The 53,919-nt window shown below is 38.9% G+C and carries 72 protein-coding genes (1 of these 72 only partly in view); 30 read left to right on the forward strand and 42 right to left on the reverse strand.

Annotated elements, in window-relative coordinates; translation table 11 throughout:
- Positions 1-176 precede the first annotated feature (176 nt).
- Positions 177-392, forward strand: a complete 216-nt coding sequence (locus tag ACFX40_RS19345; protein ID WP_180232254.1) for a hypothetical protein — start codon at positions 177-179, stop codon at positions 390-392.
- Here ACFX40_RS19345 and ACFX40_RS19350 read toward each other — a convergent pair.
- Positions 385-1,209 carry a 5'-nucleotidase, lipoprotein e(P4) family gene (locus ACFX40_RS19350; protein WP_028409238.1) on the reverse strand — a complete coding sequence of 275 codons (825 nt, stop codon included), beginning with the start codon at positions 1,207-1,209 and terminating at the stop codon, positions 385-387. The genes ACFX40_RS19345 and ACFX40_RS19350 overlap by 8 nt on opposite strands.
- Positions 1,210-1,626: 417 nt before the next feature.
- On the opposite strand from ACFX40_RS19350, the gene ACFX40_RS19355 reads away from it, so the two are divergent.
- Positions 1,627-2,259, forward strand: a complete 633-nt coding sequence (locus ACFX40_RS19355) for a YitT family protein (protein ID WP_028409239.1) — start codon at positions 1,627-1,629, stop codon at positions 2,257-2,259.
- Positions 2,260-2,297: 38 nt separating this feature from the next.
- On the opposite strand, the gene ACFX40_RS19360 is transcribed toward ACFX40_RS19355, so the two are convergent.
- On the reverse strand, positions 2,298-3,296 hold the full coding sequence (locus tag ACFX40_RS19360; RefSeq protein ID WP_028409240.1) for an NADP-dependent oxidoreductase: 999 nt from the start codon (positions 3,294-3,296) through the stop codon (positions 2,298-2,300).
- A gap of 128 nt (positions 3,297-3,424) precedes the next feature.
- On the opposite strand from ACFX40_RS19360, the gene ACFX40_RS19365 reads away from it, so the two are divergent.
- Positions 3,425-3,652, forward strand: a complete 228-nt coding sequence (locus tag ACFX40_RS19365) for a hypothetical protein (protein ID WP_377255906.1) — start codon at positions 3,425-3,427, stop codon at positions 3,650-3,652.
- A gap of 242 nt (positions 3,653-3,894) precedes the next feature.
- Positions 3,895-4,353: a GyrI-like domain-containing protein gene (locus ACFX40_RS19370; RefSeq protein ID WP_377255908.1), complete on the forward strand. Its 459-nt coding sequence runs from the start codon at positions 3,895-3,897 to the stop codon at positions 4,351-4,353.
- Between the two features lie 28 nt (positions 4,354-4,381).
- Here the strand turns inward: ACFX40_RS19370 and ACFX40_RS19375 are convergent, their stop codons facing one another.
- Entirely contained in the window at positions 4,382-4,855 is a 474-nt protein-coding gene (locus ACFX40_RS19375; RefSeq protein WP_098524755.1) for a hypothetical protein, read from the reverse strand.
- A gap of 98 nt (positions 4,856-4,953) precedes the next feature.
- On the reverse strand, positions 4,954-5,079 hold the full coding sequence (locus tag ACFX40_RS19380) for a hypothetical protein (protein ID WP_377255911.1): 126 nt from the start codon (positions 5,077-5,079) through the stop codon (positions 4,954-4,956).
- 301 nt (positions 5,080-5,380) lie between these two features.
- On the opposite strand from ACFX40_RS19380, the gene ACFX40_RS19385 reads away from it, so the two are divergent.
- Positions 5,381-6,265 carry a YitT family protein gene (locus tag ACFX40_RS19385; protein WP_060746364.1) on the forward strand — a complete coding sequence of 295 codons (885 nt, stop codon included), beginning with the start codon at positions 5,381-5,383 and terminating at the stop codon, positions 6,263-6,265.
- Between the two features lie 38 nt (positions 6,266-6,303).
- On the opposite strand, the gene ACFX40_RS19390 is transcribed toward ACFX40_RS19385, so the two are convergent.
- The 9 genes from ACFX40_RS19390 to ACFX40_RS19430 form a co-directional block, all read right to left on the reverse strand.
- A complete protein-coding gene (locus ACFX40_RS19390; protein ID WP_060746365.1) occupies positions 6,304-7,062 on the reverse strand; it encodes a cytochrome c oxidase assembly protein in 759 nt (252 codons plus the stop codon).
- Positions 7,055-7,537 (reverse strand): DUF2243 domain-containing protein, encoded by a 483-nt coding sequence (locus ACFX40_RS19395; RefSeq protein ID WP_060746366.1) that lies wholly within the window; start codon positions 7,535-7,537, stop codon positions 7,055-7,057. Before ACFX40_RS19395 ends, ACFX40_RS19390 begins: the two co-directional genes overlap by 8 nt.
- Before the next feature lie 1,047 nt (positions 7,538-8,584).
- The gene (locus tag ACFX40_RS19400) at positions 8,585-8,995 is read right to left on the reverse strand and encodes a disulfide oxidoreductase (RefSeq protein WP_057244416.1); all 411 of its coding nucleotides are present in this window, start codon (positions 8,993-8,995) and stop codon (positions 8,585-8,587) included.
- On the reverse strand, positions 8,995-9,702 hold the full coding sequence (locus ACFX40_RS19405) for a DsbA family protein (RefSeq protein WP_028409246.1): 708 nt from the start codon (positions 9,700-9,702) through the stop codon (positions 8,995-8,997). The genes ACFX40_RS19400 and ACFX40_RS19405 overlap by 1 nt, the downstream gene beginning before the upstream one ends.
- Positions 9,703-9,738: 36 nt before the next feature.
- Positions 9,739-10,590, reverse strand: a complete 852-nt coding sequence (locus tag ACFX40_RS19410; protein ID WP_098779002.1) for a M56 family metallopeptidase — start codon at positions 10,588-10,590, stop codon at positions 9,739-9,741.
- A 3-nt stretch (positions 10,591-10,593) separates the two neighbouring features.
- Positions 10,594-11,007 (reverse strand): BlaI/MecI/CopY family transcriptional regulator, encoded by a 414-nt coding sequence (locus tag ACFX40_RS19415; RefSeq protein WP_028409248.1) that lies wholly within the window; start codon positions 11,005-11,007, stop codon positions 10,594-10,596.
- A gap of 84 nt (positions 11,008-11,091) precedes the next feature.
- Complete coding sequence (locus ACFX40_RS19420) at positions 11,092-11,229, reverse strand: YvrJ family protein (RefSeq protein ID WP_013083928.1); 138 nt, start codon at positions 11,227-11,229, stop codon at positions 11,092-11,094.
- A gap of 55 nt (positions 11,230-11,284) precedes the next feature.
- Positions 11,285-11,497, reverse strand: a complete 213-nt coding sequence (locus ACFX40_RS19425; RefSeq protein WP_028409249.1) for a DUF2922 domain-containing protein — start codon at positions 11,495-11,497, stop codon at positions 11,285-11,287.
- Between the two features lie 15 nt (positions 11,498-11,512).
- Complete coding sequence (locus ACFX40_RS19430) at positions 11,513-11,731, reverse strand: DUF1659 domain-containing protein (protein WP_013057868.1); 219 nt, start codon at positions 11,729-11,731, stop codon at positions 11,513-11,515.
- A gap of 118 nt (positions 11,732-11,849) precedes the next feature.
- Here ACFX40_RS19430 and ACFX40_RS19435 point away from each other — a divergent pair, with 118 nt between their 5' ends.
- Positions 11,850-12,293 (forward strand): hypothetical protein, encoded by a 444-nt coding sequence (locus ACFX40_RS19435; protein ID WP_028409250.1) that lies wholly within the window; start codon positions 11,850-11,852, stop codon positions 12,291-12,293.
- A gap of 38 nt (positions 12,294-12,331) precedes the next feature.
- On the opposite strand, the gene ACFX40_RS19440 is transcribed toward ACFX40_RS19435, so the two are convergent.
- Together ACFX40_RS19440 and ACFX40_RS19445 are read right to left on the reverse strand one after the other, a co-directional pair.
- A complete protein-coding gene (locus ACFX40_RS19440) occupies positions 12,332-12,478 on the reverse strand; it encodes a hypothetical protein (RefSeq protein WP_165351766.1) in 147 nt (48 codons plus the stop codon).
- Between the two features lie 157 nt (positions 12,479-12,635).
- Positions 12,636-13,958, reverse strand: a complete 1,323-nt coding sequence (locus tag ACFX40_RS19445) for an AlbA family DNA-binding domain-containing protein (RefSeq protein WP_353749431.1) — start codon at positions 13,956-13,958, stop codon at positions 12,636-12,638.
- 148 nt (positions 13,959-14,106) lie between these two features.
- Here ACFX40_RS19445 and ACFX40_RS19450 point away from each other — a divergent pair, with 148 nt between their 5' ends.
- Positions 14,107-14,661, forward strand: coding sequence for an HAD-IIIA family hydrolase (locus ACFX40_RS19450; protein ID WP_028409252.1), 555 nt, complete (start codon positions 14,107-14,109; stop codon positions 14,659-14,661).
- Here the strand turns inward: ACFX40_RS19450 and ACFX40_RS19455 are convergent.
- The gene (locus ACFX40_RS19455) at positions 14,612-15,187 is read right to left on the reverse strand and encodes a poly-gamma-glutamate hydrolase family protein (RefSeq protein WP_353749432.1); all 576 of its coding nucleotides are present in this window, start codon (positions 15,185-15,187) and stop codon (positions 14,612-14,614) included. The two genes, ACFX40_RS19450 and ACFX40_RS19455, sit on opposite strands and share 50 nt — an antisense overlap.
- Positions 15,188-15,414: 227 nt before the next feature.
- Here ACFX40_RS19455 and ACFX40_RS19460 point away from each other — a divergent pair, with 227 nt between their 5' ends.
- Both ACFX40_RS19460 and ACFX40_RS19465 read left to right on the forward strand, forming a co-directional pair.
- Positions 15,415-15,948 carry a TetR/AcrR family transcriptional regulator gene (locus tag ACFX40_RS19460; protein WP_034276194.1) on the forward strand — a complete coding sequence of 178 codons (534 nt, stop codon included), beginning with the start codon at positions 15,415-15,417 and terminating at the stop codon, positions 15,946-15,948.
- On the forward strand, positions 15,945-16,271 hold the full coding sequence (locus ACFX40_RS19465) for a DMT family transporter (protein ID WP_013057875.1): 327 nt from the start codon (positions 15,945-15,947) through the stop codon (positions 16,269-16,271). The genes ACFX40_RS19460 and ACFX40_RS19465 overlap by 4 nt, the downstream gene beginning before the upstream one ends.
- A 98-nt stretch (positions 16,272-16,369) precedes the next feature.
- Here the strand turns inward: ACFX40_RS19465 and ACFX40_RS19470 are convergent, their stop codons facing one another.
- Together ACFX40_RS19470 and cspD are read right to left on the reverse strand one after the other, a co-directional pair.
- A complete protein-coding gene (locus ACFX40_RS19470) occupies positions 16,370-17,947 on the reverse strand; it encodes a peptide chain release factor 3 (RefSeq protein ID WP_016764821.1) in 1,578 nt (525 codons plus the stop codon).
- Positions 17,948-18,189: 242 nt separating this feature from the next.
- Positions 18,190-18,387: a cold-shock protein CspD gene (gene cspD, locus ACFX40_RS19475; RefSeq protein ID WP_013057877.1), complete on the reverse strand. Its 198-nt coding sequence runs from the start codon at positions 18,385-18,387 to the stop codon at positions 18,190-18,192.
- A gap of 327 nt (positions 18,388-18,714) precedes the next feature.
- On the opposite strand from cspD, the gene ACFX40_RS19480 reads away from it, so the two are divergent.
- Positions 18,715-19,437 (forward strand): DUF421 domain-containing protein, encoded by a 723-nt coding sequence (locus tag ACFX40_RS19480; RefSeq protein ID WP_255293562.1) that lies wholly within the window; start codon positions 18,715-18,717, stop codon positions 19,435-19,437.
- A gap of 237 nt (positions 19,438-19,674) precedes the next feature.
- Here the strand turns inward: ACFX40_RS19480 and ACFX40_RS19485 are convergent, their stop codons facing one another.
- Together ACFX40_RS19485 and ACFX40_RS19490 are read right to left on the reverse strand one after the other, a co-directional pair.
- On the reverse strand, positions 19,675-21,162 hold the full coding sequence (locus ACFX40_RS19485) for a hypothetical protein (RefSeq protein WP_050691542.1): 1,488 nt from the start codon (positions 21,160-21,162) through the stop codon (positions 19,675-19,677).
- A 92-nt stretch (positions 21,163-21,254) separates the two neighbouring features.
- Positions 21,255-21,431 (reverse strand): hypothetical protein, encoded by a 177-nt coding sequence (locus ACFX40_RS19490; RefSeq protein WP_162871486.1) that lies wholly within the window; start codon positions 21,429-21,431, stop codon positions 21,255-21,257.
- 266 nt (positions 21,432-21,697) lie between these two features.
- Between ACFX40_RS19490 and ACFX40_RS19495 the strand changes: the two genes are divergently transcribed.
- The 3 genes from ACFX40_RS19495 to ACFX40_RS19505 all read left to right on the forward strand — a co-directional run bounded on the left by ACFX40_RS19495 (position 21,698) and on the right by ACFX40_RS19505 (position 23,939).
- Positions 21,698-22,312 carry an NAD(P)-dependent oxidoreductase gene (locus ACFX40_RS19495; protein ID WP_028414459.1) on the forward strand — a complete coding sequence of 205 codons (615 nt, stop codon included), beginning with the start codon at positions 21,698-21,700 and terminating at the stop codon, positions 22,310-22,312.
- A gap of 22 nt (positions 22,313-22,334) precedes the next feature.
- A complete protein-coding gene (locus tag ACFX40_RS19500) occupies positions 22,335-22,583 on the forward strand; it encodes a hypothetical protein (RefSeq protein ID WP_013083940.1) in 249 nt (82 codons plus the stop codon).
- 276 nt (positions 22,584-22,859) lie between these two features.
- Entirely contained in the window at positions 22,860-23,939 is a 1,080-nt protein-coding gene (locus tag ACFX40_RS19505) for a PrsW family intramembrane metalloprotease (protein ID WP_098248066.1), read from the forward strand.
- 471 nt (positions 23,940-24,410) lie between these two features.
- On the opposite strand, the gene ACFX40_RS19510 is transcribed toward ACFX40_RS19505, so the two are convergent.
- From ACFX40_RS19510 to ACFX40_RS19545, 8 genes are all read right to left on the reverse strand, one after another.
- Positions 24,411-24,551 (reverse strand): hypothetical protein, encoded by a 141-nt coding sequence (locus tag ACFX40_RS19510; RefSeq protein ID WP_013057884.1) that lies wholly within the window; start codon positions 24,549-24,551, stop codon positions 24,411-24,413.
- Positions 24,552-24,809: 258 nt separating this feature from the next.
- Positions 24,810-25,664: a manganese catalase family protein gene (locus ACFX40_RS19515; protein ID WP_377255916.1), complete on the reverse strand. Its 855-nt coding sequence runs from the start codon at positions 25,662-25,664 to the stop codon at positions 24,810-24,812.
- A gap of 190 nt (positions 25,665-25,854) precedes the next feature.
- Positions 25,855-26,697 carry a manganese catalase gene (locus tag ACFX40_RS19520; RefSeq protein WP_098791307.1) on the reverse strand — a complete coding sequence of 281 codons (843 nt, stop codon included), beginning with the start codon at positions 26,695-26,697 and terminating at the stop codon, positions 25,855-25,857.
- A 430-nt stretch (positions 26,698-27,127) separates the two neighbouring features.
- Positions 27,128-28,084, reverse strand: a complete 957-nt coding sequence (locus ACFX40_RS19525; protein ID WP_098248065.1) for a siderophore ABC transporter substrate-binding protein — start codon at positions 28,082-28,084, stop codon at positions 27,128-27,130.
- A gap of 23 nt (positions 28,085-28,107) precedes the next feature.
- The gene (locus tag ACFX40_RS19530; protein ID WP_028409263.1) at positions 28,108-28,866 is read right to left on the reverse strand and encodes an iron ABC transporter ATP-binding protein; all 759 of its coding nucleotides are present in this window, start codon (positions 28,864-28,866) and stop codon (positions 28,108-28,110) included.
- Positions 28,860-29,807, reverse strand: a complete 948-nt coding sequence (locus ACFX40_RS19535; RefSeq protein WP_098332985.1) for an iron chelate uptake ABC transporter family permease subunit — start codon at positions 29,805-29,807, stop codon at positions 28,860-28,862. Before ACFX40_RS19535 ends, ACFX40_RS19530 begins: the two co-directional genes overlap by 7 nt.
- On the reverse strand, positions 29,800-30,750 hold the full coding sequence (locus ACFX40_RS19540) for an ABC transporter permease (RefSeq protein ID WP_013057891.1): 951 nt from the start codon (positions 30,748-30,750) through the stop codon (positions 29,800-29,802). The genes ACFX40_RS19535 and ACFX40_RS19540 overlap by 8 nt, the downstream gene beginning before the upstream one ends.
- Positions 30,751-31,154: 404 nt before the next feature.
- On the reverse strand, positions 31,155-31,961 hold the full coding sequence (locus tag ACFX40_RS19545) for a cell wall hydrolase (protein WP_097822769.1): 807 nt from the start codon (positions 31,959-31,961) through the stop codon (positions 31,155-31,157).
- Positions 31,962-32,323: 362 nt separating this feature from the next.
- Between ACFX40_RS19545 and ACFX40_RS19550 the strand changes: the two genes are divergently transcribed.
- Entirely contained in the window at positions 32,324-32,578 is a 255-nt protein-coding gene (locus ACFX40_RS19550; protein WP_013057893.1) for a hypothetical protein, read from the forward strand.
- Positions 32,579-32,659: 81 nt separating this feature from the next.
- Here ACFX40_RS19550 and ACFX40_RS19555 read toward each other — a convergent pair whose 3' ends face one another.
- The 5 genes from ACFX40_RS19555 to ACFX40_RS19575 all read right to left on the reverse strand — a co-directional run bounded on the left by ACFX40_RS19555 (position 32,660) and on the right by ACFX40_RS19575 (position 35,662).
- On the reverse strand, positions 32,660-32,824 hold the full coding sequence (locus ACFX40_RS19555; RefSeq protein WP_013057894.1) for a hypothetical protein: 165 nt from the start codon (positions 32,822-32,824) through the stop codon (positions 32,660-32,662).
- A 325-nt stretch (positions 32,825-33,149) separates the two neighbouring features.
- A complete protein-coding gene (locus ACFX40_RS19560) occupies positions 33,150-33,713 on the reverse strand; it encodes an NAD(P)H-dependent oxidoreductase (RefSeq protein WP_263034012.1) in 564 nt (187 codons plus the stop codon).
- A gap of 290 nt (positions 33,714-34,003) precedes the next feature.
- Positions 34,004-34,564, reverse strand: coding sequence for a signal peptidase I (lepB, locus tag ACFX40_RS19565; protein ID WP_025751067.1), 561 nt, complete (start codon positions 34,562-34,564; stop codon positions 34,004-34,006).
- An 83-nt stretch (positions 34,565-34,647) separates the two neighbouring features.
- Positions 34,648-35,010, reverse strand: a complete 363-nt coding sequence (locus ACFX40_RS19570; protein ID WP_060745331.1) for a nuclear transport factor 2 family protein — start codon at positions 35,008-35,010, stop codon at positions 34,648-34,650.
- A gap of 106 nt (positions 35,011-35,116) precedes the next feature.
- Positions 35,117-35,662, reverse strand: coding sequence for a hypothetical protein (locus ACFX40_RS19575; RefSeq protein ID WP_377255919.1), 546 nt, complete (start codon positions 35,660-35,662; stop codon positions 35,117-35,119).
- Between the two features lie 283 nt (positions 35,663-35,945).
- On the opposite strand from ACFX40_RS19575, the gene ACFX40_RS19580 reads away from it, so the two are divergent.
- Positions 35,946-36,602, forward strand: coding sequence for a DUF975 family protein (locus ACFX40_RS19580; RefSeq protein ID WP_043981401.1), 657 nt, complete (start codon positions 35,946-35,948; stop codon positions 36,600-36,602).
- Between the two features lie 114 nt (positions 36,603-36,716).
- Positions 36,717-37,130 (forward strand): DUF1259 domain-containing protein, encoded by a 414-nt coding sequence (locus tag ACFX40_RS19585; protein WP_098332074.1) that lies wholly within the window; start codon positions 36,717-36,719, stop codon positions 37,128-37,130.
- A gap of 185 nt (positions 37,131-37,315) precedes the next feature.
- On the opposite strand, the gene ACFX40_RS19590 is transcribed toward ACFX40_RS19585, so the two are convergent.
- From ACFX40_RS19590 to ACFX40_RS19600, 3 genes are all read right to left on the reverse strand, one after another.
- Positions 37,316-39,214 carry an endonuclease MutS2 gene (locus ACFX40_RS19590; protein ID WP_377255922.1) on the reverse strand — a complete coding sequence of 633 codons (1,899 nt, stop codon included), beginning with the start codon at positions 39,212-39,214 and terminating at the stop codon, positions 37,316-37,318.
- A 452-nt stretch (positions 39,215-39,666) separates the two neighbouring features.
- The gene (locus tag ACFX40_RS19595) at positions 39,667-39,996 is read right to left on the reverse strand and encodes an AzlD domain-containing protein (RefSeq protein WP_263034011.1); all 330 of its coding nucleotides are present in this window, start codon (positions 39,994-39,996) and stop codon (positions 39,667-39,669) included.
- Complete coding sequence (locus tag ACFX40_RS19600; RefSeq protein WP_028409270.1) at positions 39,993-40,718, reverse strand: AzlC family ABC transporter permease; 726 nt, start codon at positions 40,716-40,718, stop codon at positions 39,993-39,995. Before ACFX40_RS19600 ends, ACFX40_RS19595 begins: the two co-directional genes overlap by 4 nt.
- A gap of 95 nt (positions 40,719-40,813) precedes the next feature.
- On the opposite strand from ACFX40_RS19600, the gene ACFX40_RS19605 reads away from it, so the two are divergent.
- Positions 40,814-41,365: a helix-turn-helix domain-containing protein gene (locus ACFX40_RS19605; protein WP_013057914.1), complete on the forward strand. Its 552-nt coding sequence runs from the start codon at positions 40,814-40,816 to the stop codon at positions 41,363-41,365.
- A gap of 35 nt (positions 41,366-41,400) precedes the next feature.
- On the opposite strand, the gene ACFX40_RS19610 is transcribed toward ACFX40_RS19605, so the two are convergent.
- Both ACFX40_RS19610 and ACFX40_RS19615 read right to left on the reverse strand, forming a co-directional pair.
- Positions 41,401-42,084 carry a TerC family protein gene (locus tag ACFX40_RS19610; protein WP_028409271.1) on the reverse strand — a complete coding sequence of 228 codons (684 nt, stop codon included), beginning with the start codon at positions 42,082-42,084 and terminating at the stop codon, positions 41,401-41,403.
- Positions 42,085-42,357: 273 nt separating this feature from the next.
- Positions 42,358-43,341: a LacI family DNA-binding transcriptional regulator gene (locus ACFX40_RS19615; protein WP_028409272.1), complete on the reverse strand. Its 984-nt coding sequence runs from the start codon at positions 43,339-43,341 to the stop codon at positions 42,358-42,360.
- 160 nt (positions 43,342-43,501) lie between these two features.
- Between ACFX40_RS19615 and ACFX40_RS19620 the strand changes: the two genes are divergently transcribed.
- Both ACFX40_RS19620 and ACFX40_RS19625 read left to right on the forward strand, forming a co-directional pair.
- The gene (locus ACFX40_RS19620; RefSeq protein ID WP_028409273.1) at positions 43,502-43,981 is read left to right on the forward strand and encodes an RrF2 family transcriptional regulator; all 480 of its coding nucleotides are present in this window, start codon (positions 43,502-43,504) and stop codon (positions 43,979-43,981) included.
- 18 nt (positions 43,982-43,999) lie between these two features.
- Positions 44,000-44,383, forward strand: coding sequence for a nuclear transport factor 2 family protein (locus ACFX40_RS19625; protein ID WP_028409274.1), 384 nt, complete (start codon positions 44,000-44,002; stop codon positions 44,381-44,383).
- A 35-nt stretch (positions 44,384-44,418) separates the two neighbouring features.
- Here the strand turns inward: ACFX40_RS19625 and ACFX40_RS19630 are convergent, their stop codons facing one another.
- On the reverse strand, positions 44,419-45,243 hold the full coding sequence (locus ACFX40_RS19630; protein ID WP_098334364.1) for an SPL family radical SAM protein: 825 nt from the start codon (positions 45,241-45,243) through the stop codon (positions 44,419-44,421).
- Between the two features lie 432 nt (positions 45,244-45,675).
- Between ACFX40_RS19630 and gvpJ the strand changes: the two genes are divergently transcribed.
- The 10 genes from gvpJ to ACFX40_RS19680 all read left to right on the forward strand — a co-directional run bounded on the left by gvpJ (position 45,676) and on the right by ACFX40_RS19680 (position 49,808).
- Positions 45,676-45,954, forward strand: coding sequence for a gas vesicle protein GvpJ (gene gvpJ / locus ACFX40_RS19635; RefSeq protein ID WP_028409276.1), 279 nt, complete (start codon positions 45,676-45,678; stop codon positions 45,952-45,954).
- A 23-nt stretch (positions 45,955-45,977) separates the two neighbouring features.
- Entirely contained in the window at positions 45,978-46,241 is a 264-nt protein-coding gene (locus ACFX40_RS19640; RefSeq protein ID WP_013057922.1) for a gas vesicle protein GvpO, read from the forward strand.
- A gap of 23 nt (positions 46,242-46,264) precedes the next feature.
- Complete coding sequence (locus ACFX40_RS19645; RefSeq protein WP_377255925.1) at positions 46,265-47,035, forward strand: GvpL/GvpF family gas vesicle protein; 771 nt, start codon at positions 46,265-46,267, stop codon at positions 47,033-47,035.
- Positions 47,032-47,289 (forward strand): gas vesicle protein GvpG, encoded by a 258-nt coding sequence (locus ACFX40_RS19650; RefSeq protein WP_014459264.1) that lies wholly within the window; start codon positions 47,032-47,034, stop codon positions 47,287-47,289. Before ACFX40_RS19645 ends, ACFX40_RS19650 begins: the two co-directional genes overlap by 4 nt.
- A gap of 9 nt (positions 47,290-47,298) precedes the next feature.
- Complete coding sequence (locus ACFX40_RS19655) at positions 47,299-48,123, forward strand: GvpL/GvpF family gas vesicle protein (protein WP_377255928.1); 825 nt, start codon at positions 47,299-47,301, stop codon at positions 48,121-48,123.
- On the forward strand, positions 48,120-48,371 hold the full coding sequence (locus tag ACFX40_RS19660; RefSeq protein ID WP_028409280.1) for a gas vesicle protein: 252 nt from the start codon (positions 48,120-48,122) through the stop codon (positions 48,369-48,371). Before ACFX40_RS19655 ends, ACFX40_RS19660 begins: the two co-directional genes overlap by 4 nt.
- Complete coding sequence (locus ACFX40_RS19665) at positions 48,361-48,645, forward strand: gas vesicle protein K (protein ID WP_028409281.1); 285 nt, start codon at positions 48,361-48,363, stop codon at positions 48,643-48,645. The genes ACFX40_RS19660 and ACFX40_RS19665 overlap by 11 nt, the downstream gene beginning before the upstream one ends.
- A gap of 14 nt (positions 48,646-48,659) precedes the next feature.
- The gene (locus ACFX40_RS19670) at positions 48,660-48,977 is read left to right on the forward strand and encodes a gas vesicle protein (RefSeq protein WP_016764858.1); all 318 of its coding nucleotides are present in this window, start codon (positions 48,660-48,662) and stop codon (positions 48,975-48,977) included.
- Between the two features lie 32 nt (positions 48,978-49,009).
- Positions 49,010-49,138, forward strand: a complete 129-nt coding sequence (locus ACFX40_RS19675) for a hypothetical protein (RefSeq protein ID WP_255257713.1) — start codon at positions 49,010-49,012, stop codon at positions 49,136-49,138.
- 145 nt (positions 49,139-49,283) lie between these two features.
- Entirely contained in the window at positions 49,284-49,808 is a 525-nt protein-coding gene (locus ACFX40_RS19680) for a hypothetical protein (protein ID WP_098248058.1), read from the forward strand.
- Between the two features lie 141 nt (positions 49,809-49,949).
- Here the strand turns inward: ACFX40_RS19680 and ACFX40_RS19685 are convergent, their stop codons facing one another.
- Together ACFX40_RS19685 and ACFX40_RS19690 are read right to left on the reverse strand one after the other, a co-directional pair.
- Positions 49,950-50,390 carry a cell wall hydrolase gene (locus tag ACFX40_RS19685; RefSeq protein WP_013083968.1) on the reverse strand — a complete coding sequence of 147 codons (441 nt, stop codon included), beginning with the start codon at positions 50,388-50,390 and terminating at the stop codon, positions 49,950-49,952.
- 131 nt (positions 50,391-50,521) lie between these two features.
- Positions 50,522-51,040: a dihydrofolate reductase family protein gene (locus ACFX40_RS19690; RefSeq protein ID WP_377255931.1), complete on the reverse strand. Its 519-nt coding sequence runs from the start codon at positions 51,038-51,040 to the stop codon at positions 50,522-50,524.
- A 90-nt stretch (positions 51,041-51,130) separates the two neighbouring features.
- Between ACFX40_RS19690 and ACFX40_RS19695 the strand changes: the two genes are divergently transcribed.
- Positions 51,131-52,090, forward strand: a complete 960-nt coding sequence (locus ACFX40_RS19695; RefSeq protein WP_028409285.1) for a helix-turn-helix transcriptional regulator — start codon at positions 51,131-51,133, stop codon at positions 52,088-52,090.
- A 204-nt stretch (positions 52,091-52,294) separates the two neighbouring features.
- On the opposite strand, the gene ACFX40_RS19700 is transcribed toward ACFX40_RS19695, so the two are convergent.
- Positions 52,295-53,919, reverse strand: the 3' portion of a protein-coding gene (locus ACFX40_RS19700; protein ID WP_377255934.1) for a bifunctional cytochrome P450/NADPH--P450 reductase. The gene runs 1,525 nt beyond the window's last position; the window shows 1,625 of its 3,150 coding nt (coding positions 1,526-3,150); its start codon lies off the right edge, out of view — the gene reads right to left on this strand; its stop codon occupies positions 52,295-52,297.

A 53,919-nucleotide genomic window follows, 5' to 3' on the forward strand; every position in this document is an offset into this window, starting at 1 on the left:
CAGGATCATTTGGACAAGCTATCGTTTAAATAGGGTATAGTAAAAAGATTAAAAGAAGCTGGGACAACAATATGTGAGTTGAAGAGAAATCCAAACGAGGTTGATTCTTAATGAAGAATCAACCTCGTTCGGATTTTTTATTGTGATGGTGAACATAGGTTTCATTCTACCAGCTGTTGATTGGAGGGCGAGACGAAGACTCCTGCGGGAAAAGCGGAATAGATGAGACCCCGCAGGAGAAAAGCGACGAGGAGGCTCATCGGCCGCCCGCGGAAAGCGAAGTCTTGTACGGAAATCAACAGCGGTGTAACAAGCGGTTCAGCTCATGTATCCAATTTGTTCGCCTTTTGATTGGAGCGATTTCGTTATGTTTCAACCTATTTTTCAATTGAAATACTGAAGCTGTTCGCGGCGAAGCTTATCTTTTTGTTTGTCCGAAATTGAGTAGTCGTAGTTATAAATAGCTCCTTCCCAATCTCCATACATTGGATTTGGAAATACGATTAGCTTTTGGCCAAACGCTTCTTTTTGCTCCTCTACAAGCTTATTTCGATCAGTAATGGACTTTTTATCAAAGCCGCTAAAATCAGATAAGTTATCACCAAACAGCAGAACTACATTATGATTTGTCGCTACTTTTTGACGGCGCGTTTCTTTTCCTTCATCTTTTGGACCCGTTAATAGCACATGGTCTTTGGTTGCTTGAGGAATATGTAAATTCTTTAAGTTTTTAATTGTTGCCTCAAGCTGAGAAGTTGTACGGCCCGAAATATAGTAAATATCTACGCCTTTTTGATCCGCATACGTCAAGAAATCAACAGCACCTGGTACTGCTTTCGCTTTTGCTGCTTGCACCCACTCATCCCACTTATAAGGAAATCCTTTGCCGGTTTTGATTGCTGATGCTTGAAATGGACTATTATCAAGCACAGTCTCATCTAAATCCAAAATAATGGCAGGCTTTTTATCGGTACTTTTTGCAAGCGCCTCATCTAAACGCAGCTTTCCCGTATTGTAACCTTGGTAATACAAAGCTTTCATTTCGCCGGATGTTTGATACCAAGCGTCCGCCATGATTTGCTGATCAGCTAGGTGTTGAGTGGGTTCTTTTTTCTCAGCAGACGCTTCTTTTTCCTGTTGAGGGGCACATGCCGTCAGTGAAAAAGCAAGTACAGCCACCCCTGTCAACGCTGATAATTTCTTATTCATTTCGCATTCACATCCATCTCTACATATTTTCATTCTAATAATGTTATATATTACCTTAAATACACAAAAAATCAATATAAAGACGAATAATATTTTAAATGTAAAGTTAAATAGTTCGTTTTAACTAATGTTTTCTCCCTTTTTTTAACCATTATCCAAATATTTGTTTATACATTTTCCAAAATCCGTTTTTTTCATTCTTTCTTTTTAATCTTTTTTTAGAAACATATCGATTTATCATTAATTTGCCCCAAAACAACTTAATAAATCTGAATTATCTAACTTTTTATCTTGTGTTAGATTCTCTCACAAAAGTGCTTTTTTTTGAAAAGATATATAGTAAAATAGATTTTGTGAATTAAAAGACGGTGTTTTCTATCGAAAGTATTGTATAAATATACAAAAGGGGATGGAGATATGAATCACGTAAAACAATGGGGATGGATTACCTTTGGCTGCTTATGCGTTGCCATCGGAATTCAATTTTTAACCGCTTCTAACCTCGTTATTGGCGGAACGGCAGGACTTGGCATCGTGCTGCAGCATTTAACCGGTATTTCATTTGGGGTATTGTTCTTTATTATCAATCTACCGTTTTATTTTATGGCTCTTACACAAATTGGACTGCAATTTACGATAAAAAGCTTCATCAGCGTTAGCCTGATGTCAGTGATGTCAGATTTATTAGCTGCCAACTTTTCATTTGCGCTTCCGCATCCGCTTGTAGCCGCGGTTTTGGGCGGCATTATTGTCGGCATTGGACTAATCTTTTTGTTTCGCCACGGCTCTTCTCTTGGCGGCATCAACATGCTATGCGTGTTTCTTGATAAACGATTTGGCATTAATCCAGGTAAAACAATGCTTTTGACAGATGTGTTGATTGTAGGCTCTGCAACGGTGGTATTCGGCGTAGTTCAAGTTCTTTATTCGTTAATCGGTATCTTCATCATGACAGGACTGCTTGGACGCTATCACAAACGCTCGCCAATCGAACGAACTGGTGAACATATGGAAGAAGAAGCGAAACAACAAACGGCTTCAACCATGTAAAAAAACCGTGCGGGAATGATCCCGCACGGTTTTTACGCTTATTCTGCTACTTTTACAAGTTGTTTTCCTAAGTTTGCTCCTTCAAATAAACCAAGGAACGCTTCAGGTACATTTTCAAAACCTTCTACAACGTTTTCGCTGTACTTGATTTTCCCTTGCTGCACCCATTCGCCTAACTGCTTAATGCCTTCAGGGAATTTGTCTGCATAGTCGGCTACGATAAAGCCTTTCATTAACGCACTGTTAATTAATAAAGGTGTTTGAACACGTGGCCCAACGTCTTGTTTTTCTAAGTTATACAGTGAAATTTGGCCGCAAAGCGGAATGCGCGCAAATTTATTTAATAAGCTAACAACTGCATCTGAAATCTCTCCACCGACGTTTTCAAAGTAAACATCAACGCCATTAGGACACGCTTCTTTCAATGCTTCTTTTACATTTCCTTTTTTATAATTAATCACTTCATCAAATCCGAGCTCATCTTTTAAATAAGCAATTTTATCTTCAGAACCTGCGATGCCGACAACACGTGCGCCTTTAATTTTAGCGATTTGACCAACAACAGATCCAACAGCACCTGCTGCACCGGAAACGACTACTGTTTCGCCTTCTTTTGGCTGACCAATTTCAAGCAGTCCAAAGTAAGCTGTGAGACCAGGCATACCAAGAACCCCAATAGCCGTTGTAATTGGCGCTAGCTCTGGATCAACTTTCTGTAAGTTTTTTGCTTCTGCAGCTGAATAGCGTTTCCAAGGAAGCATACCCGTCACGATATCGCCTTCTTTAAAGCGATCTGATTTTGATTCCGTTACGCGTGCTACAATGCCGCCTGCAAGCGGTGCGTTTAGCTCAAATGGAGGAACATATGATTTTGTATCGTTCATGCGTCCTCTCATATACGGATCAACAGAAAGATACAGTGTTTGAACAAGTACCTCGCCTTCTTTTGCTGTAGGCATTTCAATTTTTTCGTATTTAAATGTATCTTTTGTTGGCATTCCTTTTGGGCGTTCTGCTAATAAAATTTGTTCATTCATCGATATCGCTCCTTTTTATTTCTCTATTTTTTGTAAAATGTGCTAAACTTACCTTTGTTATTTTAAATTATATATTGTGCACAACGCAAAAAATATGATTGTGCAATAACACCGAAGGAGAAAAAGACATGGAGCTAATTCGCTGTAAAGAAAATGTTGTTAAAAAACTAAACGAGTTTGTTGAAGTAACTCCCCCCGTTATTTTGTTTAAAAAAGGCAATATGTATCCGATTAAAATGGATATCAACTATAATTGGATTGCCACGGATGAACAAGGTCATGAGCATATTGTTGCTTCAAACACAAAGAATGTGCAGGACGACTACTGGTTTAGCTGCCATTTTGACTTATATTAAGGAGTTTCCCGGATTTACTCTTCCTAAACGTTATATAAATAAAGTGTTGCATCAGCAAAAACAGCGCGCGAATTCCCGCGCTGTTTTTATGTAATAAATAGAGCAACTTAAGCATGTGTTTGAAGCTTTGCTCATGTTCCATTTTCTGCATCGATATCTACTTAAGATTATGTTACAATCACGGTAAAGTAATTTATGATTGATAGAATAAAAGCTAGAGCTTGAAAAATTCGAGGTGGATTATGCAAGGTAAAGTTGTATATAAAGAAGGATTTTCAGTGATAGGCATAGCAAAAAACGGAGAGTATCAAAAAGAGAATCTTTTGAAGCAAATACTTAAAGAAAAAGAAATGATTAGCTCTTCAAAAGAACCTCATATGATTACAGGCATTTGCATGGCTCCGAAAAAAGAAAATTATTTTTATATTGCAGGGACAGAAGTGGCTGATACGGCTTGTATTCCAAATGGTATGAGCGTTCATACGTTTCCTTCGTTTACATACCTGCAGTTTAAACACAGAGGTCTCATTACATCGCTCGGGTCGACGTACAACAGCATCTGGAATGAATGGCTGCCGAACTCTCCTTACAGCATGATTGAAGGTCCTGCTCTTGAAATTGTAAATACAGCTATACACAGCAATTTATATAGTGATACATATGAAATGGATATTTATATTCCCATAAAGCTGGGACAATAAAAAAGGTGAACGTAAGTTCACCTTTTTCCTATTTTTGCAGCTGTTTATATAAATGATAAAGAGTAAAAACGCACTCTGGATGACGCTCTTTATGGTTAAAAAAGCCGTGGGGAAACATGAGTGAAAGATTCCCTTTTTCAATTCCGGTCACATACTTGTTTTCCATAAGCGGATATTCTTTCACAACCCAGCGCGCTTCGTCAATAGTAGACGTAACCACCTCACCAAAGTATACGCCCATACACTCTTCGAATTCTTCTTTTGTCATCGAAAAATACTCAAAGCAATTGCTGTCTTCTAGATCATAGTAAAGAAGCTCTAATATTTTCAAACTTTCATCTGTAAAATCAACGGTGAATTCATCTACCGCTTTGCTTATTTCATGAATGTGATTCATGCACTGTTCGCGCACTTGATGATAGTAATAGCTAGCTTCAAACTGATGTTCACACGTCACTAACGATTCTCCGTATGATGCTGTTAGATCATGATGCTTGCTCATGCTGACACCTCCACGCTAAGCTTATGGAGCAAGTATAACATTAACCAAGCAGCTATTGAGCATCTTCCATTAATAACCTATCCGTGGCAATATTAGGTTCACTTTTTGCTCATTATTCTGCCGTACACAAATCCTCCGCTGACAAGAAGAATACCGCTAATTAATACGCTGCTTAAAAAGGTTTGCGAATGCACCAAGTGATTATACATCATCCACACGCTCATTTCGTCATCTCCTTTTGGCTTTTTTAACTAGTATCCCCGATTTTCTTGGCGCACATGCCGGCATTTTCACTGTTTTTTCATCAAGTTTCTATATAGTTAAAGCCGTGAAGCCAACTATCTTTTTTCATCGTTTTACTCCTTAAAAAGCCTGCTTATGACTCTGAAGCAGGCTTTTTTTATATGGTGAAACAAGTAATTAAGCCGTCTATCCCCACTAATTGTGCATAGTAAGGTATAATTAAAGATAGTTTCACTTTTCTAAAGTGAGAAATACATAGGAGACATCAAAGGAGACATGCAAATGACAGAACTCGAAAAAGCGAAAATTCAGCACCGAAAGCTGTCCAAGGGACAGGTATTTGGAAGGGCCATCGCTATTGCGATCGGTGCCCTGCTCATGGCCACAGGACTTGAGATTTTCCTTGTTCCAAACCACGTTGTCGACGGAGGAATTACCGGTATTTCCATCATGCTTTCGCATATTACTGGCGTAAATCTAGGAATCTTTCTTTTTGTACTAAATCTTCCGTTTGTATTTATCGGGTACAAGCAAATGGGAAAAACATTTGCCATTTCCACTATTTTTGGCATACTGGTTGTATCCATCTTAACTTCTATGTTTCATGAAGTCCCCGCGTTTACCGCAGACGTTCTTCTTGCTACCGTTTTTGGAGGGATTATTCTCGGAATTGGAATTGGACTCGTAATTCGCTACGGCGGAGCGCTTGACGGCACGGAGATACTTGCCATTTTAATCAGTAAAAAAATTCCGTTTTCCGTGGGAGAAATTGTGATGTTTTTCAACTTCTTCATTTTAGGAGCAGCGGGATTTGTGTTCACTTGGGACCGCGCCATGTATTCCATCCTTGCGTACATCATTGCAGCTAAAGCCATTGATACGGTTGTAGAAGGATTGGAAGAATCAAAATCAGCTTGGATTATTAGTGATCATTCTGATGACATCGGCGATGCGATTAATGCGCGTCTAGGTCGAGGCGTTACCTATTTGCACGGTGAAGGTGCTTATACGGGCGATGATAAAAAAGTGATTTTCTGCATCATTACGCGCCTTGAAGAATCAAAGCTAAAAACCATTGTTGAAGATTTTGACCCTACTGCCTTTTTAGCCGTTGCAGATATTACCGAAGTCCGCGGAGGACGCTTTAAAAAACGAAACATTCACTAAAAAAACGCGCAGAAAGCACCATGCTTTCTGCGCGTTTTTTATATAAGAGATACTTTTTGAACCCGCTTAAACCATTCATAACAAAGAAGCACAATTAAACATAAGTCGATTAAATCGCCTCCGTAATACATCAGCATAGCCCCTTGCTGCGCCCCTTCCGCCGAGACGTGCATAGGCGGGTGAGCATACACATATTTTGATAAAATACCGTGAGCGGCAAGAGCAACAACCAATACGGACGCTCGGTGCGTAAAAGTTTTTTGATGCGGCGAAGGATCGATTGAAATCATCGATACGGTGAATAAATAGCCGGCTAAAAACACGTGAATATGTACAGCGACATGCACGAAAAAAGAGTGATGCATCATGCCATACAGACTTGTTGTATAAAGAATCCAAAGTCCTCCTACGTTAAGAACAGAAGCTGTCACTGGGCTGCTGATGAACCGAACAAACCGTCCTTTTAAAAGTTTTGACACTTTTCTGGCTGCATGAACCGGAAGCGTGCGAAGCAGCAGCGTAAGAGGTGCTCCTAACGCCATTAAAAGCGGAGCTAGCATACCTAAAAGCAAATGCCCCGTCATATGCGCAGTAAAGTCCATATGAGCACGGGCTGCGAGCGGTCCGGCTACAGAAAATATGGCGCATAAAATACCAAGTGTCCAGCTGGACGTCCTATATAATGACCATTTTCTATACGTTGCATTCGAAGAAGCTACAGCCCACATGTATAAAAAAAAGGCAGCGACAAAAGGCAGGGCTAATAAAAGCTGAGATAATACTTCATATTTAATCATGATGTGCACCTTGTTTACGTGTAAACCATGTTAACATGATGCCAATAAGCAGCATCAAACATGCAAGTACATTCCACGTAATGTCGTAAGGTGCGATCTTCACTCCGTACCGGATTTGATGAAGTCCCATAAGCTTGTGCTGCACGGTCCCGTCATAAAGCTGAAACGCTCCGGCTCCAAGCAATACTCCTCCTAGCCACCTTTTCACCCACCAGCCGCCTCGGCGCCTTAGATCTGCCACCATAAAAAGTGATGCAATTGTAGCAAACCAGCTGAACGCATGAAACAAACCGTCCGACACTAAACCAGCGGCCGTTGTGGATTTATCATAAAAATGATGCCAATGAAGCAGCTGATGAAACACTGCTTCATCAATAAAAGCAACTAACCCTACGCCAAACAAAAAGCCTGACCAGCTATTTCGAGTGCGATGAACCACGCGCTGATTTGCAGTTGCTTCGTGTTTCTTTTCCATATATATACCTCCCTGGCAGCTCTTTAAGTTTATATCGATTCTAATGAACGTATACCCTATTAAAGAGAAATGAATCTATAATATGGAAAAATAGGAGCTATATCCTAATATCGTTTTCACTATCTTTTCACCATAAAGGTATAGGATAGTACTTGCGAAGCCAATTAGCATATTTTTTTCATAGTTTTACTCCTTTTGAAGATCTGCTTCCCCAGAGCAGGTCTTTTTTTATATCCNAGGTATAGGATAGTACTTGCGAAGCCAATTAGCATATTTTTTTCATAGTTTTACTCCTTTTGAAGATCTGCTTCCCCAGAGCAGGTCTTTTTTTATATCCCGTTTCTCTTTTCATCATTTTTTCACCATAAAGGTATAGGATAGTATTTGCGAAGCCAATTAGCATATTTTTTTCATAGTTTTACTCCTTTTGAAGATCTGCTTCCCCAGAGCAGGTCTTTTTTTATATTCAGTTTCTCTTTTCATCATTTTTTCACCATAAAGGTATAGGATAGTACTTGCGAAGCCAATTAGCATATTTTTTTCATAGTTTTACTCCTTTGTGAAGACCTGCTTCCCCAGAGCAGGTCTTTTTTTGTTTGATGTTTCTTTTCACTGTTTTTTCACTATTGGGCGGTAAGATAGTATGTGTAAAGCCAATTAGCATATTTTTTATAGTTTTACTCCCTTTCTAGTGACCTGTTTCCCAAAAACAGGTCTTTTTTTATTTTTTCTAAAAGCTTCCATCTTTTCACCGTTTTTTCACTTTTCTTTTGTATACTAAGTTTGTCAAAGCAATTTCATCATTTTTCATAAATGACCCCTATTTATTCCCCGCTTTTTGTGAGCGGGGCTTTTTTTATAAGAAAAACATATTTTTCTCCTTGTTTTTCAAAAAAGCTTTTCTCTTTTCACCGTTTTTTCACTTTTCTTTTATATACTGTTCTTGTCAAAACAATTTCATCATTTTTCATAGATGTACCCTATTTGCACCCGCTTCTTGTAAGCGGGACTTTTTTTGTTTTCATACAAAAAAGCTTAACCCGGAGGTTAAGCTTTTTTCGTCTGCTTGCGAAGAACAAGCATCATAATTGTAATGATAGTAAACGCGATAAACGCTAAAAAAGGAATGGTGATAAATCCAAGCCAGTTAATATATTGACCTGAGCAAGGAACACCGCTTGTACACGTTTCAAATGCTTTAAGAGCCGGTATCTTCTGCAGGCAATAATGATAGCCTGAAAGCGCCATACCAATCACAGAAAACGGCAGAACGTATTTGTAGATGAACGTATCATTCCGGTACACGGCTACACCTAGCACAATCGCGAGCGGATACATTAAAATTCGCTGATACCAGCAAAGTTCACACGGGATAAAGTGAAGAACTTCACTAAACGTCAAGCTTCCAAGCATCGCGATAAGCGCTGTAATCCACCCGAAAACCAAAGACTTGTTCATTATTTGTTCTCCTTAGCCGCATCTTTGACCATTTGATCAAAGTCATCGATTGTTTTTCCTTCGAATTTTTTGCCGCCTACATAAATGGTGGGTGTACCTGTGATGCCTAAATCATTGGCTGTCTTCATATCTTGATCAAACGCATTTTTTCCTTTTCCGTCTTTAAAAGCACTCGCTACTTTTTTCGCATCGGCATCGCTAGATACTTCTTTCAGCGTATCTTCTAAGTAAGATTCCGTTAAGACATCTTTCTTTTCATCCGCTGCGTTTTGCTTTTTATAAAGAAGTTCATGGAATTTCCAAAATGTATCGTTCCCAAGCTCTTTGTATACCGTCTCGGCAAACTCTGCTGCACGAGAGGAGTCATTGTTGATAAACGCATAGTTCATAAAGTAGAATTTGACTTTGCCTGTATCTACATAATCTTTTTGAATCAGCGGGAAAAAGGATTCCGTGAAGTTTTTACAAGCCGGGCATTTGTAATCTCCAAACTCTACTACTTCTACCGGAGCTGACTCTTTTCCAAGATACGGCTGATTATCATATGTAAGAGCGGCCTTTTCATCTCCTCCGCCCTTTGACATATTAGAAAGGACGATTAACCCTAAAATACAGACCGCAATAATTCCAATCACCCAAAAAATCCACTTGCTCGAGGACGTTTGCTGATTGGGCGTTACTTTTTTCTTTTTCTTTGCTTTTGACACAATCTCATCTCCTTCTTTTCTTTCTCTCTTACAAATTTACAAAGCTGTTAGAGCTGTAAAAATTAGCGCGCACAAAATAAAAAACACGTATAGCGACGTCAGCGTTAAAATAACAGGAGGCTGCATCGGCATTTTCGTTTCCGGATTTAAAATATATTGAATGCGATAATTAACCGACGTATCAGCAAACGATACGTGCGCACACGAAAGACTTGTCTGTCCCGTTTTAACCATTTTTAAAAGGGCGCTGCCGATGTGAGCAGATGTGCCATTTTTCACAATGGCATCTTGATCAGCCAGCACTTCACGCATGACTTTGAAACGTTTATGGCTCCATTTAATAAACGGAATATACCATAATGCAGAAGCAAGCGTGCTGAGTAAAAATGTTTTGAGCGGATCTTTGTTTGCAACGTGTGACTGCTCATGGTAAACAACAGCTTCTAGTTCATTTTCATCAAGCACTGAGAGCAATCCGGTAGACAGAACGATGTGCGGTGTAAACAACCCCATTGTTAATGCAATAGGCTGATCTGTTGTTAAAACTGTTACATTCTTTCCGTACGCTTTTTGCAGGCGAGCCGTTGTTGTTTCATTTCGCAGCTTCGTAATCATTTTACGGACTTTCCGCATTTGAATCACTTGCTTTACAGCTTTAATGAACAGTACAAACATCGTATGAAAAATAACCGCATTCAGCATGTATTCAATAAAAAACAAGCCGAAAAAGTGGGCTACTTTGTTACAAAGTAAAATTAAGTTAAACGATAAATTCCATCCAAACAGCAAATGCAGCACATACATGCCCATTTGCATAAGCAACGTCACGGCAATAAAAAAGCACAGGTTAAAAATAAGCTTAGAACGCTTTAGTATTCCTTGATTCATTGATTATTCATCCTTTTTTAACTGTTTGACTTTTGATTCGAGCATGCTTAACAGTGAATCATCGACCTCTTCTAACGCATCAAGCATATGAGTAACAGCAAGCGAGCCAAATTCGTCGATCAATTCGTGCGTTAACTCTTTCGACTGAGCGTCGATAAATTCCTCTTTAGAAAGAATCGGCTGATACATCGACGTACGTCCTTTTAAACGCTTTTGCAACACGCCTTTTTCCACCAATCGATTCATAACGGTCATAACGGTGTTGAAGTTCACTGCTTTTTCTTTCTCCAGCACGTGCTGCACATCTTTAATGGACATTTCACTTCCGTCCCATAAAGCCGTCATAATTTTTGCTTCCAGCGGGCCAAAAAAGCGATTAAGGCCGGTTTCATTAAATTTGAATTTTTCAATTTTCATATTTGACACCTCACACTACTAATTGTAGTGTGAGGTGTCAAATCCGTCAACTTTTCCATGACAACTGCCTTACAATTGTCATAATCACTTTTTTACTTCGTCGGTTAAATGCTGAATGGATAGCACAACTGTATCGAGCTTGGCTTCAATTCGGTGAAGTAAATAAAGCGTCACCACAACGGGAAAACCAACGTCTGAGATAAGCGTAAACCACTCTGTCATCTTCCTCTCTCCTTTTAAAAAAGCCCTTCGCACCGAAGTGGAAGGACTTTCATTTTTAAATCGTAAATTCGGTTACATTTCGCTCGACAATTTGGGCGCCTTTTCTGCCAACGAGCGCTCCGCCGCTTGAAGTAAAGACATCGCTTGCGATCAGCGCGTTCATTGCTGCTGCAATGGCTGCTGCGTCTAACGTATCTTTTGGTGATTCAATCGATAGACTTACTGCTTTTTGTGACTCATTTAAAAACTGCATCGTTAAAGTTTTCATACTCTACCTCTTTTCTTATTTTAAAAGTGAAAACGTGACAACTTCGTTGATTTCAACAAGCGGCAGCGACTGCAGGCTGGCAATGGTTTCGCTTGCTGTAATGAGTGCATCTGCAGAACTTCCAGGCTGAATGTTCATATAGGATTTGGTCTTTAAATCGGGTTTTCCATCCTCTTTTATTCCTTGTTCTAATACTAAGCGAAGCTGGCTTGAATGCTGAATTTTTTCTGCCATCTTTTATTCCCCCTTTCACTTTATATATAGAAATGGAAATAGGAAAGAGGGATGATGGAAACATAAAAATTTTTGGTTTATAATGGGAGATAGTCTGAGTTAGAAAGAGGCTTTGGTAATGAGAAAGTGGAGCTTTTTATTTTTTGTTCTAGCATTCATGCATCCAGCTTCAGCACTTGCTGACGACGGTGCAGATGAAAAAAAGCTTGGTCCGTTTTACTACACGGTTTCTCATGATTATAGTCGAGAAAAATGGGATGTAGGGGTGTTAAATCAGCAAGACAAAACGAACATTCCTGAGACTGATTTGAACGATGAAACGCTAAAATTGTTTCAGCGTACGGTTGATGATTTAGCAGACCTCGCGATTCGATTTGCTGCTATGAGCGTACTGCTTGTATGTTCACTCGTTGTTTTTACGTACTTTCGCATTCAAAAAAAACGCCCTTTTCTCCGCTTGTTTTTTGTTTTTTCAAGCGTTGGCTTTCTATTTTGCGTCTATACATCATTGGAGTTATTTAAAAAAACTGAACAAGCAAAATCTTTATTTTACTTACTATGACTTGAAACCCAAAAAAACCAGCCGATCGGCTGGTTTTTTCATGCATTTCTTACGGTTATGTAGTTCTGTTCATACGTCATTTCTTCCGTTTGCTTTTGCTGCTCCAGATGGTAATAAGCAGCGCATACTCCTCCTAACCCAGCCAGTGCTAGGACAATTAGAAGTATGGATGTCGCTTTTTTCATTGCCTTTTCTCCCCTTATGTTTAACCCTACCTAGCAACGGCATCCGTAAAAAAGAGTCCCCTTTCTCTTCTTTACTTGCTCATTACTTACGAAAGATATTATCATACTTTTTTTCACTTTTGTCATTTTTTTAGTTATTGTCAAAAAATTGTATATTTTATCCTTGATTTAACGAGTGTTTAAGGAAGTCAATGGACTGGTTTTTTGAAAGGCCAAACGCTGTCACGATATAATCAACGTAGGCAAGAAGCTCCAAATTCCCTCCTAATTTTGTCGTTTTAAATGATCGATTAAATCGGTATTGCTTTTTATCTGAAAAGGCGAGCCCTTCTCCTTCCAGAAATGTTTGAAATTGCTCATGCGGAAAGTAAAGCACATCGTTTCGAACGTTCTCTAAGTCAATGACAATAATCATATCTTCCAGCTCTGCTTTTAATTCCATCATACAATCGATGTATCCGCCGATGCAGCTGATTAAAGATGTGAGAAAAAAGGGTCCGTTTATATATTGAAACTGCTCAAAAATCGTCTCATCGATGTAGCTTGAAATCCTTGACTTTAATACGTCATGAATTTGTTTTGATTCTTCCATGTACGGAATAGGAATATGAAACTTAGCTGATCCGTTATAAAACTGCTCCCACGCAATTGTTTTATCATACGCATCAATCACATCTGTGCTTCGAAAAATGATGGATTCCGCTGAATAAGAGGCTTTAACAAACGGTGTATGCAGCATCACCGTACTTTCCTCGTCCAAACAATAGTGTTTGGGTTCGCTAGACTTGCTTAAAATATATTGCTTTAACCGTTCTTCTTCCATTTGTTCAACTAAATGCAAATCATATAGTGGCAGCACGTACATATTACACATCCCGTAATGAATATAGCTTTTCCCGTGCATCTGCCATTTTCTGTTATAGATAGACAGTTCTTTTGTGCAAAAGTCCTCTATTCGCTGCGTTTGATCCTCGGATTTTTGATAGAGTCGATCTAAATGATAGCGGTCATCGATTTCCGTAACAGGAGATGTGCCGCTTCCAATTCTTCTGTAAATTTTCCCGTAAGACATGTACGGAGGGTTCGGACCTTCAGGAATCCAAATAACAAAAACACCTTGCCCGGGGTGATCTTCAGGTGATAAAAAACGCGTAACGATACGAGGAATGGGATTGGTGACATCTTTAAGCATATTATTAATAAACAGCTCATATTCCTTGCGCTCGAGCAGGTTAATGGAATGGTCGTCTTCATCTACGCCAAAAATAAGCCACCCTCCTTTTTCATTGGCAAACGAAGCGATGATATTTGGGATTTTCCGTTTGACCGTTGAGCTTACTTCGCGCTTGAACTCAAGCTGATAGCCTTCTTCTAAATGTTTTTCCATCATGCGCTGCACATCTGAAAACTCAATTTCTCCAATTGTTTTTTTCTTTCCTTCTTCGCTTATAAATGGTGAATAAAACGATTCTTCGTTCACTTGTCTTCCCCTCCTCACCATTTCTATTTAACTTATCCATATGATGAGAAGTAAAAAGACAGTCATATTTCTTTGATTTTTTTCAAAAAACAAAGTTTTTACCAAATTAATCCTGTTTTATATTATGATAGAAAAAGAGGTGAAGAATATGATTGAAGCAATATTTTTAGACCGAGACGGAACCATTGGCGGCAGTAATGAAATACAATATCCAGGTGATTTTCAGCTGTTCCCCCAAGCAAAGCAAGCGATTATCGACATAAAGAAACAAAACATTCCGCTGTTTTCCTTTACCAATCAGCCCGATATTGCAAAAGGAAAGGTAAAGAAATCACAGTTTTTCTCTGAACTTTTAGCTTTTGGATTTGATGATGTTTACCTTTGTCCTCATGAAGATTCGGACAATTGTTCGTGCCGCAAACCAAGGCCAGGCATGCTGTTAAAAGCAGCCGAGGAGCACAGCTTGAATTTGGCTAACTGCATCGTGATTGGCGACCGGTGGAAAGATCTCGTAGCGGCCCATGCAGCAGGGGCACAATGTATTTTAGTGTTAACAGGAGCTGGGCACGACACATTACATGCACGGGAAAAATGGGCTGACGTACAAGCAGCCTTTATTGCAGCTAATATACAGGAAGCTGTTGAATTTATCTTTACATCACTGAGTTCACAGCTGATACTACCGCATTCACATACTCGTTAAACAGCTGATTATTCTGTAATAATTGTTCATACTGCGGAGTGGTGATTTCAAGCTGCAGTCCTTTATGCCGCTGATTGCCGTTGGCGATATTTCGAGGTGAAACGCCTTTTAAATGCACGGGCGTTTCACTGATCGGAAAACCTGAGAGCGCATGACGCACCGCTTTTTCTAACTCTTCGTCTCTTCCTCCGATATAAGTCGTGCAGACATGGCTATAGGCACCGTGAAGAGAAATCGTGACTTCTGATTTTTTAACAAGATGACGCGCCATTTCTTCATCGTAGTTTGCAGACGTAACATGCAATTCAAACGGATTTTCTGTTTTCAGCGTTTTAAATACGTACACGGTTGCATTCAGCTTTTCTGCTATTTTTTCCGCTACTTCTTCTGTCCCAATTTCCATCGTTCCTCCATGAATCGCAAGCACGACAATTTCCCTCCGGCGAATGACACATTCTATTTCGTAATCGATTCCGGCTCGTTCACACTGAGATAATTCTTGAAAACTTTGATACACATCCCTCATCTGTTTCTTCACACCTTTCTTTTATCTTCATATACCCAGGCTTTATTTTTCCTTTTTCTTCATATAGTAAAGGGATTAACCCTTTGTTTACTCATTTATTTTTGTTTTTATACTTTATATTTTAGTGTGCACAAAAATTTTTTTTGAAATTCGAAATAAAAGTATTGCCAAACAAACCGTCCAGACGGTAAAGTATTCTAGGGAAAATCAAAAAGGAGGAAATTCATGTGTCTACATTTGATGATATATTGCTTGCAGCTACGCAGGTTGTACAGCGTGACGGCGTTGGAAATTTGACGCTTGAAAAAGTAGCAAAAGAAGCCGGCGTCAGTAAAGGCGGTTTGTTGTATCACTTCTCTTCAAAAGATGAATTGATTAAGCAAATGCTGTATTCAGTCACAAAGAAATATGATGACGGACTAAACGTACAAGTTGAACATGACGATTCTCCTGGCAAATGGAGCCGGGCTTATCTCGCTGAGACGCTTCATGACCTTCAGCGTGAACAAGTGATGAGCGCGGGGTTACTTGCAGGTATTGCAACCAATCCTGAACTCCTGCAGCATTTTCAAAAGCAATACGAAAAGTGGCAGCAGCACATTGAACAAGACGACATTGATCCAGTCCTTGCTACCATTGTGCGCTTAGCAGCTGACGGATTATGGTTCAGTCAAATGTTTGGGCTCGCACCCGTGGACCCAGACATGCAAAAACAGATTCAACAACAACTTCGGAAATTAACAGAGGAGGGTTTTCGATGAAAGCCTATTTATTTTTAGCGATTGCTATTAGTTCAGAGTTATTTGGTACATCTATGTTAAAAGCATCAAACGGATTTACAAAATTTTGGCCTAGTCTTGGTGTTTTATTAGGGTTTGGTCTTGCTTTCTATGCGCTTTCCACATCGCTTCAGCACATTCCACTCAGCGTTGCGTATGCCATTTGGTCTGGTGTAGGAACTGCTGTAACAGCTGTGATTGGCGTAGTCATTTGGAAAGAAAGCGGCAGTCTCACGATGGTATTTGGCATCGTATTAATCATTGCAGGAGTCATTCTTTTAAATTTAAAATCAGTGGCTCACTAAAAAAAGAGCCAGTAAATACTGACTCTTAAGCAAAGGAGGAAAATCGACTGTCTACTTATGAAAGTAGTATGTATCGTTTTCCTTTTTTTTATACTCTTTTATAGATTAAACGGGTCTAGGAATTTAACAGATGGATATTTGTCCTGGAACAAACGCCATACAAAATCGTTTTCAAACATAAGAACGGCATGTTTATCACGATCTTCTACTAGCATCACGCGAGAATCTAGCATGCGATCTTCAATTGTTGATTTGTCTACCCATTTTGCAATGTTATGAGACATGCGCGTGAATTCAAGATCGACGTTGTACTCACCTTTCATACGGTGTTCAAACACTTGGAACTGAAGTTCACCGACTGCTCCTAAAATATAATCTCCAAAGAACGGCGTACGGTAAAGCTGTACGGCTCCTTCTTGTACAAGCTGATTAATCCCTTTTTCAAAGTGCTTAGATTTCATGGCATTTTTCGCACGAACTTTTACAAACAGTTCAGGCGGGAACTTTGGAAGAGCATCAAATTCGAATACTTTTCCCTCTCCTACAATGGTATCGCCAATCTGATACGTACCCGAGTCATACAAGCCAATGATATCCCCTGGATACGCTGTGTCTACTGTTTCACGGCTTGATGCCAAGAACTGATGAGACTGAGCTAGCTTCATTTTACGGTTCGTTCTTGCTAACGTCACGTTCATTCCACGCTCGAATTTCCCTGAACATACGCGTACGAACGCAATGCGGTCGCGGTGAGCTGGGTTCATGTTCGCTTGAATTTTAAAGATGAAACCTGAGAAGTTTTCATCCGTAGGCTGAACGGTGCCATTCGTTGATTCACGAGGCTGCGGCGGTGATGTTAATTGTAAAAATGAATTAAAGAAAGACTGTACACCAAAGTTTGCAATCGCACTTCCGAAGAAAACAGGTGTTAACAGGCCTTGCTTTACTTTTTCAATTGAAAAATCATTACCTGCTTCGTCTAATAGAGATAAATCATCCACTAAGCCTGGTAAATACATTTCATCGACGTGTTTTTTAATTTCATCGTCGATATTTTCACCGTCAAAGTCTGCAAAATATGACTCTTTGTTTCCTTGGTATACTTCAATTTGTTTTGAAAAACGGTCATACGTTCCTTGGAATCGTTTCCCCATGCCAATTGGCCACGTTACAGGGTATGATTCAATACCGAGTACATCTTCAATTTCTTCAAGCAGCTCAAGCGGCTCTTTTCCTTCACGGTCTAATTTATTGATAAATGTTAGAATAGGAATACCACGCATACGACAAACTTTAAAAAGTTTAAGCGTTTGTGCTTCAATCCCTTTTGTTCCGTCAATAACCATGACCGCACTGTCTACAGCCGTTAAGGTACGATACGTATCCTCACTGAAGTCTTCGTGTCCTGGTGTATCCAAGATGTTAATAAAGTGATCTTTATACTCAAACTGCATAACACTTGATGTAACCGAAATTCCACGTTGTTTTTCGATTTCCATCCAGTCAGATGTAGCAAACTTACCTGATTTTTTTCCTTTAACCGTTCCGGCTGAACGAATCATTCCGCCCAGTAACAGCATTTTTTCTGTTAACGTTGTTTTCCCGGCATCCGGGTGAGAAATAATGGCGAATGTACGACGTGAATCGACCATCGTTTCTTGAAGTTGGTTGTTCATACGTTTTAAAATCCTTTCTGCTCTACAATTCCTATTTTCATCATTTCATTATACGCTTTTTTTATACTGCGTGACTAGTTTTTTTCATATTTGAATACTTCTACAAAATCAAAGAAATCGTCAACAAGGTGTAAAAAGCGAACAAGAAAAGACCCCTTTTATAAAAGGGGCCTTCTCCCAGTTTAGTTTAACGAACGACCAGAGAAACGTTCTGCTGATCGGCTTAAACTTTATAAAAAAAATTACTTTTGAACGTTAGCAGCTTGTGGTCCACGGTTGCCTTCAACGATTTCAAATGTAACTTCTTGACCTTCTTCTAAAGTTTTGAAACCTTCGCCTTGGATAGCAGAGAAATGAACGAATACATCGTCTTGTCCTTCTACTTCGATGAAACCGAAACCTTTTTCAGCGTTGAACCATTTTACTTTACCTTGTAACATATCTCTTTTCCTCCTTGTGTGACAATCCACACATTGTGTATTACTCTATTCCTGCTCTTACAATAAGTCAAGACGAACACTTCGAACTATCCTTACCGAACAAAAATAAGCACCTTTATTGTAACAAATCCTCCAAAAAATTTCAAAGGAATTTGCACATTCTTTTTGTTTGGTTTTATCCCTTACCTACAGCCTTTCTGCCCCTTTTTAAGCAGCTGAATGTGAACGCATTATTCGCAATTTTTCTTGATGTTTTTTCTTGTATAACGATCCTTTAAATGGATAACGCTATAGAGATAGATACTCTTTCTATTTATGAGAAAGCAGGTGACATCACAACTTATGGAAGACATTCTCATGTCCCTTCTTAGAACCTTTGTTTCTTTTATTATCTTAAGCATTACAACTTTCCTGATTGGAAAACAAATTAACACGCATAATAATCATTTTACATTTGCGATGTCCATCATCATTGGGTCGTTCATCGCAAATATGGGATTTGATTTAAAATTAAAATTTCTGCCGATGTTCGCTTCTTTTGCTTTTCTTGTGGCCATTCATTTTCTTTTAGCATCAACAGCTCTAAAAAGCAGGCGCTTGCGAAAATGGATTACAGGACGCCCGACGGTTATTATGGAAAAAGGAAAGCTTCTTGAAGCAAATATGAAAAAAGTCAAATATTCTATTGACGACTTGAATCAGCATTTACGAGAACTAGGAACGTTCAACATTGCTGAAGTAGAATTTGCTGTTTTAGAAGTAAGCGGAAAACTGTCGGTATTAAAGAAAACTGCTTATCAAAACATTGCCAAACAGGACGTTTTGTCTAAGCCGTTTAAAGAAATGAATTTACCGGTAGAACTCATCATGGACGGAGAAATTATTCATAAAAATTTAACATCTCAATATACCGAACAGTGGATCAAGCTTGAGCTTTCAAATCGTCAGCTTCAGTTGAACCAAGTGCTGTATGCAGTTGTGTCAACAAACGGCATGCTCTATGTAGATGAGTATAAAGATCAGCTGTCCTCTCCTACAGACAGAGAATAAGGTTGAGACATAACTAAATTACGCCAATGTAAAGGCAGACAAATGAGGTGAATGAGTTCGTATGGATCGCTTGAGACATCGCTGTTAACTTCCGTGCAGGGCTTCGGTCTCCTATCAACAGCTAGAAGCAATTATATATATAAAACCTATGTTCACGACCACCATAAAAAAACCCGAACAAGTTCGATTCTCCATCAAGAATCAAACTCGTTCGGATAAAATGTGTTTGTCCCAGTTTTACTGTGCCATTTCTTCAACGGTTCCTTCTTTTAAGCCATAATAGTTCCGTTCGAATCGCTTTATTTCTTGATCATAACGGCGTACTTTTGCATCGGCTAGCTGACGGCTTTGTTTTGTTTCTTCAAGCAGCTCGACCTGCTGATTAATTTGAAAAATAGTCGTCGTCAGCTCGTCTTGATAATCATAAATTTCATTTTGAATATCCACGCATACGGGCAAGCGATTTGCTAAAATAAAGTCGGTCATTTGCATAAGCACTTTTTTACGCTCTACTTCTTTCACTTTGCTTTTGACGGCTCGTTCTGCAGAACGGAACGTCAGCCTTACTTTAGAGAAGAAGTCACCTTTAATCGAAAGCTTGCGCTGCAGTTCTTCTACATCTTGTTTTAATGATTCATGCTCTTCAATCATTTTTTGAAGCACAAGCCCTCCGTTTAACGATGTAAGCTCCATTTCATCAAGCTGATGGCGAATGGCTGTTTTGAGCGTTTCAATTTGCTTCACCGTCTTTTTCTCCGTAGCGCGGAGCTGCTTAACATACTGCTCTGTTTTGTAAATAAAGCTGTCTAACCGTTCACGGTCAAACAGTGACTGCTCTTTCTTTTTCATATAATCTTGATACGCTGTGTGTACAGATGACCACTTGATCAGCAGAGACTGATAATTTAACAGCTCATCCTGATGCTCAAGCTTGTACGTCCACATCAGCTGAACAACTACTAATAACAGCGGTAAAAAAGTTCCAGCTTCTTTGCGTTTTGCAATAATTTCATGACTTTCAAAGCTCGCCATTAAAAACAGCGGCGCATTCATACTAAATAGCAGTGCTGGCGGGTAATTAACGGGAATAAAGATACTCATTACGGTTGCCATAAGGCCTGAAATAGCAGGGTATGCGTGCGGAGGAAGCTGTTTGTACAGTTCAATTGTCCCTTTTTTCTGCAGCAGTTTCACAAGTGCTTCCTGCTGATATTCTCCTAATGCATCAATCATTCTTTCCTGATACATGGGGGGCAGCTGTTCAATCCAATTCATCAGCTGCTGCTGAAACACAGCTTGCTGACGATTTGTAGCAATCATGTATTGCGAATCAATTAGATGAAAGAACAGTCGGATTTGATGGCGCATTACGTCTTCCAGCGTATGACAGCGTGCAATTGAAAACAGCTCATTGTATTTAGATACAAGCAAATTTCCAATGTTATCGCTTAGCTCGTACAGCTCGCCATTTGTTGTAGCATGGGAAACAGGAAGTTCAAAAAACTTCGCCATTTCAAGCAAAATATGCAGATGCATGTCTACTTCAGGCTGTTTTTCAAGCAATTTCATTTCTTCTACCAATGACGCTTGAAAATCCGTATGCTCCGTTTGCTGATACTGTGCTGACATTTCCGTATAAATGCGGTGGTCACATAACACATAAGCAGCTCTTAGGATATCGCCTTTAGACGTAAGCAACCCATACAATAACTGTTGTCCGTTCATCTTCACACCGTCCTTCATTAAATTTTCTTACTATAGCTTTCTATCATTTTATACTTTTTCTATAAATTCGATGCAATAGTTCAAATTTCCTGTTATCTTTCTTCTTGCTTCCTTAATACAAAGAGTGCCGTCCAACATGACATCAGTGCAGGCGGAATGGTCCAAGTCATATATCGCCACTCACCCGTCACAAGCGCCATAATGAAAAAGATGAGCGGAAAACCTATTAGTACTATGATGATACGTGCTCGGCTTACCGATTTTTTCATAGTGCATCGCCCCTTCTGTTCGTCCCTTATTCCTATAATACCCTTTCGCTTCTATAGCATTAAACACCTTTATAAACCGTTCGTACATTTCTTTGTTTTCTAGACAGTCTATGACATAAGTTTTAAAAAAGAACAGAGGATACCTCTTACTTTGGTGAATCTCGTAAGCAGCTTTTATGTTTTGACAAGCTAAATCGAGAAAAATGTGTTATGGTAAAAGAAAATTTCGTTTTTACTACCTACATTGAAACGAAAGGGTTGATCGTATGAACATTTTTTTGATTGGCGCAAGCGGCAGGACCGGACAGGAATTAATAAAGCAAGCGATTAAAAACGGACATTATGTAAAAGCATTTGTGCGAAATCCATCTAAGCTTAAGATAACGCATGCGAACGTACACATCATACAAGGCGACGTGCTTGATTATTATGAAGTGTGTCAGGCCATGCGAGGGTGTGATGCAGTAATTTCTTGTCTTGGAACCGAAAATCTAGGGCATTCTACCCTTTTAGTAGAAACGACAAATCTGCTGATTCAATGTATGAATGAAAACGGAATTCAGCGTATCGCCTACACGGCTTCTGCCGGAATCGACGGAGAAATTCCAGGCATGACGGGCTGGCTTGCTCAGCGTATTTTAAAAAATGTGCTTCGCGATCATCACGAAGCCGTGAAGCTCTTGAAGGTAAGCGGGCTCGACTGGACTGTTGCTCGGCCAATGGGTTTAACGAGCGGTCCATTAACTACGTATTATCGTATAGGAGAAGCTAGCATACCAGAAAACGGACGCAACATCAGCCGTTCTGACGTCGCTCACTTTCTTCTTCAAGCCGTAGAAAACAACAGGCATATAAAAAAATCACTAAGTCTTTCGTATTAAGTGTTCTAAAGGAGTGTTGATAGTGAACCTATCAAAAATTTTTCTAAAAATAAGTCTTGTACTTTTAATGGCATGCGTCTTTATTGAAGGTAATTTTCAGGTGGCGCTTGGCATCTTTGCTGCTGTTTGCATGCTTGTCATCATTTTTGCCAAGCCTCTTTCAAAATCGCTGCTTCCTGCTAATAAAAAACCAGGAAAAAAAGACCGCGAAACATTAATGATGGTCATTGGTGTCATCGTTTTTATTTCAGGAAGCTTTTTTATTGCGTAGTAGCATTGTAAAGAAAACAGGCTTAAATCCACATTTTTAATCATATAAAGGGCTGTGCTGTAAGTCGAATGTTCGGCTTATGACGCAGCCTTTTTTTGGTTTCATGAGGTCTCTTTTAGCAATAGCTTCTGTCTTTTATATACATACCATTCCATTATTTAAGCAAATTACCTATCAAACCCTCTTATGCTTTTTTCATCAGTTCACATAATATATGTAGAAGATGTCATAAGACAAGCGTCAAACGATTTGTATCTAGAAAAAGGAGGAAGATAAATGAAATGCCCCCATTGCGCTTATTCTAATCCGGAAGGGGTAAAATTCTGCTTAAATTGCGGCCATGAAATCGTGGACCACGACGAAAACTACAGCATATTCTACTTGTTTGCCCATCGTGTTGATAAAATCCCAAGAAATGAACGTTCGGTTGAACCTAAATTTCGAAATATATTCTCTCGAGTCTTCCGACAGCACAGTGAAATGGAAGCTGAACGGCTTTTTATTGTAGGAACAGGGCTTACGACTCCTAAAATAGAAGAAGTTGTAAATACATGGCCAAAGCCTTGGCTTTTTGCAAGAGTCTTTCTTATTGCGCTTGTCGCATACTTAGGGCTATATCTAGGGGTAAGCTTGTTCGAAAACATCAACTTCATACCCGGTCTTATTGTAGTCGGTGCTTTTGCAGTACCATTTACTACGCTTATTTTCTTTTGGGAAATGAACGCTCCGCAGAATATTGCTATTTACAAAATTGTTTATGTCGTTTTCATTGGCGGAATCCTTTCACTTTTATTAGCACTTGTGTTTTATGATATTCTTGGAAATAACACAAATGTGATCGTGATTGGAATATGCGAGGAACTGGCTAAAGTTATCGCGGTTATTTATTTTGTGCGCAATCTTAAATATAGATATATCCTTAACGGACTCCTCTTGGGAGCTGCAATAGGAGCTGGTTTTGCTGCTTTTGAAACCGCTGGCTATGCTTTACGGGCACTTCTTTCCGGCAGCTTTCATATGCTTTATTCTACAATACTTTGGCGCAGTATTTTTGCTCCTGGGGGACATGTAGCGTGGGCTGCCTTGACTGGCGCTGCCGTCTGCATCGTCCAAGGAAATAAGAAATTTCAGTGGAGCATGTTGATAAAACCAAAATTTCTCGGTGTATTTTTGCTTGTCGTTTTTATGCACGCTCTTTGGGACTCACCTATACTAGGTATGTTGCCCGCTGGACATACAATTTTAACGGTTATATTATGGATTTTAGTATTCAGTATGATTCGTATTGGGCTAAAAGAAATCGCAGATAAAAAGTTGGAGTTGACCTACTGCAAAGAAAAACCTACCTCCTCATAGGGAATGTTCAGCTTGCGTTAAACTGCTCGTTTTAACTTTTTATTACCTTTATGTTTCATTTTGAAAATTGTTGTTACAAATTGTAAAAAAAAGCATTCAAACTACCTGTACATGGTATGATAACTTCAATAACATGAAAGGGTGACTTGGTGGATGAACCTAACTGAAATTAAGCACATGATAGCAAATTTAGTAAATTATAGAGATAGCGACATTACCCATACTCTTGCCAATAGGTTTACACTAAGTTATTCAAAACAATTAAACAGTTTTCAAATCTGCGATATTGAAAACGATATCATTTATCGTTATGAGGAACTAGAAACAACTGCGTTAGCTCTGTTTAACATGGTCCATAATCTTCCTGAAACTATTTACAGACATACTAATTCGTTTGAACAAGTTTAAAGCAGCAAAAAAAAAGCTCATTTATTAACTAACATGAGCTTTTTTTGCCGGTGCTTATCTATTTTAGTTATTTATAACCTTCTTCAAAAGAAGAATATCCTTTTTAATTGCCCGTCTAATTTCTTCAACTTTACAGCGTTTGTATTCTTGTACTAAGCGATAGAGCTCTCGTTTAAATAAAAATTCATCTTTTTGGTTACTCATAGCAGCATACCCCTTATTAGCTTTCTATCACAAGCGATTAAAGAAAGTATTCCCTGTTCTTCTTGTAAAAAACAAATAAACTAACAAACAGATGTAAAAAAGCTCTTTATCATGCGCTTACAGGAATGGCGAGATGTGCTTTGCTTTAGAGAAATGAAAGAATTTCGCTAAAGCAAATAAAAAACATTGACTATTATCTCCCAGTCAATGTTTTTTATTTATTTTAGCTTTGTTTAATTAAAGTCGATTCACATACTTTTATGCATTCATATCTCCTAAACCTGGAGCATGCTCATTTGGCATTTCAGATAAATGAGGGACTGGAAAAGCTTCCGGTGGAGGTGTTACGCTCAAGTCTCCGCCATTTCTGCTTGGCGTCTGTCCTTGAAATATTTCTCCCATTCGATGCGGATCTAACCTAAAATCAAATTGCGTGTTATGATACCCCATCTCGACAAATTTTCTGCATTCAGGGTATTTGTTAATATCATAATTTGGTACAGGGAATAGTTTTCCCCAGTCCACGCCTAATGTTTCAAGAGCTTTTGCAAACGCATTTTGATGAGCATTATCTCGAACGATTAAGAAACCTAGCGTTTCTCTTAACGTTTGGTTAGAACTCATTTCGTATATTCTTGTTTTTTGTAAAACGCCGGTTGATTCTAATACAACGTTATTCAGCAAATCAGCCACTAGATTTCCGTGATTATAAACCCACGAGCCGTTCCATGGATTTCCGCCCGCATCTACTGGCAGTGAGCTTTGAGCGCCCATGATATAGTGATGAGGATTAGCATGTTTTACGGCTTCATCAAGAGGAGCCTGATCTGAACCTTGACTTCCTACCCCGGCTCCGCCAGATTCATCTAACAATGCATTAATGGTATTTTGAACGAGTTCTACATGAGCTATTTCTTCTAAAAAAACACCTTTCATTAAATCGCGATACTGCGTCTCTTTTCCTCTGAAGTTAGAGCTTTGAAAGAAATATTGCATCATCGTCCGCATTTCACCAAACTGCCCGCCTAAGGCTTCTTGCAGTACCTTCGCGGCCGCAGGATCGGAATTATCCGGTTTAATGCCATTGATTAATCCTTCTTTGTAATAATACATATCAAACACTCCTTTTACTGACATTACCTGATTGTTTTCTTAAACTAACATATGCACATACCTACTGTTTCCCTATGCGCCTTTTTTATTCTAGATATTAAAAGGTAACTTGATTGAAACACGTGGATAACACCCTTTGTTATAGGCAAAAAAAAAGACCTCTCGCACATATCGAGGGCCTTTCTTTCTTTTATTTAGAGGAAACTTTTTTACGAGTTAAATCATGATGCAACGAAGTATCAGGAATTTCCGGATTGGGAACCTGTCCCTTTGCTACAGGATCTTTGATATATACATATTCACCGCTTCCGTCTGGGGCACTTCCAGTAGCCCACGGTCCCTCTTCTGATTCAGCGCCTTCTGAGAGGTTCCAAAACTCATAAGCTTCTGGCTGTGATTCTTTTTCAGCCTCAGGAGGGAAAGATGCAGGAACAACTACTCCATTTTTTTCTTCTAGTTCGTTTATAGCTTCCATCCACTGATACTGGTGATAGCGATCACGCGCTAGCATTTTGCGGAATGTCTCGCGTACACCTTCATCTTTTGTCATATGGTATAACCTAGCTACTTGAAGTCTACCTTGGCTTTCTGCATGCAAGTTCGAACGCATGTCTGCTAATAAATTGCCGCTTGCTACGATATATGAACCGTTCCATGGAACTCCATTTGAATTAGTAGGCAAACCACCAAGGCCGCTCACTAATAAATGCTGAGGATTAATTCCTCCCATGATAGCTGCTGTTGCAGGATCTTTCGCAGCTTCTGCTTGATCTTCTGGAGATGCTCCATCAAGTAATTGACTAATAAGTGAACAGAGCATCTCTACGTGTCCAATTTCTTCTGTACCTATATCCATCAGCATATCTTTATATTTCTCTTCTCCTCGACAGTTAAATCCTTGAAAGAGGTATTGCATCATTACCGTCATTTCACCGAATTGTCCACCTAGTACTTCTTGAATCTGACGAGCAAGCATCGGATCGGGGCGATCTACTTTGACTTCAAATTGCAGTTCTTTTTGATGACGAAACATGTTAACTCCTCCTTTAATATACTAAATTCCTTTTAGAGATTTTTTCCTCTTTTTTCCGTTCCCTCTCGCTATTCAATTAATCACTAAACTTGTATCTTTTTCCTACTGGAACGAAAATGGATAAAATCACCTATTAATAAACTTAATTTAATAAGTAGAAAGACACCTAAAGAGAAAGAAATACCTGCGCTTTGCTCTTTAGTATTCGTTCAGTTTATAACGTTTTATAGTCAAAACCACTGCCAGACAGAAAAATGTTCACTTAAAAATGAGATTGAGACATAACTAATCACTTCAATCAACAGCTAGAAGCAGCTGCAGATATGAAACCTATATTCTCTCCACCACAATAAAAAATCCGAATGATTTAATTAATCATTCGGATTTACTTTCAATTAAAATACTTTTGTTTCAGTTTCTCTTTTCTCTATTACTTGTCTATACCTGCTTTGATTTCTTTAATCATGCCAGCCATTGACTCAAGGCCTCCTCCAGATAAATACCAAAGGCCTGGATCAAGATACACAACGTGATTGTTTTTCACCGCGTTGATTTCTTTTACATACTCGTTTTCAACAATTTGTTTAGCAGATGATTTTTCACCAATCGCTGCACCGCGGTCAACGACGAATAAGTAGTCTGGATTTTGCTTAACTAAATATTCGTATGAAATGCTTTGGCCGTGCTTAGCCGATGGATCTAAACTGTCGTCTGCTGCTTTGATACCGAATACGTCGTGGATTAATCCGTATTTAGAACCCGGACCAAACGCTGTCATTTTGCTGTCATTTGCCATCATTACAAGCGCTTTTTTATCTAGTTTGTCCGCTTGTTTTTTCAAATCTGCAATTTGCTTATCAATTGCTGCTAGCTCTTTTTTCGCTTGATCTTCTTTATCAAAAATTTGTCCTAGTACTTTTGTATTTTCTTTAAATGACTTCATATAGTGCTGGTTGTCCGTATCGATATAGATCGTCGGCGCAATTTTTGAAAATTCATCAAATGAATCCGCTTGGCGGCCTTGAATAATAATTAAGTCTGGCTTTAATTCTGCAATTTTTTCAAAATCAGGTTCTTTTAAGCCCCCTACATTCGCATACTTATCATCTTGATACTTTGATAAATACTCAGGAATCGCTTGTTTTGGCAAGCCTGCTACTTCAACCCCTAGTTTATCTAGTGTATCAAGTGCACCCATGCTGAATACTACAACTTTTTTAGGATTTTTCTTAATTTTAATTCCGTCTTTATTGAACTGATCGGTTACTGTTACCGTCTCTTTTTGCTTACTTTCTCCACCTGTTGTTTCTTTTGCTCCTTGATTACCGCAAGCAGCTACAACAATCGCAGTTAAAACTGCTACAAACATTACTAACACTTTTTTCACTTTCGTCACCTCATGAATAAATTTTATGAAAAATACACGCAAATACGCTGTCCGTTAACCGTTTCGATTGGAATATCCATATCGTATATATCCTTTAATACAGACGTTTGAATGATGGTTTCTGTTGGGCCTTCACGGATTACTTCACCGTTTTTAAGCGCCACGATGTAATCCGAATAGACAGACGCAAAATTAATATCGTGAATGACAATCACAATCGTTTTGCCTAAGTCTTCTACAAGACGTTTCAACAGCTTCATAATTTCAACAGAATGCTTCATATCTAAGTTATTGAGCGGTTCATCTAAGAAGATATACTCCGTGTCCTGTGCGATGACCATGGCGATAAAAGCCCGCTGACACTGTCCCCCGCTCAGTTCATCCAAGTATTTATCTTGAATACTTTCAAGCTTCATGTAACTCAGCGCCTGATCAACCGCTTGTTCATCGCTTTTTGTTAACCGGCCTTTTGAATAAGGAAACCGGCCAAAATTTACGAGTTCACGTACGCTAAGCCTGATATTCAGCTGATTGGACTGTTTTAAAATACTCATTTTTTTGGCTAAATCTGAGCTGTCAATATTCTCTATATTTTTTCCTTCTATTGATATTGATCCTGAGTCGGCTTTAATGAGACGGCTCATAATTGAAAGCAGCGTACTTTTCCCCGCTCCGTTTGGACCGATAAATGACGTGATTTTCCCTTTTGGAATCACGACGGATGTTTTTTCTAAAACGGTTTTCTCTCCGTATGTTTTACTGACATTTGTTACTTCTACCATGATTTATTCTCCTTTAGCAGCAAATAAATAAAGTAAATTCCGCCGGCAAAGTCAATGATGACGCTCAGCGTGGTGCTGAAGGTGAACACTTTTTCAACGATAAATTCTCCTCCGACGAGGGCTATAACACTAAGCAGAAGTGATCCCATCATTAAATAGGTGTGCTTGTACGTTTTGAACAGCTCTCTCGCAAGGTTCACAACAAGCAGTCCAAGAAAGGTAATCGGCCCAACTAACGCTGTAGCCACTGAGATAAAAATGGCGATCACAATCAGCATTTTTTTGACGAGCCCGTCATAATCAATCCCTAAATTTACCGCATGTTCTCTCCCTAGCGACAGTACATCAAAAATGGATGTAAAGCGCCACACGTAAATGCCAAGCAGGATAAATATGACGGCTGCTATGTATAGCAAATCGGTATTCACATTGTTAAAGCTTGCAAATGATTTATCTTGTACAACTTGAAATTCATTCGGGTCAATCAGCATTTCCATAAATGAAGACATGCTTTTAAATAACGTGCCGAACACAATTCCAACCAGTAAAATAAAGAAAATATTCTTACCGGCTTTTTTGAACATCAGTATGTAAAGCAAGACCGAAAAGATAATCATCAGCGAAACGCAAAGAAGAAAGTTAAGATTTTTGTTCATGATGACAATATTCGTCGAGCCAAAGATGTACACAATAAACGTTTGCAGAAATAAATACAGTGAATCCAGTCCTAGAATACTAGGAGTTAGAATTCGGTTATTGGTAATCGTTTGAAAGATAACGGATGAAAACGCAATGGCTCCTCCGGTTAAAACAATCGCAGCGACTTTTTCAATTCTTCGCGGCAGCGTGTACTGCCAGTAGCCTAAATCGTAGCTGATAAACAGCGCCACTGATAAAACGGCCAGCGCGGCGAGAATGATGATTTTATGTTTGTTATGCATAACGACCTCTCCTTATCAGCATAAAAAGAAAGATCGCACTTCCTATTACACCGACCATTAGCCCAATAGAGATTTCATAAGGGAAAATAATGACTCTGCCTAAAATATCGCACGCCAGTACGAACACAGCTCCAAGCAGCGCTGTATGAGGCAGGCTTTTTCGCAAATGATCTCCACGGTAAATCGATACGATATTTGGAATGATTAATCCTAAAAAAGGCAGCATGCCAACGGTCAAAATCGTAATTGACGTAATAAGCGACACAATGACTAATCCAATGTTTACGATTTGTTTGTATTTCACACCTAAATTGATTGAAAAGCTTTCTCCCATACCAGCAACCGTGAACTTATCTGCGTAAAGATAAGCGATTATTAAGAGCGGTATACTCAGGTATAAAAGTTCATATCTCCCTTTGACTACTAGCGAAAAGTCGCCTTGCAGCCATGAAGAAAGGTTTTGAATCAAATCGTATTTGTAGGCGATGAAGGTAGCTAAGGAACTTACGATACTGCCGAGCATTAAACCGACTAGCGGAATATAAATCGTATCGTTAAATTTAATTCTGTCTAGTATTCTCATAAACAATAGATTGCCCGCCAGTGAGAAAATAAAAGCAATGCTCATTTTTAATAGAGGACTTGCTGAAGCAAATACTAGTAGAGAAATCAACACACCAAGTCTTGCCCAGTCCATCGTTCCTGCCGTTGTTGGAGATACAAACTTATTTCGCGTAATTTGCTGCATAATTAATCCGCAAATACTAAGGCTCATTCCCGCCATAATAATACTCAAAAGCCTAGGAAAACGACTAAAAAACAGCGTTTGGCTTTCTTCTTTTGTTAAATGAAACAGATCCATCGCTGACAGATCTTGTACTCCTACAAAAAGAGACAAAATCGATAGTACAGCAAACACAAGAATTAACTGATAAAACTTCAACTTTCCTTGCTCCTTTCTTTCATCTAGAAGTCTAGTTATCTCCTCCTCTACATCATATGTAAATGATTATCATTATCAATTGACTTTCTTTATCATATCATTATTCTCTAAATAATCAATGGTTTTCTTAAAATTTAAGCAAAAAAATGCCTTAACAGATGGATCTGTTAAGGCATTTCAAGGTTTAATTAGACTTAAAAATAGCTATTTCTCTCTTCATACATAAGAGATCGAAACAACTACATACATGAAATCTATGTTCACCATAACAACAAAAAAATCCGAACCATTAATAACTATTAATGGTTCGGATTTAACTTTAAGTAAAATACTTTTTGTGGAAGTCCCTCTGTATCAATATTACATATATATGAAATATATGTTTATATTTGAAAGAAATCTACTTATTTTGCAAATACATGGTTTCCGATAACTGCCGTTACTTGCTGCGTTGCAACCCATTGGCTTTCAGCGATTTTCGGATTATAGAAAAACAGTGCATCGTTTTCATGCGGGTTTGATAATGCTTCACTTACCGCTTGTTTTGATTCTTCTGATGCAGGCTGATTAATTGCTCCGTTTGCTACTGGTGAAAATTGATATACGCCGTTTCCTAGCTGCTGATAAATAACGTCGTGAATGTTATTTGGGAATTCCGGTGAAGCTACACGGTTTAATACCACAATTGCTACCGCTACTTTTCCTTGGTACGGCTCACCTTTTGCTTCTGCCTCTACTAATCTAGCTAGTAAATCTTGATCTTGTGCAGAAACCGATGTAGACGGAGCAGTTTGTGCCGGCGCCGGTGCTTCTCCTTGAAGTTTTAATGTTTGTCCGATGGTAATGATATCACTTTGTAAACCGTTAACAGCTTTTAACTGATCCACAGTCATGCCGTTTTGTGTTGCAATATGATATAACGTTTCGCCTTGTGCTACTGTATGTACAGATGTTGCCGGGCTAGCGGCAGGTTGTGCTTGTCCCTGGTCAGGAATCGTTAATGTTTCTCCAACGTAAATCATGTCGTTTTGGCGGTTATTAGCACCTTTCAGCTCATCTACCGTAACCCCATTTTGTTGGCCAAGCCCCCACAAGGTATCTCCTTTTACGACTTTGTGCGAAGCTGCTGCTGATGCTGTTCCTTGACTTGCTAGAAATGCTACAGACGCTGCAGAAGCAACTGCCCATTTTTTTACACGTTTTTTACTCACAAAAACTACCTCCTAAAATTTGAACCTGTTATTACCTTAGCACATAGATTCGCCTTTTCATTAAAAAAAACAGTAACATTTGTTCTAATTGGATTAAGTTTCTTACAGTGCCATTCATTATGTTACAACTTTTACATGACCCTTAAAGAATATGTAGAAATATGACGATTTCATTGCGAAACGAGCTTTTTATCTGTTTACTTACATTCCTCTTTCTGTAAAAAACTTGATTTTATTATGATTAATCGCAGAGATAAAAAGGAAAACAGCAGTCAAATAGAGAAATAGTGTAACTATTGAGGAATGATTCAGCGCTTCTTTGTCAATTTACGTTTGTTTATTAATAAAGGAGGTCTATTTGGATGTGTGCAAATAAAATGTATGTGACGTATAATACGGAGAAACCGGCTATTACAATTCAAGGGGCTTTTTATCATACGGGAGGAACGCAGGAAGAGTTTTTGCGGGAATTCAAGTACTGGCTTGAATCTCACGGCTGGTCATTTATGGGCGTAACAAATGAAACAACGATGACAACGGCAAACAAAGAGTTAAAAGAAACGATGGAACAGCATAAAATAGAAGGCAAAAAAGTTCAAAGACTAGAAGATTTATAACGATTGCTTCTATGACCCTTCACACATGTCCAAACGCCAATATGTAAAAAAGCCTTTAGATGAGCTAAAGGCTTTTTTACATTAACGAGAAAGTGCGACCACCTTTTGATTTTCTACTCTCTCTTCAACAGGCTTTCTCATTTCTTTTTCCGTCCATACGCCAATGCGTTTTTGTCTTTTCCCAAGAGGCTGTTTTTCACATGCATAGCAAATTTCTGAAATATCATCAAAATGAGCTAACGACATCTTTATCCCTCCTTTTCTAAATATACACAGGCAAGTTAGTATGTTTCTTCCCTTATTTTTCAAAGCTAAACTGCTTCTTCTTATATTTAAACAATTTATAAACAAACGGAATAAATAATTTCTACTTCATTATCATTTAGATTGTTTTATTTAGATATAGACGGGTAAACAAAAACTATCCCACCTCACACCCTGAAGTTTGAAACTGTCACGTAAAAAAGCTGCTTTCTATCCATTACATGGATAGAAAGCAGCTTTTTTATATTTTTTTCTTTTACTAGCTGTAAAATCTAAGGATACTCTTAGAAAACGAACGGCTATACTCTTATTGATGCTCTCCTATTCCAAATACTTCTGCTACATGATTTTCTAATTTATGCTTGTAGTGATCAATGTTTGGATGTTTGACTACGTCATGAATAGAGTAAGTTGGAAGTGGACTCATACCGACGTACTGATTCATTTTATGCAAATGCATAATGGCTTCGTCTAAACTTTTTCCTTCATAGAAAGCTTCGTCATTGTCGAAAATAGCTTCCGGCGCATTCCATGTGAGAGAAAACATGTATTTTTTCCCCGTTAATAAGCCGCCTCGCCCGTATTGATTGGAACCTTTAAAGAAAATGTTATCCATATACACGCGATCAATATATTGCTTAAACTTTCCGGGAATGCTGAACCAGTAAATAGGCGTCTGCATAATCACAACATCAGCCCATAGCCACTTTTCAATTTCTTCTTCTACTTCGTAGTCTTTATCAACCACCGTTGTCTTAATGTCAAATTGATCAGCGAGTAAATGCTGCATTTCGTTAAAAATCGTCTGATTTAACTCTCCTTTTGATTTTTTATAATACTCGTGTCCATTAATGATTAATACGTTTTTCATGCTGACCTGCTCCTTTCCAAAATCCTTGTTTCTTTATCTTCATATATCTGTATACCCATAAAAACTACTTACCTATCAGTACTATCTCTTACTTTGAAGTAACATAGGCACCTAGAAGTCCCTTTTTAAACACCCTTATGATTTCCTAAACAAAGAAAAAAACAAGGTCTAATTTACTGATTTCCTAGAAGATGTTTAACGTGCATAAAGCAAATCGTTTTTTAAAATCAGTTCTTTTAACCCAATAAAAAAGACTGGCGAATTAAATTCCGCCAGCCTTTTTTCCTTTTTTATTTCGGTTCGCCTACTTCATTTAACGGATAGTAGCGAAACTGCACTTTTCCGATAACTGATTTTTGTGGAATGAAGCCAAATGCTCGTCCATCATGACTTACAGGACGGTTGTCCCCCATTACAAACAGTGAATTTTTCGGTACCTTCACTTTGCCATCAGTTGCAGGCAGCGTTTGAAGCGTAAAATCTTCCGTGAATTTTTCATTAGGTGCAAGAGATTTTTTAGATTCTTTTAAATACGGCTCTTTATAAGCTTTACCGTTAATATATAGAACGTCGTTTTTCATTTCTACTGTATCTCCTGGAAGTCCAATTACACGTTTAATATAATTTTCATCTGCATCCGGTGCATGAAATACAATCATATCAAAGCGATCAACATCACTGATTTTATTTAAAATAACGCGGTTTGAATCTTCAAACGTTGGATACATCGATTCACCGTGAACTGTAGTTGGCGCAAATAAAAAATGGCGAACTCCCACTACAATAACCAATGCAATAACAATGGACTTAATCCATGAAAACACTTCTTTTTTTACGTTATTTTTGCTCATCTCAAAACATCCCTTACGTCAAAATATACTTTCATCATAGCATCAAATAGAGGGAAAGTATAATAATAACCGAATAATCTTATTTATTGATCACCGTTTGTGGCGGTGCCTTGATGGAAAAACAAACGCCACTTTTCTTCTCTTTTTCGCCAAATAGAACTGCGAAGCGTCTTTTTTTTTGCCGTATGGTTCATAAGATGATAGGTAGTTAATACGCATTCAGGAGACAATACGTCTATATGAAAATGAGAGATTTCGAATACATCTGGCGAAAGTACATGATTGTTATTGTAATCTTTTCGTTTCCATACCGTGCCCGAGCTGCCAAACTCCACGTAATCATCTGCAAGAATGTTTGAAAGCTCTTTAGCAGAGGTTCGTACTTCTGATTTTAAGTGCACGCATTCTAATTCATAAAATGTTTGAGTGATATTCGCTGTTTCCACTTTTACAGTCTCCTCTCATTCTGTCTTATACTCATTATAAAGGCATACTGCAGTTTTCACTTAAACAAATAACACCCCTGTCTGAATAGATAGGGGTGTTATTTGCTTAGCTAACGCTATAGCCTTTTTTCTTACCTGCAATCCAATCGCCAATCATTTTCACTACAATTCCCATGATGAATACTGTAAGAAATGAATAAAACATCGTCCAGTTCAGCAATTGGTACAAATACAGCGCTTTGAATACCGGAATACCTATAAAAGCAATAACAGCAGACGTAACGATATGTGCGATAAGGAAAAATTTCCATTTACTGAAAAATTGATAGACAAGCGCGATACTTACCAGAATAATAGCAAAGTCAACCGTATTGAAGCGATCTGTAAACGGAAGCATCTGGTGAGGATAGCACCATAGGTTAAAAAATTTTCCGAATTCATCTACCAAACCGACTATGTCAAAGCTGATAAAAAAAACGAGAAGCATAAAAAAGAGACGCTGTCTATCAATAAAAAAGTAAAAAAGCAGCAGAAAAAGAGCGTTTATCACCACTATGAGCCACCATTGAAAACTAAAAAGATCTTGATGAACCCAATAAGAAAATTCCTTTTTATTTAAGACTTCTTGCATCATTTTAATCATTTCAAACATAGAAATCCCTCCTATCTTAGAAAGTCTTTCCATGAGGGTTTCACTTCATACTAAAATAAAGCATCGCACACAGTGCTTTTGCACCTCCTCCTTCTTCAAAAGCAGATTGTACCTATTTAGCGATTTCTATCTGTCTAGTAAAAATTTTTCGCAGGAGCTTTGCTTTTCATCTCAGAACCTATTGACTATTATTTTCATTTCATACAAAATTAACAATTGTGCATGGTTTACATGTTAATACAAGCAAAAAGATACTGTTTTGCAACATTAAAGGAGGAACAACATGAACATCGGTACGATTAAAAGAGAAGCTAAAGCTTCTTTAAAGAATCGCTGGGGACTTGCGATTCTACTGACGGTGGTGACGTACGGAGTATATACGCTTCTGCCTATTCCATTTGAAATTGTGGCAAGCGGCGGCTATGACAATTGGATGAAAGATGAATCTGATTCGGCGTCATGGATTTCAACTGCCTTTGCCATTGTCTTTTCGCCTCTTCTCATGGCGAACTACTGGGCATTTTTAGGTTTGGCGCGAGGTGAATCTGTCCGATTGGGACATTTGTTTAAAACATTCCAAGACTTCGGTCTTTATGTCAAGTCACTAGGAATTTATGTACTTATGACTCTTTATGTGATGCTGTGGTCACTGCTTTTACTGATTCCTGGAATTATTAAAGCACTGGCATATTCACAAACGTACTATATTTGTAAAGACAACCCTACTTACTCGATGAATCAAGCTATTACAGAAAGCCGCAGGTTGATGAATGGCTATAAAGGACAGTACTTCCTGCTGCTGCTAAGCTTTCTTGGCTGGTTTTTATTAAGTATTATTACACTAGGAATCGGCTTTTTATGGTCTATTCCATACCTTTCTGCTTCACTTGCCCGTTTTTATGAAAATTTGTTAAACGAACGTTCATCGCATGCTGAATAATAAAAAAATCCTCTTCATCGTGAAGGGGATTTTTTTATAAGAGCACGGTTTGCATAAGTGAAGCTCTGATGTCATAAAGCTTACTAAGAGTATAGAAGAAAGGCAGGAGCTTATATGTATACTACAAGTGAAATTTGTCAGCAGTTTGGCCAGATTTTAAACGCTAAAAGCAAAGTTAGTTCAACAGGATGCTCAGTGTCGCTTAAAAGAAGCTTTCAAGCTCATGTTCAAGGGCGGAAAAGCAGCTCTGTTGTTCCTGTTGGTGTATCATTTGAGGCGATAGACGCACAGGGGAACGCGTTAAACTTGGCTGAGATTGCTATTTTACAAGAAGAAATCCCCCGTTTTACAGAAGCTGCTGCGCGGCAAGGTCTTATCGTAAGCGCTTTGCATAACCATTGGCTTTTTACAGAACCGGTCCTTATGTATCTTCATATTCAATCTGTAGAGCCTCCTTTACATTTTGCGAAAAAAATGGCTTTTTGTTTTACAACCCTCAAGAGTCTTCCCGTTCCGACAAACGAATAATTTATTAAACGCATCTCTCAGGTACATTAGAGAGGTGAGAGATGCGTTTAATACCTATAGATTACTAATATAGCTAAAGGAAACCTCCTTACCTTTTAAGTCATTAACAAAAGGGCGCTATGTATTTTTGAGAAGCTGCATAAAAACAAAACCCAGCACTTTCTTATAAGTGCTGGGCTTCTGCTTTATCTATTTTCGCGTATATCTTTTTCAATTTTCCGCAATGCTTTTTTTGATCCTCGCTGCAGATCATGCTGTTCTTTTCGATCTTTATAGCTAATAAATAACGAATTGAGGTCATAACCTTCGGGATATAATTCAGCAGCTTTGATTTCAAGAGCTACTCGCTTAACGTTTACTTCAATTAACTCATTCTGATAGAGTACGACTATATTGTTTGTGTTGTCTTTAGACTTATACACAATCGCATGATTTTCATAATCTAACAGTTTGACTCGATCTCCTATTTGGTATTCAACACGGTCTTTTTTCTGTTCCTTCAAAATAGTGGGTTTTTTTATTTTATTTTTTCTGACGACTTCTGTATCATACGATTTGCTTTCCATATAGAACTTTGCTTTTTGTAAAATCTCTTCTGCTACCTTCATCTTCTTTGAAATCCAAAGCGCATTGCTTTCTCCAGATGTGCCAATTAACAGCTGATACAGCGGTTCTAATGTTTTACTGTTGAACTGCATCGCGGCATTCATAAAGTCAGGATGAATTTCTGAGAAACGCTTAATTTCTCCGTAATGCGTAGTCGCGACCGTTATGCAGCCCATATGATAAAACTTTTCTAAAATCGCAATCGCAAGTGCAGCTCCTTCATTCGGTTCGGTGCCGCTGCCAATTTCATCGAATAGGAGCAGCGTATTGTTCGTTGCTTTTTGCAAAATAGCCGATATATTTTTCATGTGTGAAGAAAAGGTGCTCAGCGCATTTTCAATACTTTGGTTGTCGCCGATATCGACAAAAATATGCTCAAACAATGCAATTTCTGTTCCTTCATCAGCTGTAATATGAAATCCCAACATTGTAGCGAGTGTCAGTAGCCCAATCGTTTTTAAGACAACGGTTTTTCCTCCTGCGTTAGGTCCGGTAATAATTAAGCTTCGATAATTCTCGCCAATTTCGAAGTGAAGCGGAACAATTTTACCAGTTAACAGCGGGTGATATGCGCCTTTTAAATGAATATATCCATAATCATTAATTTTAGGTTCGATTCCGTCTGCCTGTTTACTGTATTTTGCTTTGGCAAACACCATGTCGTATTGGCTAATTAGCTCTAAATTAATATGAATATCAGCTAGCTTCTCTAACACTAAACCTGTTAAAAACGCTAAAATTTGATATTCTTCTACCTCTTCTTCTGCTTTCAAAATCGCTAGTTCCGCATTCAGCTTTGTAATAGATGCCGGCTCTATGAACACTGTTGACCCTTTAGAAGATGTTTCAACAATCGTTCCTCTAACATGATTTTTATAGGATGCCTTGATCGGAATCGTATAGCGGTCTCCTTTTTTACTGATGAAGAAGTCTTGAATATACTCTTTGTTTTTCCCGTTTCGTAAAAATTTCGCAAGCTGTTCTGAAATCTTCGCTTCCGTTCCTTCTATATGTCTTCTGATACGCTTGAGCTCTTTGCTTGCCTCAGCGTCTACTTTTCCGGCTTTGATCGCAAAATTAATTTCCTCTTCTATACCTGTCAGTTCTTTCATCGAATGGGCATAGGAACTTAAGAGCGAAGCAAAAAATTCTTTATCCACCATATATTGTTTTACTTTTCTGCAGCCTTTTAAAAAATCGGATACGCGTATTAGCTCTTCGGGCTCTAAAATCATGCCTTTTTCAAGCTTTTCGATGACTCTTCCTATACCTGAGACACCTGATAGCGGAAGTGATTTCTCAGCATCTAGAAGTCTTCGTGCTTCCGTTGTTTCTTTAAGTCGGTTTTTTACTGTTTTAAGAGATGTGCTCGGCTGAAGTTTATCCATTAATTTTTTTCCCAGCTCACTTACGCAGTGAGATTTTACGATTTCTTTTAATTCCTGATACTGTAATTTTTCAAATGTCATCGTATTCATGGTTTTTCTCCTCACTATGATTTTTCATCACATATGAAGATACCTATTTATTAGAAGGCAATGAAAAAGGTAAACAAAAAAAGCTGTGGTGATCCCACAGCTTTTTGCGTTCATAAGGTGTCTAAACACATATCACGAAAGAAAGCTCTGTAAAAACAGACGCCTCTTTCGCGACAAATGCCGAATCCTTTATAAAGCATTGTAGGTATCTTCATAGGCAGTGAAATAAATCCATAAGCAAATAAAGGGTACCTTCATTCTCCAAAAAATACCCGTCTTGCTTATTTAATTTATTTCATTCAATTGTTCCTATTTAGATACTACTCCGCTCATAAAAGCACCTCATCTATATTTTAGTTTTCATTGGCTTCTAATTTACACTCTTATCATACTATATGAAAAAGCGTGCGTAAAGGAGACAGTAAAAAAGCTCAAGAGCATAACTTGAGCTTTCATGATAAAAGAAAAAAACGAAGCAGCGCCATCATTCCAACTCCGCTAATAACGGTGATGGATAAACTTTTTGTTTTCAGGGCAATCAGTAAGGTTGGAATGACTACGATAATGACGGGCCAGTTAATCTTTACGCTGTCATTTGCTTGAATGATAAAGTTTTCTGCAACAAGTGCAGTTAAAATACAAATAGGAATATAGGACAACCATTTTAATACGGGCTCTGGCAGCGCGATGTTACGTACAACTAAAAACGGAACAATGCGAGGAACTACGGTAACAAGGGCACACCCTAAAATAACGATGAGTGTTGGGTAGTGGATGCTCATTTATCCGTCACCACCCCAATTGTCGCTACAATAATCGTTGAAATCAATACGGCCACATGTGAGGGTACGAAAAAAGACAGCACAATCATAATAATCGCCATATAAAGAATTAAACGTAAGTAATGATTAAGCTTTGAAGGTAACACGCTTTCGATTTGTAAAACAAGCAGAGCTAAAAACATAGCTGTTAAGGCAAAATCAAACCCAAAGGCTTCCGGGTTAGATAGCATATGGCCAAAAATAGCTCCTGTCGTACAGGCGATAATCCAGCTGACGTAAGCCGTTATATTTAATCCGTTCATCCAGCGGTCATTAATTGGCTCACCTTTTGCAATTTTACTTGAAGACACCCCAAATGATTCGTCCGTTAGAAGGGCTCCAATTCCGACGTTTTTTAATAACGAATATTTTGTAAATTCAGGCGCGACCGTAGCGCTCAAAAGAAAGTGTCGTAAGTTTACAATAAATGTTGTGAGAATAATAGCTGAAATCGAGCTGTTTGCAACCATCAGTGCACAAATAATAAACTGTGCTGCCCCGGCATACACGAGCGCTGATAATAAAGCAACTTCCATAACGGAAAGATGCGAGGATACTCCAACGATCCCAGCCGCAAGCCCTATGCTTATGTAACCGAGTAGCGTAGGGATACAATCCTTAGCCCCTTGTCTGAACGTTAAGTCCACTTTTTCTCTTTGCTGTACTGCTTTTTCTGCAATCACCGTACTCCCTCCTTTTCTGTTATATTATACATCTATACGTTATATTAAACAACGGTATGTTATACTATCTTTATAATAATTAAAGGAGTACAACAATGGACGCGATTCAAGATATTATTGCTAAAAATCTTGTTAAATTACGAAAAAATCGAAATTTGACGCTTGATCAAGTTTCCGAATTAACCGGTGTTAGTAAAGCAATGCTTGCACAAATTGAAAAGGGTAAATCCAGTCCCACGGTTACCACGCTTTGGAAAATCGCCAACGGCCTTCAAGTCTCTTTTTCTGTATTTATGAAAGAAGACACCCCGGATGTGCAGAAAGTAAGCATAAAACAGCTAGATCCCATCACGGACAACAAAGGTGATTACTTAGTATATTCTTTTTTTCCTTATCATCCGGAAAAAAAGTTTGAAATTTACATCGTCACATTAAAGCCTGGATGCGTGCACGAAGCGAAAACTCATTTAGGAGATGAATACTTACTTATTAAAGAAGGCGAATTAACGGTTCGTTTTGAAAATGAAGAACATGAATTAGTCTCGGGAGACGCCCTTCATTTTTCAGGAAATACCTCTCACAGCTATATCAATTCTTCTGAAGAAGAAGCAAGCTTTTTTTTACTTATGCACTACCCCGAATCATAAAAAAAGAGCGTACGGATCATCCGTACGCTCTTTTTTTAAGCTGCGTGGGCTTGTTCTTTTTTCATTTTTTTGTTTTTCATGTACCCAATGCCTACAACTGCAATAGTTAAGATAACTTGAACAGCGAGATGTAAAGCTGTACTTGGAACAAATCCGCCGATAATTTTATCTTCAACAATCATTTTTCCAGCAGACCATGCAAGCATCGCCGCTCCAGCGTATATAATAATCGGAAATTTTTCCATTGCTTTCATGATAAAGCTGCTTCCCCAAATAATAATCGGAATTGAAATTAATACACCAATCATAATCGGGACAAATTCGTGAGCTACACCTGCTAGAGCTAATACGTTATCTAATGACATGACCGCATCTGCAATAATGATCGTTTTAACCGCGCTCCATACCGTTGCTCCACCTTTAGGATTGTCGCCGTGATCGTGATTGTCCGCTAATAATTTATATGCAATCCATACTAGCATTAAACCGCCGACCGCTCCGATTAATGGAATTTTCAATAAAGGGACAATAATAGCCGCAAATAATAATCGAAGACCAATTGCGCCGCCTGTTCCAATTAAAATCGCTCTTTTTTGTAAATCTTTTGGTACGTTACGAGCCGCCATTGCAATAACAATTGCGTTATCCCCGCTTAAAATTAAATCAAGAAAAATAATTTGCAGCAAACCTTGCACTGATACGCCAATTAGTTCCTCCATAGTTACCTCCACCTTCTCTTTTTATGTAACGTTTCTTCTCTAAATGTCCGAGCCTTTTCCTCCCTTTTTATAATTGAATACAAAAAAGACCCTTACCAAATAAGCGGTAAAGGTCTTGCTAACAACATAATGTCGCCAACAAAGCCGAGAGATAATCTCTGTAATGACGACTTTGCTGTTAAAGCTACTCCCCTTTAGGAGATACGTTCAATTATTTGTTTGTATTTACACCACTTATACTATAGCATCTCCTACATTCTGTCAATCGTTTTTTTATGCAAAGCGATTGTCAACGCTTTCTCTTTCAATCAATTCATAGTTAGAAAGTGTAAGCTTTTCGACTTCTTCTCCGTTGACTAGCTTAATAATTCGCTGTGCCCCCATTTGTCCCGCTTCTTTATAGTAATATTTTACGGTTGTTAAGCTGGGATGAATCACACCTGTAATTTCGTAGCCTCCAAAGCCGGTAATGGATACATCTTGCGGAACGCGCAGTCCGTTTAAATAAGCTGCCTTTAATGTGCCAAGCGCAATGTTATCGGTCGCACATACAATGATGGACGGATTAAATTCTTTCATCACAGCCGTAGCGGCCCCGATTGCATCGCTCATGCTAAAGCTTGTTTGATAACAGCGGATCTCGCAGTCTCTGTCTTTAAGACCTTCCTTTACGCCTTCTTTTCGCTTTACACCTACAGCTATGTCTTTTTCGGTTACGCCTAAAAAAGCGATTTTTTTATGTCCTTTTTCTCCTATGTACCTTCCAATGTCGCATGCAGCCTCGTAGTCTTGGTGAATTAAACTATGGACTTCTTCATGCTGCTGTCCAATTAACAAAACGGGAATTGAAATTGTGCGGAACGCTTCCAAATGAGCTTTTGTGATTTGAACGGCAAGAAGAATAATACCTGCTACCTTCTGCTTAGCCAGCGTATAGATATTTTCGATTTCTCTTTCTAAATCTTGATTAGAATTGGAAATAATCATTTGATAGTGGTGGTCTCTAAGTTCTTGGTCAATACCATCTAATGTGCGGGAAGTCGCAAAAGAACCCATGCGCGGAACAATTACACCAATGATGTTTGTTTTTTTTGCTTTTAAGCTTTGAGCAAACGCATTTGGGCTATAGTTTGTTTCTTTAATAATCTCTTCGATTTTTCGTTTTGTCGCATCGCTCACAGACCCTCCGTTAAGGTAGCGGGATACAGTGCTTTTTGCTACTCCTGCAAGCCGAGCGATATCTGCAATAGTTGTCATTCTCTCATCTCCGTATTTTGTTGCTGCTTCTTTCACAGTATACACGAATATCGCGTGCATATTAAGTAACTGCTTTACTTTTTGATTCATAAGCGGTATGATAACCTAAACGCGGATAATCATTATCCACGTTGTACACATAAAGCAGGAGATGATGTTTTTGCATATGAAAACAGGCGTTGAGCAATCGGTATATGCCATTTTGCTTCTTACGTTTTTGCCTGAAAAAGCTGTGTTGCCAGGAGATGTCATCAGCACTCAGCTTGGGGGCTCGCCTACGTATTTTCAAAAGCTTCTTCGCAAGCTGGTTAGCGCTGATTTACTTGCTTCCGTTCCTGGTAGCAAAGGTGGATTTCGCTTAAAAAAAACGCCGGAAAAAATTCGTATTTATGACGTATACGTAGCCATTGAAGGTAAGCAGTCTCTTTACTCATCAAGCGGTATTTTTCACGACATGCTTAACTTAAAAGACAAAGATATTTGCTTATTATCCGATTTAATGGAAGAAGCTGAATCTTCGTGGCAGTCTATCTTAAAACGGCAAACCATTGCTACGCTCACAAATGAAATTAACAAAAAATGTCCGAAAGAAAACCTGGACATGTTAAAAGCAACAGTAGAAGAAAAAATGGTGCTGTAGCACCCAAAGGAGATCATCATGGAAAACTTAAATAGATATTTTGATTTATTCGATCAATCACGTACAAGCGAACAAGCATTTGAAGAATTAGTAGGACTTTTTTCAGACGATATCGTATTTGTCTTAAACGGCCACGAAAAGCAAGGCATTGAAAACTGGAAGCTGTTTGTGAAAATGGTGTTTAAAGAAAACGCTGATATTAAGCATATGTTCGAAGGCTGGAAAGCAGTTGAAGGTACAGATAAGTTTGAAACGCCTTGGGCAGTGTGCGGAAAACGTGCATCTGGCAGCGTCTTTACTCAAACGGGAAAAGATATTGCTAAGCTAGATGACAGCGGAAAAATCAGCTACTTAGAAAACGTACCTGACGATACAAACATGTTTGATACGTATAAAAACTAATACAAAAAAGAAGGGCTCTTCTAGCCCTTCTTTTTTTACGGGGCAAATCCCTCTTGAGAAAGATAAATCATCGAAGAAGGATAAAATTTTTCAAAATAACGAATGGCTTTGACATGAATGTCTTTGTCATACCAGTCTAGGAAACCGTACTTCTCAAATAATTCCGGCATCCCTAGCCTTTTAGACGTTTTACCTAAGGAACCGTCTCCTAAGTACAAGGTATCAATGCAAATTCGGTCCATCATTCCTTCTATTTTTTTAGGGAATTCAGGCGTGAAAGGAAGCATTGGAGCAATGGTTACTTGCGTTGAAATTCCGCTTTCTTTTACTTTTTTTAACGCGTTCATACGAAGTTTCATCCCCGGAGCATAAGGAGAAAAAATTTGTTTTACATCTTCTCGGTCCGTTTCAACAGTCATCGATACGCGAAGATCACATACTTTTTGAAGCTGTAAAAGCAAATCGATATCCCTCGTCACAAGGGGCGACCTTGTTTGAATCAATAAAAAATCAGGTGGATGATTGATCATCGTTTCTAAAAGGGCACGTGTGATGCCTGCTTTACGCTCAGCAGGCTGATAGGGATCTGTCGCTGAAGACATAAAGATGCGCACCGGCTGCTCTTTTTTTCGCAGTTTTTGTATTTCTTTTTGATAGACTTCAGCTGCGTTGACCTTCAGCTCTAGCCATGTCCCCCACTCCATCTCTTTAAAACGCTGAATTGGCAGCTCTCGCACGTAGCAAAATTTGCAGGAAAATGCACATCCGGCATACGGATTTAAACTATGAGTATAACCAGATGCCAAAAAGCCGGTCGCTTTTGTTAAAATACTTCTCGAAACCACGTCTCTTTTGTTCATCTTTCTCACCTCGTTGTCCAATATATCAAGTTCGCAAATGAAAAAACTACTTTCCATATGGAAAGTAGTTTTTTATATTTTCAATTCATCAACTTTGAGTTTCTTTCTTTTCACTTGTCGTTTCAAGTAAAGAGGTTAAATATGAATTTAACTCAAATTGGTCCTTTTCAATAAAATCAGATAATACCGGCTGCTCTTCTTTTCTCATCTTTCTCCACTCCCTTTGTTTTTTATGTATGTGTTTTCATTCATCAATGGATAAAAGTAATGTACTTAACTCTACCCGTATCTAAACAAAAATAATCATGGTATTTTATACTATTTTTAATTTATGCACGTTTTATTTGTATATTTTTTACAATATCACACACATTAATAGCAAGATTAGCAAACGTATTTATTCTACTATGCAACATGAGAGGATTTTTCATCATGACGATTCACAAATCAAACGATTTCTCTAGTCTAGCTGAAGTGGTGGAGCGAATTTTAGATAAAGGTGTCGTAATTGACGTATTCGCGCGCATTTCCGTTATTGGTATTGAATTAATTACCATTGAAGCCAGAATCGTAATTGCGAGCGTAGACACATGGCTGAGGTACGCCGAGGCAGTTCGGCTGCTTCATAATGAAAGAGAAGAGTTTCTTTCTTCGAATAACAGCGGAAAGAAACTTGAACAGCTGAACCTTTTACAAGATTTAGATTTATAAACTCATAAAGGTGGATTAGAGAAGTGAAAGTAGCCGAAATCATGGAATCCGTAACTGATTTTTTTAAAGAACACGTCGCTCCTCCTCACCGAATTATTTCGTATGAATCGATTCAAAATGGAGGATGGAAAATAACACTTGAAGCATTTGAAGAACAGGAGTATATGAGGCGCTATGCAAAAGATGAACTGCTCGGTATCTATGAAGTGCTGGTCAATAAGCAGCATAACATCACGTCTTTTTCACGCACCAGCCTGCGCTATCGAAGCTCTCCAGCAGAGAAGTAAGCTGATTATTTTAATGGAAAGGAATGAAACAGAAATCGATGAGTGAAGAAACGGGCATTTATATTTTTTGCAGTATTCCCGCCACCGAGACGCATACGTTTGGCAGCGTCACGATTGATCATCAAGAAAGAGCTACTTTTACCATTCATTACCGAGATGCCGCTATAGTGGCCGCTGCCTTTCCTCTTAAAATTTATCACCCTACAAAAGAGAACGTCACAGCGCACCAGCAGGTGATTTCCAAAGTAATGAATGAACATGATTCCGTTATTCCCATCAGCTTTGGCAATGTGTTTCATAGCCAACAAGATGTTGAAATGCTGTTAGAAAACTTATATCCACAGTTCGCCTCTCTTTTCCCACAGTTAAAAGGAAAAATAGAAGTCGGACTAAAAGTAATTGGGAAACCGGACTGGCTGAAACAAAAAGTGAATCAAGATTCTTCTTTGCACCAAGTACGAAACCAGCGTTCTGCCAGTGCTGATTTTTATAAACAAATTGCCCACGGAGAAACAGCTCAGAAATTCTTTTTAAAGCTTCAGCACGACTGTAAAAACGAACTGTATGAACAGTTAGAACCGATAGCTGAAGCGTCTAAGCTAAACCCTCCTATTGTCGAAACAATGCTTTTGAACGCTTCTTTTTTAATTGACCGAAAAAAAGAAGCAGCGTTTGATGAACGTGTAAATGACCTGTATGAAAAATGGAAGCACAAAGCAGATTTTAAATACTCCGGGCCGTGGGCTGCTTATAACTTTATCAATATTCAATTAAAAGTAGAAGAGAATGTATGATTCATAAACTGCTGCTGTCTCCTGTTACGCTCATTGTAAAAGTCGGACAGAAAATCAAGGAAGAAGCGGATAAAGAACTTTACGATGTCTCTTTTATTCAGCAAAAAATCGTTCATCTTCAAATGATGTATGAGCTTGGAGAAATACCAGAAGATGCATATATGGAAAAAGAAAAAGAACTGCTGCTGAGATATGAAGCTGCAAAGGAATATGAATTAAAAAGATGGGAATCAATGACGAAGAAACAAAAGTGAGGTTAAAAGATGGAAAAGCTCATTTATTTATATGGTCTAGTTCCAACGGAAGAAGCCAAGCAAATCCCCTTTTCTTCCCTTAAAGGCATGGATGAGAACAATCCTATCTATGCTCTTTGCTTTGATGACATTACCGCATTTGTATGCGACTTGCCAAGCGATGAGTATTCGGAAGAAATACTGAAAGAAAAGATCGAGCACGATATGAAATGGCTGCAAGACAAAGCCATGCATCACCATGAGACTCTTCTTTTCTTACAAAGTCACTACACGCTTCTTCCCATGAAATTTTGTACGGTCTACAAAAGCAAGGATAGCTGTCAAAAAAGTATTGCTGATAACAAAGAAAAAACCCTCTCTTCTCTTCATCTTTTAAAAAGATCTGAAGAATGGAATATAAAAGTATATGCCCATACGAATTCTTTAAAGAACTATCTGCTAACGAACAATGAAACGATCCAAAAGAAAAAAGAAGAAATAAATACGCTGCCTCCAGGCAGGCAGTTTTTTGAACGTAAAAAGATAGAAAAGCTGATCGAAGAAGAAACAGAAAAAGAACAGCTGTCGCTTTGTGATCATTTACACAGTGAGATAAGCCCCCACGCCGCTTACCACACAATCAAAAATAACTGGAGTCAAAAAATAACCGGCGAGAGCTACAGCATGTGCTGGAACAGCATCTACCTTCTTTCAAAGAACAATGTAGAATCGTTTTTAAAAGCCATTAGCGACAAGCAAACGTTTTATAGTGAAATGGGACTGAACATCGAAGTAACGGGACCATGGCCTGCTTATCATATCGACACTCTGCGCTCGGAGAAAGATGCGGGATGACATCGCTGCGAAAACAAACGCTGGAGCAAAAGGACATCGCCCTCATTGATATATTAGATGTGATCCTCGATAAAGGAATTGCCATTAAAGGTGATTTATTGATTTCAATTGCCGGAATTGATTTAGTCTATCTTGATTTGCGGGTATTGATTTCTTCTGTAGAAACGCTGATAGGCTCTCATGATCGTCAAATCATTTCTTCTCGGCAGCTTGAACAGGAAACGGAGGCGTTGCGAAATGGAAAATAACCTCAAACGAAACGGCCGCATTGAGCTGAGTGCGGAAAATGCTGAACAAGGCCTAGCGCAGCTTGTTTTAACTGTCATTGAATTACTGCGGCAGCTCATTGAAAAGCATGCGATTCGTCGAGTCGACAGCGGAAACCTGACGGATGCTCAAATCGAAGACCTGGGCGTGGCGTTGATGAAGTTAGAGAACAAAATGGAGGAGCTAAAATCAGTGTTTAGCTTTACAAATGAAGATTTAAATATTGATCTAGGTCCCCTAGGAAAAGTGTTATAACAAGGAGTGAAAAAATGGCGGCGGAACATAACGGGCATCTGGGCACCATTGTAGAAGTATTAGAAAAAGTATTAGATAAAGGTCTTGTTATTGCTGGAGATATTAAAGTGCAAATTGCTGATGTTGAACTCTTAACAATCAAAATCCGGCTGCTTGTCGCTTCTATTGATAAAGCAAGAGAAATTGGCATGGACTGGTGGGAAACAGACCCTTACCTATGTTCAAAAGCAAATCAGTCTTATCAAAAACTCCAGGCGGAAAATGACAGTTTAACGCAGCAAGTGGCATCTTTAACACAGCGAATTCAAGATGATTTGCTTTCGCTTGATTAACAGCTCACTTTATATAAGGAGGAATAACAAACATGAATCCTGAACAAAAATCTACGCTGTCTCCTATTTCAGAAGAGCAGCAAAGCCCCGATACTCAGCTAACGGAAAAAGAAGAGCGTATGCCCGAGTATACGCATACTTCGCTTAATCCAGATTCATAGAATCAAAAGAGAAATGCTTCGGCATTTCTCTTTTTAATGTTTCTATACTTTTCTTCATTAATCATGACATTGAAACAAATGGAGGTAAATACAATGAACATAGCGAATGAGTACCATTATCTATCAATTACAAAGGAGAACGAGCATGAAGAAAAAAGCATTTGGAGCAGTCTATGCTCTTTTAACGCTGTTCATTTTAGGTGCCTGCAGTACCGAAGACGTTGTGACAAATAATTCAGATCCAAAAGTTTCTGTTTCTACTACAGTTAAACAGCTGACGAAAAAAGAATTTAGTGAAGTTGGAACATCAGGGTTAACAAGCCCTTCAAAAAAAGATTTTCACAAAGTACATATGATCCTTACGTTACGCGGCACGGATTACCTGTCGAATATTCAAGTTAAGCTACCTAACTATAAAGAAGCTTTTAATAACATCAAAGACGATCAGCAAATAAGATATTGGTTTGGCAGCGGTGCAGATAAAGAGCAAGAAAATAAAAACATCTATACAAGAGAATTTGTCCTTTATACGAAAGGCTTAAACGATAAGCAAATTAAAGAAATTTTAGCAGCAGCTAAGGTAAAGACGTCCTGGGTGGTAAAGGATACAAAAGCGAAGGATCAATCTGAATTTGCTGCTGGTAAAAACATAAAATTTGAAGCAAAATGAGAAATGCATCAATTAGCAAAAGCCCCCTTTATTAAAAGAGGGCTTTCTCTTATTATATGAAGAACGATTACCTTGTCACCTGCAGCTAAAGGTTTGGATTTGATGCCAGACTTTCAGAATGCAGCATATTTTCTAAGCTATCTATCCGTTATAAACGCTAGCGCATGTTCCGGGCTTTGGCTCGTAGTAACAGTGATTTTTGTATTGACCAGAAGCGGGTTGACCGTACCAGGTTGGAGGGCATGGAGCGGATGGATTAAAGTACCACAGTGCATATTTCCCCGGATGTTCTCTCCAATAATCCAAATTCTTTTTGGCTAACCTTTTTTCAACACCTCTTGCTCTTTGATAAAATACGTTTCCTTTTTGAACAGCCTCGAACGAGTAGTTGCCTCCCTGCACCTGATAAATAACTTGCGGAACGGATCTTAAATTCTTGAAATCTAAACAGTTTGCTTTAAGACGATTGACAATGACATTTCCAACATACAGCATTCCTTGTTTTCCTTCGCCTTCAGCTTCTGCTCTCATCATCCTTGCCATTAAAGCAACGTCTGAATCTCGATAATTTACTCTTGGCATTTTTTCACCCCAAAAATATACTATGAAAAAAGGACGCTCTTGATGTCACTGTCCCTAAAATAACAATAGCTGGATGTTACATACACGCTGAGCACACTGACACTGCAGAAAGAGTTTTTATTACGAAAAGCTTATTCTTTTTCATAATAAAGCTGAGCAATTTGCCCGTACTGTTTTATATCGGTAAGCTTCAAGTTCATTTCGGGAACTCCTCGTTTAAACAGCGGAATACCAGCCCCAAGCAAAACGGGAATGATCGATATAATAAATTCATCCACCCTCTTTGCTTTTAAGAAATCAGCGAGAATATCAGCGCCTCCCACCAGCCATATTTTTTTCGTATCTTGACTGAGGTTATTGAGAAATGACGCCACGCTTTCATTTATAAACTCTGCATACTGATCTTTTCTTTGAGCTGAGCGGCTAAACACGTAGCACTTTTTATCGAGATACGGAAACTCAGGTGTGAGCTTCAGCACGTGGTCGTACGTGGCTTTTCCCATAACGACCGCATCACACGTTTGATAAAACGTTTCGTAGCCGTTGTCTCCCTCTCCTTCTACGCTTTCCAGCCAGTCAATCTCTCCGTTTTCTCTTGCAATATACCCGTCTAAGCTTGCCGCAATATATACGACGATTTTTTTCTTCATTCTCTTTTCTCCTTTCAACTTTACTGTTTCTGTATGATATCATCTTAATACGACACTTTTTGTCATATTAAAAGAAAAAGGTGAAAATAAATGGCTAAGTCTAGACGGCTTGTTGATATGCTCATGTTTATTAATACAAAAAGAACGTTTACGGCAAAAGAACTAGCGGAGGAATTTGGTCTTTCCGTGCGGACCGTCCAGCGCTATTTACTGGACTTAAGTGAATTAGGGCTGCCTCTTTACAGTGAAAAAGGACGGAGCGGCGGTTACAAAGTGTTAAAAAATCGTATTCTCCCTCCTATTTTGTTTACGGAAGAAGAAGCTATTTCTATCTTTTTTGCTTATCAAGCTCTGCAGTATTATCATGACCTTCCGTTTGATGCAGAAATTCATGCGGCTCTTCAAAAGTTTTATGTGTACCTGTCTGAGGAAACAAAGAAAAAAGTAGATAAAATGAGTGCTCATATTGCGTTTTGGAATCCTAAAAGAAACCTTGACACTCCTTATTTAAAAGAGCTTTTAGAAGCAAGCCTTGCAGGGAAATATATTGAATTTCTTTATGATTCAAAGGCGGGTCAAACAAGAAAACAAGTCAAACCCCTTGGAATTTATGCTCATAACGGTTTATGGTACTGCCCTGCCTATTCTTACGATAAGCAAAAAGTATTATTGTTTCGAGCGGATCGTATTCACTCATTAAAGGTTTTAGAAAAAGACAAAAATATATCTCTTACGTTAAAGGAATGGCTTGAAACAGAACCGGTAAACTCACAGCCGATTTCGTTAAAAGTAACCTTGACACACGAAGGCGTTCGTCAGTGTAAAGGCGTTCCGTGGCTTGAAAATCACGTGAAGGTGGCGCGTGATGGGAATGGCTACATCGATACAATAACTGATGGAAATGAATTAAGCTACATGGCTTCTTTTTTCTATACCTTAGGGACTCATGCTTTTATTGAAGAACCTCGGGAGCTAATTGAAAAGATTTGCTGTCACGCAGAAGAAACGTTAAGACGCTATAAAAATGAGGTGGGGACAAAAGACGAATAAATGGGAGAAATGAACTCGTATAGATCACTTTAGAAACCTCGGTTGATTTCCGTGCAAGACTTCGCCTTGCCCTCCAATCAACCGCTACAAGCCACTAAATAGATGAAATCTACGTTCACCCTATCAATAAAAAGATCCGAACGATTCATCGTTCGGATCTTCCTTCAACCAACTAAACTATTTGTATCCTAGCCTCTTTTTAATTTACCCAGCCCACACGTCTTTTGCGTATCGGCCTTTTTCTTCTAGCTGCTGCAGCCATAAGCGAGCGTCTGCTTCACTCACTTGGTGAACGTCAGCATAGCTTTTCATAAGCGTTGCTTCAACGTCAGGCGCCATTTGGCTTCCGTCTCCGCAAATATAGAAGTGCGCTCCTTGATCAAGAAGTTCAATCAATTTCTTGCCGTCTTGTTCCATTACGTGCTGAACGTATGTTTTCGGCTGATTTGGCACGCGAGAAAAAGCGGTATGAAGCGTAAGGATGCCTTCATTTTGGGCATTTTCAAGCTCTTCTTGATACAGGTAGTCTTCATGAGGTGAACGGCAGCCAAAGTATAAATGCGCTTCTCCAAGCGACTGTCCTTGTTCTTTTAACTGCTTGCGAGCCTGGACGAAGCCTCTAAACGGCGCGACGCCTGTTCCCGGTCCGACCATGATAAGCGGCGTTTCAGAATCTTTTGGCAGCGTAAAGCCTGACTGCGGTGTGGAAACAAAGCACGTAATCGTATCTCCTTCTTGCAGCTCGGCAAGATAGTTCGACGCAATTCCTTTATACTCTCCATATCCGCTCCACGCTTCTCCTGAGACAACACTGACCGTGATGCTTGCTTGTTTTTCATCGACACGAGGTGATGAAGAAATTGAGTAATAGCGCGGGCGTATGCTTGGCAGAAGGGCGATAAATTCGCTGAATTCCATTTCACACGCCGGGTATTTTTCAAGCAGTTCAAGCATTGTTAAACGTTTTGCCAGCACTTGTTCTTTGTAGGCTTGCTTTTCAAGCAAGGCTTCAAGCTCTACTTTATGCGGCGGGCAGACCGTTATAGCAGCCATTGCGCGAAGCTGCGTGCGCGTAACAGGATCTTGAAGCTCCACGTATTGCAGAAGCTCTTCTACTGATACTGTTTTAGCGAGTGGCAAATGAGCTAATTTTTCTTCTTCTGCTTCCAAACGGATTTGCTGTGATGCATCTAGGCCGAACCTTGCTGTTACACGGTTTACTATTCCTTCATAGTTGCGAGGAATAACGCCTAAATGATCTCCTTCTTGATAAGAAGCTTGTTTTGGAAGTTCAATTTCAAGATGACGCGTGCTTCGTGCACTGCCTGGCTGTTGAAGTTCTTTGCTTGCTACGACGTTTGCTGAAAACGCACCGTGCATTTTCGCAAGCGGCATATCCGCGGCGCTGTCGACGAATTGAAGTGAAAGCGTAGATTTATTATCTTCACTGTTTTCAATGTCGAGGTTAAAGTAGGCTGCTACATCACTCCACATATGTTCACGCCATTCTTCATATGTGCCTTCAAAGTCGTCGCTTGCATCTGCTTCACCGCGGTCAGCGATGTTTTCTGCCCCTTTAGCGGCAAGCGTTTCATCGATAAAAGCAGGCACTTTTTGATACGTTGTCGCCCAGTTTTTATCGCCGCATCCAAATACGGAGTAGCGAACGCCTTTTACTTCATCAGCAGACGCTTGGTCTAACCAGTCGACAAATTGCTTTGCGTTATCAGGCGGGTGTCCGTTATAAGACGCCGTTACAATTAATACAGCTCCTTCGCGGGGAAGATTTCCGGCGTGCGAATCAAGGGTAGCGACCTGTGGTGCAAATC

It is taken from the genome of Priestia sp. YIM B13552 (assembly GCF_042787775.1).
Lineage (GTDB): Bacteria > Bacillota > Bacilli > Bacillales > Bacillaceae_H > Priestia > Priestia megaterium_E.

Coding starts and splice junctions, on each gene's coding strand:
- ACFX40_RS19385 (WP_060746364.1), top strand. CDS start 5,381: ATGACAGAACTCGAAAAAGCGAAAATTCAGCACCGAAAGCTGTCCAAG.
- ACFX40_RS19680 (WP_098248058.1), top strand. CDS start 49,284: ATGAAGAAAAAAGCATTTGGAGCAGTCTATGCTCTTTTAACGCTGTTC.
- ACFX40_RS19495 (WP_028414459.1), top strand. CDS start 21,698: ATGAACATTTTTTTGATTGGCGCAAGCGGCAGGACCGGACAGGAATTA.
- ACFX40_RS19465 (WP_013057875.1), top strand. CDS start 15,945: ATGAAAGCCTATTTATTTTTAGCGATTGCTATTAGTTCAGAGTTATTT.
- ACFX40_RS19665 (WP_028409281.1), top strand. CDS start 48,361: ATGGAAAATAACCTCAAACGAAACGGCCGCATTGAGCTGAGTGCGGAA.
- ACFX40_RS19530 (WP_028409263.1), bottom strand. CDS start 28,866: ATGGTAGAAGTAACAAATGTCAGTAAAACATACGGAGAGAAAACCGTT.
- cspD (WP_013057877.1), bottom strand. CDS start 18,387: ATGTTACAAGGTAAAGTAAAATGGTTCAACGCTGAAAAAGGTTTCGGT.
- ACFX40_RS19490 (WP_162871486.1), bottom strand. CDS start 21,431: ATGAAAAAATCGGTAAGCCGAGCACGTATCATCATAGTACTAATAGGT.
- ACFX40_RS19395 (WP_060746366.1), bottom strand. CDS start 7,537: ATGGAAAAGAAACACGAAGCAACTGCAAATCAGCGCGTGGTTCATCGC.
- ACFX40_RS19350 (WP_028409238.1), bottom strand. CDS start 1,209: ATGAATAAGAAATTATCAGCGTTGACAGGGGTGGCTGTACTTGCTTTT.
- ACFX40_RS19645 (WP_377255925.1), top strand. CDS start 46,265: ATGAAACAGAAATCGATGAGTGAAGAAACGGGCATTTATATTTTTTGC.
- ACFX40_RS19655 (WP_377255928.1), top strand. CDS start 47,299: ATGGAAAAGCTCATTTATTTATATGGTCTAGTTCCAACGGAAGAAGCC.
- ACFX40_RS19580 (WP_043981401.1), top strand. CDS start 35,946: ATGAACATCGGTACGATTAAAAGAGAAGCTAAAGCTTCTTTAAAGAAT.
- ACFX40_RS19435 (WP_028409250.1), top strand. CDS start 11,850: ATGAGAAAGTGGAGCTTTTTATTTTTTGTTCTAGCATTCATGCATCCA.
- ACFX40_RS19520 (WP_098791307.1), bottom strand. CDS start 26,697: ATGTTTCGTCATCAAAAAGAACTGCAATTTGAAGTCAAAGTAGATCGC.
- ACFX40_RS19550 (WP_013057893.1), top strand. CDS start 32,324: ATGTGTGCAAATAAAATGTATGTGACGTATAATACGGAGAAACCGGCT.
- ACFX40_RS19420 (WP_013083928.1), bottom strand. CDS start 11,229: ATGACAGAGTGGTTTACGCTTATCTCAGACGTTGGTTTTCCCGTTGTG.
- ACFX40_RS19505 (WP_098248066.1), top strand. CDS start 22,860: ATGAAATGCCCCCATTGCGCTTATTCTAATCCGGAAGGGGTAAAATTC.
- ACFX40_RS19470 (WP_016764821.1), bottom strand. CDS start 17,947: ATGAACAACCAACTTCAAGAAACGATGGTCGATTCACGTCGTACATTC.
- ACFX40_RS19515 (WP_377255916.1), bottom strand. CDS start 25,664: ATGTATTATTACAAAGAAGGATTAATCAATGGCATTAAACCGGATAAT.
- ACFX40_RS19650 (WP_014459264.1), top strand. CDS start 47,032: ATGATTCATAAACTGCTGCTGTCTCCTGTTACGCTCATTGTAAAAGTC.
- ACFX40_RS19365 (WP_377255906.1), top strand. CDS start 3,425: ATGGAGCTAATTCGCTGTAAAGAAAATGTTGTTAAAAAACTAAACGAG.
- ACFX40_RS19595 (WP_263034011.1), bottom strand. CDS start 39,996: ATGAGCATCCACTACCCAACACTCATCGTTATTTTAGGGTGTGCCCTT.
- lepB (WP_025751067.1), bottom strand. CDS start 34,564: ATGAGCAAAAATAACGTAAAAAAAGAAGTGTTTTCATGGATTAAGTCC.
- ACFX40_RS19425 (WP_028409249.1), bottom strand. CDS start 11,497: ATGAAAACTTTAACGATGCAGTTTTTAAATGAGTCACAAAAAGCAGTA.
- ACFX40_RS19675 (WP_255257713.1), top strand. CDS start 49,010: ATGAATCCTGAACAAAAATCTACGCTGTCTCCTATTTCAGAAGAGCAG.
- ACFX40_RS19605 (WP_013057914.1), top strand. CDS start 40,814: ATGGACGCGATTCAAGATATTATTGCTAAAAATCTTGTTAAATTACGA.
- ACFX40_RS19610 (WP_028409271.1), bottom strand. CDS start 42,084: ATGGAGGAACTAATTGGCGTATCAGTGCAAGGTTTGCTGCAAATTATT.
- ACFX40_RS19430 (WP_013057868.1), bottom strand. CDS start 11,731: ATGGCAGAAAAAATTCAGCATTCAAGCCAGCTTCGCTTAGTATTAGAA.
- ACFX40_RS19685 (WP_013083968.1), bottom strand. CDS start 50,390: ATGCCAAGAGTAAATTATCGAGATTCAGACGTTGCTTTAATGGCAAGG.
- ACFX40_RS19355 (WP_028409239.1), top strand. CDS start 1,627: ATGAATCACGTAAAACAATGGGGATGGATTACCTTTGGCTGCTTATGC.
- ACFX40_RS19360 (WP_028409240.1), bottom strand. CDS start 3,296: ATGAATGAACAAATTTTATTAGCAGAACGCCCAAAAGGAATGCCAACA.
- ACFX40_RS19660 (WP_028409280.1), top strand. CDS start 48,120: ATGACATCGCTGCGAAAACAAACGCTGGAGCAAAAGGACATCGCCCTC.
- ACFX40_RS19510 (WP_013057884.1), bottom strand. CDS start 24,551: ATGAGTAACCAAAAAGATGAATTTTTATTTAAACGAGAGCTCTATCGC.
- ACFX40_RS19555 (WP_013057894.1), bottom strand. CDS start 32,824: ATGTCGTTAGCTCATTTTGATGATATTTCAGAAATTTGCTATGCATGT.
- ACFX40_RS19380 (WP_377255911.1), bottom strand. CDS start 5,079: ATGAGCGTGTGGATGATGTATAATCACTTGGTGCATTCGCAAACCTTT.
- gvpJ (WP_028409276.1), top strand. CDS start 45,676: ATGACGATTCACAAATCAAACGATTTCTCTAGTCTAGCTGAAGTGGTG.
- ACFX40_RS19560 (WP_263034012.1), bottom strand. CDS start 33,713: ATGAAAAACGTATTAATCATTAATGGACACGAGTATTATAAAAAATCA.
- ACFX40_RS19590 (WP_377255922.1), bottom strand. CDS start 39,214: ATGAATACGATGACATTTGAAAAATTACAGTATCAGGAATTAAAAGAA.
- ACFX40_RS19485 (WP_050691542.1), bottom strand. CDS start 21,162: ATGAACGGACAACAGTTATTGTATGGGTTGCTTACGTCTAAAGGCGAT.
- ACFX40_RS19455 (WP_353749432.1), bottom strand. CDS start 15,187: ATGAGGGATGTGTATCAAAGTTTTCAAGAATTATCTCAGTGTGAACGA.
- ACFX40_RS19415 (WP_028409248.1), bottom strand. CDS start 11,007: ATGAAAATTGAAAAATTCAAATTTAATGAAACCGGCCTTAATCGCTTT.
- ACFX40_RS19695 (WP_028409285.1), top strand. CDS start 51,131: ATGGCTAAGTCTAGACGGCTTGTTGATATGCTCATGTTTATTAATACA.
- ACFX40_RS19410 (WP_098779002.1), bottom strand. CDS start 10,590: ATGAATCAAGGAATACTAAAGCGTTCTAAGCTTATTTTTAACCTGTGC.
- ACFX40_RS19440 (WP_165351766.1), bottom strand. CDS start 12,478: ATGAAAAAAGCGACATCCATACTTCTAATTGTCCTAGCACTGGCTGGG.
- ACFX40_RS19370 (WP_377255908.1), top strand. CDS start 3,895: ATGCAAGGTAAAGTTGTATATAAAGAAGGATTTTCAGTGATAGGCATA.
- ACFX40_RS19670 (WP_016764858.1), top strand. CDS start 48,660: ATGGCGGCGGAACATAACGGGCATCTGGGCACCATTGTAGAAGTATTA.
- ACFX40_RS19690 (WP_377255931.1), bottom strand. CDS start 51,040: ATGAAGAAAAAAATCGTCGTATATATTGCGGCAAGCTTAGACGGGTAT.
- ACFX40_RS19625 (WP_028409274.1), top strand. CDS start 44,000: ATGGAAAACTTAAATAGATATTTTGATTTATTCGATCAATCACGTACA.
- ACFX40_RS19575 (WP_377255919.1), bottom strand. CDS start 35,662: ATGTTTGAAATGATTAAAATGATGCAAGAAGTCTTAAATAAAAAGGAA.
- ACFX40_RS19585 (WP_098332074.1), top strand. CDS start 36,717: ATGTATACTACAAGTGAAATTTGTCAGCAGTTTGGCCAGATTTTAAAC.
- ACFX40_RS19615 (WP_028409272.1), bottom strand. CDS start 43,341: ATGACAACTATTGCAGATATCGCTCGGCTTGCAGGAGTAGCAAAAAGC.
- ACFX40_RS19390 (WP_060746365.1), bottom strand. CDS start 7,062: ATGATTAAATATGAAGTATTATCTCAGCTTTTATTAGCCCTGCCTTTT.
- ACFX40_RS19400 (WP_057244416.1), bottom strand. CDS start 8,995: ATGAACAAGTCTTTGGTTTTCGGGTGGATTACAGCGCTTATCGCGATG.
- ACFX40_RS19375 (WP_098524755.1), bottom strand. CDS start 4,855: ATGAGCAAGCATCATGATCTAACAGCATCATACGGAGAATCGTTAGTG.
- ACFX40_RS19450 (WP_028409252.1), top strand. CDS start 14,107: ATGATTGAAGCAATATTTTTAGACCGAGACGGAACCATTGGCGGCAGT.
- ACFX40_RS19630 (WP_098334364.1), bottom strand. CDS start 45,243: ATGAACAAAAGAGACGTGGTTTCGAGAAGTATTTTAACAAAAGCGACC.
- ACFX40_RS19535 (WP_098332985.1), bottom strand. CDS start 29,807: ATGCATAACAAACATAAAATCATCATTCTCGCCGCGCTGGCCGTTTTA.